The sequence below is a fragment of the Nocardia heshunensis genome (assembly GCF_054782115.1).
On the sequence record NZ_BAAGTC010000010.1, the window covers coordinates 1 to 57,671 of the forward strand.

Genomic DNA, 57,671 nt, shown 5'->3' on the forward strand with positions numbered 1-57,671 from the left:
TGGCGGTGCAGTACGCCGACTACTCCATCTGGCAGCGCGAACTGCTCGGTGACGAGAGCGATGCGGAATCGCTTGCCGCCAAGCAGGTCGCCTACTGGCGCAACGCGCTGGCCGGGCTGCCTGATCAGCTGGACCTTCCGGCCGACCGGCCGCGTCCGGCGGTGCAGTCCTTCGCCGGTGGCAAGATCGACGTCCGCATCGACGCCGAATTGCACACGGGCCTGGTCGAATTGGCGCGCGCCGAGGGCGCGACGCTGTTCATGGTCGTGCACACTGCGCTCGCGGTACTGCTCTCGCGCCTGTCGGGCTCCGACGACATCGCCATCGGCACTCCGATGGCCGGTCGTGGCGAGGCCGTGCTCGACGACCTGATCGGCATGTTCGTCAACACGCTGGTGTTCCGCACCCAGGTCGACGGCGGGGAACCGTTCGCCGCCCTGCTGGCGCGCCAGCGCGAGACCGACATTCAGGCGTACGCCAACGCCGATGTGCCGTTCGAGCGGCTCGTCGAGGTGCTCAACCCGGCCCGCTCCACCGCGCGGCACCCGCTGTTCCAGGTGGGTCTGTCCTTCCAGAACCTGACCCGCTCCACCCTGGAACTGCCGGGGCTGAGCGTGTCCGGCCTGGACGTGGACACCGAGCTGTCGCAGTTCGACCTGCACCTCATCGTCTCCGACATCTACGGCGAAGACGGTGCGGCACAGGGCATCACGGGCATCCTGACCTACGCCACCGATATCTTCGACCGCGACACCGTGGCCGAATTCGCCGACCGGTTCATCAATCTGCTCGGCGAGATCGTGGTCGCCCCGCGCACCGCGGTCGGTGAGATCGACCTGCTGGCCCCGGCCGAGCGGGCCGAAATCCTCGACGCCCGCAATGCGACCGCGCACGAGGTGGATGCGGCCGCGACATTGGTCTCGATGCTGGATGCGACGGTGGCGGCCAAGCCGACCGCCATCGCGCTGGTCGGACCGGGCGGCGAGACGGTCACCTACGCCGAACTCGGCGCACGGGTCAACCAGCTCGCGCGGGAACTCATCGCGCGTGGCATCGGCGTGGAAGACCGTGTGGCCCTGGCCATGCGTCGCTCGGTGGACCTCGTGGTCGCCATGTACGCGGTCTCGGTCGCCGGTGCCGCCTACGTGCCGGTGGACCCCGACCAGCCCGCCGAACGGGTGGGCTACATCCTCGAGACCGCCGCCCCGGCCGCTGTGCTCACCACGTCGCGAGACGCCTTCGAGCTGTCGGACTCCGGAATGACGGAGGTCTTGCGCATCGATGAGCTGGAGCTGACGCGCTATTCGGTCACGCCGGTCACCAACGCCGATCGGGTGCGAGAGCTGACTGCGGCGAACACCGCGTACGTCATCTTCACCTCCGGTTCCACCGGCCGCCCGAAGGGCGTGGCACTGCCGCACGCCGCTATTGCCAACCAGTTGCAGTGGAAGACGGCCGAATTCGGGCTCGGCGCGGATGACGCGGTGTTGTTGAAGACGGCCGCGACGTTCGACCTGTCGATGTGGGAGTTCTGGTCGGCCGCCGTGTCGGGTGGCCGCCTGGTGATCGCTGCGGCCGACGGCCACCGGGATCCGGCATACCTCAACGAGCTCATGGCTCGGGAGCGGGTCACCACGCTGCATGCGGTGCCGTCCATGCTGGATGCGCTGCTCACCGAATCCGAAGGCACACTCAGCGATTCGCTGCGGCAAGTGCTGGCCATCGGTGAGGCGCTGCCTGCCTCTATGGCACAGCGCTTCCGCGCGGGCAATCCGGACGCGTCGTTGTTCAACCTCTACGGCCCCACCGAGGCCGCGGTGTCCCTCACCAGCCACCTGGTCACCGATGCCGACTCCGGTTCGGTGTCCATCGGTGTGCCGCAATGGAATTCGCAGGTCTACGTCCTCGACGCCCGGTTGCGTCCGGTGCCTGATGGCGTCTTCGGTGAGCTGTATCTGGCCGGTACGCAGTTGGCGCGCGGTTACTTCGCGCGTCCGGATCTGACCGCGGATCGTTTCGTGGCCAACCCGTTCGCGGTGGGTGAGCGCATGTACCGCACCGGTGACCTGGTGGCTTGGAACGACGGTGAACTCGATTACCGGGGCCGTACGGACTTCCAGGTGAAGATCCGTGGCTTCCGAATCGAACTGGGCGAGATCGAGGCGGCGCTGCTCGCGCTGCCCGAGATCGCGCAGACCGCCGTGATCGCCAAGCAGGACGCCCGCACGGGTGACCGCCTGGTCGCCTACCTGGTGTCACCCGGCACGGATATCGATGTGCCGCTGGTGAAGTCGGCGCTGAGTGCGGCGTTGCCGTCGTACATGGTGCCGTCGGCGTTCGTGGTGCTGGATGCTCTGCCGCTCAATGTGAACGGCAAACTGGACCGCAACGCGTTGCCGGAGCCCGAGTTCGAGACCACGGCGTTCCGTGCGCCGTCCACCCCGATCGAGGCGTCCATCGCCGAGGTGTTCGCGGATGTGCTCGGTGTCGAGCAGGTGGGCGTGGACGACCCGTTCTTCGCCCTCGGCGGCGACTCGATCCTGTCGATCCAGCTGGTCTCGCGAGCCAAGGCGCGCGGCATCGTGTTCAGCCCACGCGAGGTGTTCGAACTGCGAACCGTCGCGGGCCTGGCCGAGGCTGCCCGACTGGTGGGCGAGGGCGAGCGGGTGACACTGGCGGAACTGCCGGGCGGCGGGGTCGGCGACATCCCGCTGACGCCGGCCATGCACGCGATGCTGTCGAGCGAGTCGTCCTACGAACGGTTCTCACAGACCATGTCGCTGCGACTGCCGGACGCAATCACGCGTGCGGTGCTCGTGGATGCCATCTCGGCGCTGTTCGACCACCACGATGTGCTGCGGTCCCATCTGCGCGGGAACATCGCGGAAGGCTTCCAGTTCGAGGCGCTGCCGCGTGGAGCCGTCGATATCGACGCGCTGGTGCACCGGGTCGAGCTGTCCGCGGATGTCAGCGACGAGGAGCTGACGCGGGTCGGCCGCATCGAATTCGATGCCGCGCTGGGCCGTCTGGATCCGGCGAATGCCGCCATGGTGCAGTTCGTCTGGTTCGCCTTCGCCCCCGAAGGCTCCGACGAGGCACGGGTGCGTCGTGACGTGCTGCTCATCGTCGCCCACCACCTGGTGGTCGACGGCGTGTCCTGGCGCATCCTGATTGCGGACTTGGGTCTGGCCTGGTCGCAGCTCGCGTTCGAGCAGCCGATCGCGCTGCCCGCGACCGGCACCTCCCTGCGACGCTGGGCGCATGCCCTCGTCGAGGGGTCTCGCTCCGAGGCGCGGGTCGCGGAACTGCCGTTCTGGCAGCGGGTCACCCAGACGCCGGATCCGCTGCTCGGGTCACGGGCCTTCGATCCGGCCGTCGACACCGTCTCGACCGTCGAACGCATCGAGATAAGCGTCCCGGCGAAGGTCACCGAAGCAGTGCTCACCGCAGTACCCAGCCTCTACCGAGGCGATGTCAACGACGGCCTGCTCTCGGCAGTGGCCATGGCCGTCGCACGCTGGCGCGGGCGAGCCACCGGCGGTTCGACCTTGATCAGACTCGGAAATGACGGCCGTGCGGAGGAAGTCGTTGCGGGCGCGAATCTTTCGCGCACCATCGGCTTGTTCACGGCGGTCTTCCCGATCGCGCTGGACCTCGAAGACGCGAACCTCGACGAGGCATTCGAGGGCGGAAACACCCTGGGCGACATCGTGAAATCGGTCAAGGAACAGTTGCTGACACTGCCCGACCAGGGTCTCGGCTGGGGTCTGCTGCGACACCTCAACCCCGAAACCGCCACGCAGCTACGCGATGTCGGACAGATCAGCTTCAACTACCTGGGCCGCATGTCGGCCGGCGAGATACCCGAGGGCACAGCCGAACTCGGCTGGGTGCCCGTCGACGATCTCGGTCGCCTCGACGGCGACATGGACGCCGACACGCCGGCCAACGCCACCCTCGACATCAACGCCACCGTCACCGACGGCGAGGACGGACCACAGCTCGGCGCGACCTTCTCCTACCCGAACGGACTGCTCGAGCGGGAACGGGTGCAGGAGTTCGCGGATCTGTTCGTGGCGGCGCTGACCGCGCTCGCCGCGCACGCGGCACGGCCCGAGGCGGGCGGCTTCACACCGTCCGACCTGGCGCTGGTGGATGTCGCGCAATCCGACATCGAAGTGTGGGAACGCAACTACCCGACACTGTCGGATGTGTGGCCGCTCTCGCCGCTGCAGTCCGGTCTGCTGTTCCACTCGCTGCTCACCCAGAACACGGTGGACGTCTACACCATTCAGGCCGCGCTCGACCTGAGCGGTGTGGTGGACGTGAGTCGGCTGCGGGTGGCCGCGCAGGCGATCCTCGACCGCTACCCGAGCCTGCGGACCGCGTTCGTCACCGACGCCGACGGCCAAGCCCACCAGCTGGTACTCGACCGTATCGAGGTGCCGTTCCGGGTCATCGATCTATCCGCGACGGACCTGCCGGGATCCGACCGCATTTCCCAGCTGCGCAAGCTCATCGACCAGGACCGAGCAGAGCAATTCGATCTGTCCGCTCCCCCGCTGATGCGCTTCAACCTTTTCAAGCTGGCCGAAGACCAATGGCATCTGGCGATCACCACCCACCACATTCTGGTGGACGGTTGGTCGATGCCGCTGCTCATGCGCGACCTGTTGGTGCTGTACGCGATGCGCGGCGACACCTCGGTGCTGCCTCACGTGCCGCCGTTCCGCGACTACCTGGCCTGGCTGGCCGGGCGCGACCGCGACGAGTCGATCGCGGCGTGGCAGCGTGCGCTGGCAGGGGTCAGCGAACCCACCCAGCTCGCGCCCGCCACCGGACACGACGAGAACTACGAAATCGGCCGCCACACCCTGGATATCGACGCCGAACGCACCCGCGCGCTCACCAAGCGCGCCCGAGAACTCAACGTCACGCTCAACACGCTGATCCAGACTTCCTGGGCAGTGCTGGTCGGGCGGCTCACGGGGCGCAGCGACGTGGTGTTCGGCGCGGCCGTGTCCGGCCGCCCCGGTGATCTGCCGGGCGTGGAATCCATGGTGGGCCTGTTCTTGAACATGGTGCCGGTTCGCATCCGGGTGGATGACCGTCTGACCATCGTCGGGCTGGTGCAACAGGTCCAGCACGATCAGGCCGACCTGCTCGAGCACCACCACATCGGCCTCACCGAGATCCAGCAATTGGCCGGTGCCGGAGCCGAATTCGACACCGTCCTGGCGTTCGAGTCCTTCCCGGTCGACAAGGACGCGATCGCGGCCGCGAGCTCCATCGACGGCATGTCGGTCAGTGGCGTCGGCATCAGTGACAACTCCCACTACCCGATGTCGCTGGTGATCGTCGCCGGCGACTCCATCGAGATCGGGATGCGCTATCTGACCAGCCGTTTCACAGCCGACCAGGTCGCGGTCCTGGCCGCCCGCTTCAACCGGATTCTGGACGCCCTGCTCGGCGATCCAGACGGCCTCGTCGGTGACATCGACATCCTCGGTGCCACCGAACGCACCCGCATCCTCACCGAAAGATCCGGCCCCCAGACGGATTCGGCCGTGGCGTCGGCCCGGATCGGCACCTCCACGATGGAGAAAGCCCTCGCCGCGGTCGTGGAAGAAGACCCGCAGGCACCGGCGCTGCTGTCCGCCGGCCAGGAAATCGCCTACCACGTCCTGGACCGCCGCAGCTCCCAGCTCGCCCGCCTCCTCATCGACCACGGCGCGGGCCCCGGCGACATCGTCGCCGTCGACCTCCCCCACGCGGTCGACGCCGTGGTCGCGGTCTGGGCCATCCACAAGGCAGGTGCCGCCACGCTGTTCGGCCACGACCTGTCGGCGGGTGAAATCCGTACCGCCGGAGCGAGTTTCGGCGTCACCCAGGAATCGTCGCCCGGCCCGGTGCGGTGGCTCGCGCTCACTGATCCCCTGGTCCAGTCCGGCATCACCGACCGGTCTGCCCACCGAGTCTCCTACACCGAGCGGGTCCGTCCACTGTCGGAATCCGACCCGGCCTTCGTGTATGACGACGGTGCGGGTGCCTGGGCCGTACTGACCCAGACCGAAGCGCTCGCCCGTGCATCCGACCTGCGCAGGGTGAACGAGATCGACTACACGTCGGCCACTTACACCACCGCCGCGACCGGCCTGTCCGCCATCGACGAATTCCTCGCCTCCGCCACTGCCGGCGCTCTGTCGGTCCTCCCGACCGGTGAGATCGCCACCGATCTCGAGGGCGGTGAAGTAACCCACTGGTTCGCGACCACCGCGGACCCGACCGAAACAGCAGACGAGGACATCCAGATCATCACGGGGGGAACCATCGCAACCACGTCATAACCAGCCGCTCCCGTCAGATGGCTCAGTTCGCGCGCAAGCCGGGAACAAGTCCGACCGCGAGATCTGGCCTACTTGCGCCGAGCCGATGGCCGCTGCGGCGGCTGGTACTTGGAATGGGCCTCTGTTCACCCGCACCCGCACGCGAGTGAGCAGGCCCCGGTCTCATCGACGGGTTCCCGGTGATGAACCTCGACGAGATCCAGCTCTGTCGCACCGAAACCGATACTGGACAGGAAGTTTCGCTGCAGCTGTGGCTCGACGCCGGGCTCTCGTGTGCCTACGCCGCGGCCGGACGTGCCTGCCTCTCTATGATCTCCCGAGGGTCGAAAAGACCTGTTGCAGTTGCAATTTCAACACGAAGTGATGGAGCGGACATGCGGTGCCAAGATCGGGACCTCCCGTGCCAATGAGGTCGTCTCGAGTTGGCAGACCCCCCGGTGTTGACATGACACTCATGGGGACCGGCGCGAGGCTCGCGGGCAGTGCGAACAACGAGCCGGTCTGCTGCGCGCATGGTGAGGCGGATCGTGAGGTCGCGCCGTCCACCAGAATGCTCCCCCTGCGCGGCCGCGCCCGTTTCGACTCCCCTCGGTGGCGCGCCGCGCGCCCATGGACCGGACGGCGTCAACGGGACGCCGGCAGACGCACCATGCGCGCGGTACGTAGACGGTCCGGAAGCCTGCCCGCTTCCGGACCGTCGTCCACTTCCGGGCAGTCCGTGATCATTTCCGACCTGCGGGTTCGTCCGGAGGTCATAGTGCCGCGCGTGGACCTGCCGGAACCGGTCCGAAAGCCCCTGGAGCTTCTCGTCGCTGGGAACGGTCCTGGGGAGGGGCCCTGTCCGCTTCGGGTACCGATAGGCACATGGATTACCGCATCACAAAGGCCGCTGCGATCTCGGCAGCGTTGTTGTGTCTCGCGATGTCGGTGGTCGCTTGTACCGCTGCCGAACCACTGGTTTTTCCGCCGGTGAAGGGGCCCGCTGTCGCGGGTGTGGCGTTGACCCCGCCGTTGGGATGGGACAGCTGGAACACGTACGGCTGCAACGTCACCGAGCGTGATATCGAGGCGCAGGCCGATGCGATGGTGGCCTCGGGCATGCGCGCGGCCGGCTATCAATACGTCATCCTCGACGACTGCTGGTTCGATCCCCAACGAGACAGCACTGGCAGGCTCCACGCGGATCCAACCCGCTTTCCCGACGGGATGGCCGCGCTCGCGGAGTACATGCACACGCGCGGGCTGAAATTCGGCCTCTACGAGTCCCCGAACACCATGACATGCACCCAATACGAACACGCCTACCCCGGTGCGACCGGCAGCGCCGGATACGAGCGGCTGGACGCGGTGACGTTCGCGTCGTGGGGCGTGGACTACCTGAAATACGACTGGTGTTCCTCCGACGCCGACGTCGCTCGACAGGTGCAGGCGTTCACGGCGATGCGCGATGCGATCCGGTCCACCGGGCGCGCCATGGTCTACAGCATCAACCCAAACAGTGAAGTGTTCGCTCCGCCTTCGGGAAGCCGCTACAACTGGAACGGTATCGCGAGCATGTCGCGTGATACCGCGGACGTGATGTGGGCATGGCAGCTGCCCTCGAGGCCGCACAAGACGTCCATCGGCGTGCAGCAAGCGCTCGCCCAGGCATACCCACCGGTCAGCCGCGACACCCCTGGCTACTGGACGGACCTGGACATGCTCGTGCTCGGTGTGCCCGGAACCGCGGGCACGCTCACGCCAGGCTTGACCGAGGCCGAGGAACGCACCCACCTGGGCATGTGGGCAATGTGGTCCTCGCCGCTCATCGCGGGCAACCCCCTCCCGTCCATGCCCGACCGGGTGCGCAGCCTGCTCACCGATGGTCAGGTGCTCGCCGTCGATCAGGATCCGTCGGCTCCTGCCACCAGCATCGCGCCGATGATCTGGCGCAGGCGGATGGCCGACGGGTCGGTGACCATCGCACTGTGTAACGATTCCGATGACGCTCGAACGCTGACCGTGTCACCCGCGCAGCTCGGACTACCCGAAGCCCCCCTGCCGATGACCGATCTGTGGACCGGCGCCAGCACCGTCGTCTCCGGTACCGTCGCCTCGACCGTGCTGCCGCATGACACGGCACTGCTGCGAATCGGCCCCGGAATCCCGAAGCTGGCAGGAAGTCCGAATTAGTGGAAGCGAAAGCTTCAGCGCCGCAGGGAAATGATGTTCGACCCGGCCGTCGACTCCGGCGCCGTGCACCCTCCACGCCGCTATCTCGGTATCAGAACGGATCCGAGCCGACTTGACGCTGTCAGAAGCCGTCCGGAATCCCCTTGCGCCGGTACGGCAGCAATCGAGAGGCAGCCTGAGGTCTTCCGCGGGCCACCGGAATGTCTCGGTTCCCGCAGACAAGGCGTACTGGCGACTATCACCGTGACTGGGAACAGCCTCCAGGCCGGCACGCGCGAATGTTGGCATGATGAGCGCGCCTTCAACCGTCACCGCTGAATATCGATACCTCTATCTTGCCGCTACATCTGGGTCGGAGGGAATCATGACCGCCCGCACCATCGCGATCATCGCTGCCGCAACGATGTTGGGAATCGAGGTCGGCTGGCTGGTGCTCGCCCACGGCAGAATCGCGTGGATCACCGCGATCGTCGTCGCGGTCGTCGCGGCGATGGTGCTCACGCGGGCACGCTATCGGCCCGTGGTGATCGAGGCGCGAATCCTGCTGGGCGCGTTGCTGCTCGGATCCGTGGCGGACCGGTTCGGACTGCTGGGCGGGCCGGGGAGCAGCGGGGTTTCCTGGGGAGATTACGCCGCCTTCACCGACTACACGCGAAAGCTCTTGCCACACTGGGCCGAACCCGTCGCGGTACCCGCCGCGGCCGGTGCCACGGTCGTGGAACTCACCCTCGGACTGGCGCTGGTCGTGGGCCTCGCGGTCCGCTACACGGCTGCCGCGGCGGCGCTCGTGCTGACGACCTTCGGGCTCGCCATGGCCACATCCGTCGGCGTCAGCGACATGATGTCCTACGCCGTACCGGTTTTCGCCACCGGAGCCGCCGTGATCGCCTGTCAGAGGGATTCGGCTCGAGTGATGAGGAAGTCGCGTTCGGCGGTGTTGTCGGCGTAGATGATGGCCAGGTGGTAGGCCGCCGCGGCGTCGGGTATGGAGTGAAACGTTGGGCGACCTCCGCTCCTGGGCAACTCGATCGACAGAACCGGTCTTGCGCCCTACCTGCGTGAATGCGGTTGATTGACGCGATCCTGTTGGCGCGTTACGCTTCTCGGCGCTGCGCAACAAGTGTGCCCAGCGGAAGCTCCGGTCGATGGCCGGAGCTTTTTTCGTATCCATACCAAGGCCCCCAGCCCACGCTGGGGGCCTTCGTTGTTTGAGGAGGTCGACGTGTCGGTCAATGCCGCGTCCGTTGTGGTGTCGGGTAGCACCTGGACGGTGTTCTGGGTTCAATTGCCGGCGCTGGTGCTGGCCACCGGCGGTATCGTCGCGTGGCTGCGGGCTCCCCGAGAAGACATGGCGCGCATGTTCGAAACGTTCGCAGGCGCACTCGGGCGAAAGCGGCATCGCCGTCGGCGAACCGGGAACAACCACAAACCGCAGTCGCGATCGACCGAAAGGGGAAACCGGTGATCCGGCCCGCTCGCCGCAGAAACGCACGCCACAACGACACCGTCGGAGAAACGGCCGCCCGGCATGTTCTCCCCGACGAACTGGCCACGCGGCTGGCCAGATACGGCCTCGACGACGACGAGCTGTTGGCATTGAGCGTGACATTCGACAGGGCGGCACGCGAAACCATGGAGCCGCTCACCGACGAGACCTTCGCCGTGTTGCTCGGCATCTTCCGCAGCCAATCGGCCTGTCAGGACCACGACACGTGGTCGCTGCCTGACAAGATCTATCTGCAGCGAGGAAGACTCGCCCGCCCGCAGGCACAAGAGGACGTCCGAGCATTCGCCTACGGCGAGGTGATTGCACCTACGTCCTACTGCCCTGGCTGCGGGAGGGATGTTTTCCGGATACCGGGCAAAACCGGCCGACCGCCCACATACTGTCGCGACGACCAATGCGCCAAACAGCGTCGGAAGCGCGATGCCTATGCCGCACGACAACGACGCTCCCGCCAACGACCCGTGTAGAAGTACCGACACGACAAAACCGGCACAACCTTCCCGCGTCGGGGTGTTCGAACGGCATCCTCGAACACCCCGACGCGTCGCGGTCAGAGGTCCACGGCACCGAGCAAAATCCCGGGCACTACGTTGCCTTGCGCCCAGGGACGTCACGCCCTGGAGAGTTCCTGTTGGTGATGTGAGCCGTCCGGGTGCCGTCGGATGGCTTCCCCGGACCAACCCTCACCATTCGATGACCTTCGGATCCGCGTAAGCGCCTGCAGCTGAACCGACCTCGCGGAGCAGCACGTCTCGGAGCATTCGGCCTTCATCGCGGAGACGGAGCTTCGCGGCGCGGCCGCCGAGCGACAATCGGTTGGTGGGCCAGCGGTCTCGATCTCGCCGGTGTCTCATCTGCCGGACCGCGCTGCCGCGGGACGCCCAGTCACGGCGCCGCTACTGCTCTGCGGCGTGTGTCGCCCGCGCTTACCGGGCCCGCAAACGATTCGGCGCGACATAGCAGCAGGTACTCGACGCTGGACAGTGTCCTGTCGCCGATGACGATCCCGACATCGGCATCATCTACCCCGGCGGCCGCAACCTGCGCGCGGACGCCCGCCACTGCTCGCCCTGATCGGCAACTCTGTCGCCCGCAACCGCCGTGTGGCCGCTGAGGGAACGAGAGTGACTACGCCAAACCGTATTTCGATCCCGGCAAGTTCGTCATCCAACCGCCTGACGGCGCCAGCGTGCGAACCTTCGTTACTGCCGCACCTGGTGACGCATCCCCCTCTTCCGAGGTTGAGCCGAGAATGTGGGATGTCTTCGGCGAACGCGAGGCGATTAGTCCGGAAAGTTCGTTTGTACCTGACTGATCGTGCCAATCGCGGGAGTCGTGGCATGTCGCCTGGGTCATGCGTCACAGGATGTCCGAACAGCTTCGACAGGTAAGCGACATGATCAGCTAGAAGTCATCACAGGAGATGCACAATGCCAGCTAGGTCAGTAGCCCTCATCGGCTCCGTAGTCGGGGGAGTCTTGGTCTGCTTCGCCTCCACGGGACTCGCGCGAGCGGACTTCATCGACCCGACGCCCTACGTCGATGCGAACGGTGTGGCGTGGTTCAACATGGCCGGGAACAACTGTTCCATAGCTCCGAACGGCGTCGTGGGCTGTGACCTCCCCGCCGCGGCACCCATGATGTCGATTGCAATGCAGGGTGTTACGGCGAAAACGGGTGCCACTCTGCCGGTACCGTTCGTGCCTGCGGTAGTCATCGACACCAGCGGCGCGCCGGCTCATCCGCAGTGGAACTCGAACGGATCGCACACCCTTGCCGGCGGTAACCCCGTGATCTCACCCAGCCCGGACCACTACTCGACCAGTGTGTCCGTCAACGGTGCGACATGTTCTGTCATGGTCCGCACCAGAGTGTTGTGCTCGAGCATGTCTCGTGTATTCGTGGTGGCCGAGGACGGGGTGAGCGGAGTCTGATCTTCACTCTGGGGTTGGATGCGTTCTACCGGCCATCCCGGCTTGGGAGGTGTGGTCAGATCGTTCGGTTCGGCAGATCCGGTGCCAGGCATGAGAAAGTCTCCTTCATTGAACACAATCAACTGACGGGTGAGTCTGAAGCTCTTGCCGAATAAGACGGCCTTCTTGTGCGCCTGTGCTACCGCGCCCTGAGGATCGAACATGTTGGCCAGCAACCTGATTCGTGTGTGATCAGGTAGTCTTCCGCCGTCCCGTTGGGATTGGACTCCGGTGGACGCTCGCACCCTCACTTCATGCGGGCTCGAACAACCCCTCATCGACGCCGTCGCCGCCCACGCTTCAAAGATCCACCTCACCCTCGACCAACAACCCGACATCCGCGCAGAAACGCGAGCCATTCGCCCAGCGGTCATGTATCGGGATTGGCCGCGCCCTGGAAGCCCCCAGCGGCGACCTCGTTCTCGAAACCTACTACCACGCAACCAGTCTCACCGCTCAGCAGTGGGGGCACGCCTCGAGCGCTCCCGAGGAGCACCTCAATGGTCGGGGCGGCCCCGGCATGCTGACGAAGGAGCAGTACGACGAGATGACCGCCGAGCTGAAACGGCCCGGCGCACTCGATGCGAAAGCCCTTGCCCGCCTGGATGAATGCCTGCGCAACCTCGACGCGCTGGCGGCCACAGTCCCCTACGCCGCCCACCGTCGAGAACTGCTACTGCGTGGCCGCGAGGCCCGCACGCTGCTGGAAAAGGCGAGATGGGAATTCGAGCACCCGACGATCACCAGCCCGCGCCCCACGTTGCCCACGACATCGGCGCTCGAAAGGAGCCCGCAGGATCCGATGGGATGGGCTCGACCGATAGAGCAAACCGGGCACCAACCAACCTTGCGGGCGCACCTCCCCGCCTCCTCCAGGCGCGTGTACGGACATTTCCTACGCGTCGATACAGGGGTATCGGCGGTCAGAACTCCATGTGGAGTTCCGGAGCAGGCTGCACCACCCACGTCGTGTGTCGTTCGACGATCGCGCGGTCCTTCTCCAGCCCATGAACGCAGGCTCGTGCCAGCATCAGATTTCGCGCCCCATGATCGACCCCGCCAAAAAATGGCCGCCTCTGATCGCGCCCGAACGACGGAGGCCCCTGGACGAGAACGACGTGGGGAGCGAGGGTGCGCGCGAGAGTGGTGAAGGCCTCCCACTCACACAGACCGCCGCGGATCACGGCCAGCTGATTGCCGTCTCGGGACTCGATCCTGAAATCGCCGCTACCGGGGTTCTGGCCGCTTCCCCTGGCCCAGGCATGGCGCCTAACCTGGCTGACCTCACCGATCTCACGCCAGTCGAAGGATCGGGTTTTGTAAAAGCGGCTGATGAGCAGGTCATCTGTCCGGATTGTCACCACAGGGACGCTGGCCTCGTAGATGTAGCAGCGCACTATCGCCATCGCGACGAAGAGGGCGGTGCCCCAGAAGATCCCGAGCACCCACAAGCTGCCCAGGGCTGCTGCGGCTGCTGCACCGGCTTCAGCCTTCATCCACAGCCGCGGGCGCGCACCCCGGAGCTTGAGCAGTGCTCGCGCCGGAGATATCTGGTCGCGGTCTTCGAAGTCAGAGTCCGTAACGAGGGCTTGCCAGACCTGGACGGCGTGCTCGCGTCGTTCGCGCTCCACCGGGTCCTCCACATGGTGCGCGAGTTCTGCAATACGTGCCTGTTGCTGATCGCTCTCTGCGACCGTTCGCAGCAACCGCCGCTCGGACCGCTCCAGATCGCGACGCAGCTGCCGCTCGTTGCCGCGGGAGCGCTTCAGCGCATCGAGGACAACGGCCAACTGCTGGCGGAGGTCTTCGATCTCCTCGGTCAAGACCTTGATTCGTCGAAGGTGCTGCTTGTCCCCGGACCGGAAGGCACCGACCTGGCCGCGCAGACGGGTCAGCTCGGCCTCGCGGCTTTCGACTATTTCGCGCAGCTCGGTGATCGTGTCGTCGCGTTCCTGCAGCATGTCGTTGCGCTCGGTGACTGCTTCGTCCAGCTGGCGGCGCAGCTGGACGAGCTCGTCCGCCAGCGCGGCGATCCGCAAGATCTGCTCATTGCGGGCGTCTTGGAGGGTGCCGACCTCTTCGCGTAGCCGGGTCAACTCCGCGTCGCAGGTCTCGACCTTCTTGCGCAGCTCGATGATCGTATGTTCCTTGGCCTGCAGCTGGGCATAGGTGGGAGCCCGGAGCCCGGCCCGGATCGCGGCTTCGACGCGATCTGCTTTCACCTCTTCGCAGTGGACCCGAGCGATTCTGTGCAGCGCGTTCAACTCGTGGGCAAGCACATTCGGGTCGGCACCGGTCCTCTCCGCGTACAGCTCGACGAACGCCTCGACGAGCTGGATACATGGTGGTGTCAGCTTGTCCCGCGGCGAGAGCTGCGCAGACACCAACCGGTTGGACACCACGATTTCGCCAGTCGCTGGGTCCGTATCGTGCAACTTCGGACCCGCGCCCGGACTGACCCGCATCGCCGCTTCACAATGAGTGAATCTGCCCTCTAGCGAGAGCTGCTTGAGACGCATCAGGAGCTCCAGAAGTGGTGGCGCACAGCCTTTCTTCGAGTTCCGGTACTTCTCCAATGCGGCACAATTGCTGGTGGCCGCCCGTTTCTCCGCCACTATCCCTCACAAGTCCGCTCAGTCCGTTGCCGGACTGATGCTGATCGCACGACAGTTGACACGACCGCCACAGCCAGTGGCGGTCGTGTTATGTCACCGCGAGCACCCAGGCCGTCGACGGCCAGCAATCCTTCACCGTCCTGGGTCCTCGCCAATTCTCAAGGAAGATCGAAGCATTGAGCATGCCGCATAACCGCACGCCACGAAAGGGGCTATGTGCGGCAGCTATAAAACGGATCGGTCGGATTGTCTTGGACTCGGGATGGCCCTCCACGCCATGGGATTTACGGACCACGCCTGCCCTTGGCGAGAGCGAGCCGTTAGCACGGGACCAAGCGGTTCGAAGGTAAGTGAATCGGTGTGTCGGTTCGTAACAGCGGAGGAGATCTGATCCAATAGCTCTGCCCTGTTGGCGCCCGTGTCGGTGCTGCCGACAAGGGATTTCGATTCGGCAGGGGTTGGTCGCCCACGCAGATCGGAGACGGGGCGGCCTCAGGAACTCGGCCGGACGGATCAGCAGTTGTCCGTCAGGGAGTCGGGTCTAGACTGTCGCCTTGGATTCGACTCGCGCGTGCGTTCGATTGTTGCCGAGTCCCCGACCTGCACAGCCTCTTTCGCGAGAGGCCCCTGGCCTGGCCGCTGCCCCCCAGCGGCGGCGGCCAGGCCACCGCCAGCCAGGCGGTGGCCACCGTAGGAAAGGGGGCTCGAGTGGATCCTGATCCGCCCGAGCAGTCGAATCCCGACATCCAGGACAAGCCTTCGGGTTTGGAGCGGATGAGGGCGGCAGCCACGCGCTGGTGTCCGGCAATCGCTTCGGGATTCGATCTCGCGGCAGGGGTTTTCGACCTGCTGAACAGCGACAGCCTGGCACAGAGTGCCAGGCTGTCGGCTGTGGCTCTTCGCGCGATCAATGGTTTCGCACGCCGTTCGCGCAAGTAGCCGGGTGGCGCTCGGATCGATCGGAAACCGACGATCCGGGCGCTTTTCCTTTATGGGACGCACATACGGTAACGCCGAACACTCGGCGCAACTTCCACCGGGACACCACCAGTGTGGCCCGGACCACACGATTAATCGTGTAGTCGTGTGCGCATCGCCACGCGACCTTACCCCCATCATGAGAGCAAAGTTGACAGGTAACGGTCACAAGCTGATGACATCGAGGTGCGATCTCGATGTCATCCCCATGGCATCCAGATGCGATCCCGATGGCCCAGAGAGCACGTATCTGCAGGTAGAAACAGTGGACAGGCAACACCGACCTGTCCCCGACAGGTCCCCCGAACGAGCAGTTAAGGGGACCGTGCAAGGCACGGTTTCTCCCCTCAATGGGGACATCGGATCCGACACCGAGTGCCACTGAGACGGCTCACGGGGACACCCACAATCCACATGTGGTCCTTGGTGTTCGGATCGAGATGCCGAACCTGCGGTAGTGATCCTGACGCTGGCCCAAGTTCGGGCTACACCGCGCAGAAGCACTCGAGCGATGTCGCTGAACAGATTTCGGCAGACAACTCCATCGGGTAGTCCGAGAACCTGCGGTGTGGCCGCGCGAGTTCGGTCGGCCACCATAAGAATCAGCGTCGCGCCGATCGGTTGAATACTGAAGCGCGCCACCAGGATTCCGTTCCACCAGCCCAGGGCGGCCGCGACCGCGAGGGCGATGGCGACGGCCGCGAGGACGCCCCCCTGTCGCGCCGGGATCGGTCAGCTTCCGGATGCGCAGACACGCCAGCGCTCCGATGGCCACCACCGCGCCCACTGACAGATCGATTCCCGGGTGGCGATGAACCTGGGTCATGCCCACCGAGATCAGCACCAGCGGGGCGCCGTAGCTCAGGATGTCGATCGGGCCGCCGTAGAGGAGGCCGTCCTGCCTGCGTACGGCCAGAAATCCCGGCGTGTGCACGACGTCCACGGCCAGCAACGCGACCACCTGCCAGACGAGGCGGCGGCGGATCAATGCGGCCGCCCGGGATCTCATGAGACCGGCCCCGCTGGCAACGGTTCCATGAGCCGGTCCAGGGTCAGTGCCGCGTCATTCGGCAGTTCGGCGACGAGCCGACAGCCGCGCAGCACCTCGACCTTGTGCGATAGGCGCATCGCATCCCGCGGGAAAGCCGTCATGCGATCGCGACCCCGCGCCCGGATCCGCCGAGGGACATTGCAGGCAGCAAACGAACCACGGTCCAGGGCGACCGATCTGGAGGTCAGAGCACAAGTTCAGAATGTACGGCAGCTCGTGGTTCCACAGGGGCACGCTGAACAGGAGGTGCTCGTAGCTGTTGAAGCGACTGACCATGTCCTGCACCGGGGTTGGGTGTGCCTGTTGCTCGGTGACTTCGACGTCGGTGGGCGCGTTCATCTTCCCCGATGTGGCAGCGCCTCTGATATCTGACACGCTGATCTGCCACAGATCCCATTGATCGATCACCGCATCCGGATGTGATTCGCGGTATCCGGTCAGAAACGAACGGGCCAGCTTGATTGACTCGGACAGCTCCTCGAAGGGCGAGGAGGAGATATGCAGTAGACCGGTCACAGCTGTCCTCGAATTGTTTGCGGGTGTCGTCGGTCAGCAGACGTTGATCGACCGCAGCATGCCAACCACACCGTGACAAAGCCCCGGCGAGGCAAAGCTATCGCCCGCTGATCGCGAATCTCGCTACAGAACTTCCCATTTGCAGGAAGTCTTCCGCCGTCCCATTGCGATTGGACTCCGGTGGACGCTTGATCGAGTGACGACTCGGCCGACTTCCCAGCCAAGGTGGTGGCTAGTTTGTCGACATAGTTATAGATCCGCTAAGTGTCAAACGAATGGATGACAAAGTAGCCATTCGGGTGACCCAGTCATCCGGCGCAGTAGTATGACCGGATGGCAACCGAGCCGGAGATCACCGCGACACCGGCACCCCTCGACGCAGGTCGCCGCCCGCGCCGCGCACCCAGCGCCGCCGACCGCCGCCGCGACGCCGAACGTTCCCGCCAAGCCCTGCTCGACGCCGCTCTGGACGAGTTCGCCGCCAAGGGCTTCGACGGCGCGCGGGTCCAGGAGATCGCCGACCGGGCCGGCGTCAACAAGCAGCTGATCGCCTACTACTTCGGCGGCAAAGAGGGCCTCTACCAAGAGATTCAACGTGACTGGCCCGCGGCCGAGGCCGAACGCGCGGATCCCGAACTGCCGCTCGACGAGGTCGCTGTCCGCTATCTCTCGGCGGTTCTCGAAGATCCCCGGCCCGCTCGCCTACTGGTGTGGCGTGGCCTCACCGGAAGCGGTACGACCACCGACTTTCTCGAAGGCGCCGGCACGGTCGAATCCGACCTGGCAAATCTGACCCGGGCCCAGCAGCGTGGGGAGATCGATCCGGCACTGGACCCGGCCTTCATCCGCATAGCGGTCATGGGCATGATCCTGGCCCCCGTCATGCTGCCCGAGACCGCGCTCCAGGCCACCGGAAAACAGCCCGGCACAACGGAATTCGAGGACTACTACCGCGCGCAGCTACGCACGCTGGTGCGCTTACTCGGTCGGTGAGTCCAGCGCTATCGGAAACCGACGTCGGGCCGGCCTGCTCGCTGGCGTATCACGGTGATCGACGACCAGCAAGGCGTTTCACCAGGTCTGTTCCCGGGATTGATACCGGTCGTTATCGGCCCAACGAGCCAGTTTCGCCACCACTGAATCCGATATCCGAGTACAGCAACGCGCGTCGAAACGGGCGCTCGCTGGTCACGCACTCCTGGTAGGTGTCGAGGTGCTCGGACCGCTGCCTGCAATCCCAGTTCGCCCCGGCCACGGAGACGGTGATCATGGCACCGGAGACCCAGCGCGGGTACTCGGCGCCGTAGGCGTCGGTCACCTGGTGCGCCATATCGCACGAGACGAAATCCGCGTACACCTCGTATCCGCGAAATCCGTTGCCGCAGTAGAAGCCGTCGCGTGCTGGAAAGACCGATGGTGTGGTAGTCGGGAACGGTGAAACGACGACCGGCGGAGCGATGGTCGTCGTAGGTTGTGGCATCACAGTTGTGGTCGGCGGCGCGACAGTGGTGGTCGGTGGCGCCGGTGTGGCTGTGGTGGTCTCCGGTCCGGCGGCGTTGGCGTACGCGACTGCGGTGAGTGTCACGGCAGCAGCGCCGAGGGCGAGTGGGCCCACGAGTCGCATGGGGGTACTCCGATCTGACGAAAACGATTGGGGTACCGCAGAGTTCGACGGCAGACCCCCGATGCCGGGCTCCGTCGGTGAGATCCAGGCTACCTACGGGCGATATGCCCACCTTGCCCCGACTTCCTGGGGCTGCCGCCCGGCGCACCCATTCTGTACCGACCGAGCGGCATCCTTCAGCTACGAGCCTTCTTTGCCCACAGATTTAGCCGGCGCGTCGACAGCGAACCGCCAGCATCACTTCCGTGTGCGCTGGCGCTCGGTATGGATCAGCCCCGGCCACGGGAATCTCCGTTGAGTGCCGATCCCTGCGTAAATCTGGCAGAAATCGGACGAAGAATATGTGATTCAGATCACATATTCTGGCTGCGGGTGGTGGTAGGTGGGGAAATTCCGATCGCGTTGCCTTCCGGGGTCTGGCCGTCGAAAGTCAGTGCTCAAAACCCTTTCGGCCGCAGGGGGTACGGGGTGAGCGTGTAAAGCCGGGTATTCGCAGCTCACGCTGCGGTGTGTAGCCACTTGCGGAGCTCGCTAAACCTCATCGCCGGTTTGACGGAAAGACGCAGGTCAAACGGCGTTTTTTGCGGTTGCCTCCGCCTGGCGAGCACCCCACACTGGGCCTCAGAGACCACTCGAATCGCAAGGAATACCAATGCATTTCACGATCAAGATTTCGCGTACGACCGCTGCTTTCGCAGCCGGCCTCATCCTGGGCCTGACCGGCTTCCTTCCGCCTGCACTTACCCATAGCTCTCCAGCAGCGGTCTCCCCCTCCGCACCGAGCTCGGTCACGGCAGTGAGGTGAGATCGCGCGTCCCGATACTCACGCATCGTTTTCCGAACATCGTGAGGCAACGCGGGATCCGCTGGAGGGCATGGCGCCGTGCGGTGGCATCGGGCATGCCCCAGGAACTCGGGGCGTCTTCGGCGACGGGAATCAGCCCGCTCGGTCTTCGATGCCGTCACTGTTCGCTGCGCCTGCCCGATCTGCCGACTCGTCGGGGATCAACGCGGGCGAGAACGAAACGAACGAACGGGGAAGACGAGTGACATCACGGCGAGTCGGCACTCGAATCGGCTGGAGCCTGAAGGGGTTGGCGGTTGCGGGCGCTGCTCTGATCACGATGGTGCCCACTTTGACGGGTTCGGCCGGGTACTACGTGTACCTCTACGACAACGGCCAATGTGTCATCTCGGACATCATCGGCATGAACGGCACCGGTCTGAAATCGATGCCCTGGACACCGTTGACTGCTGGCACGCACACCCTGCAGTTCAGAGACGGCTGGAGTGTGAAGACCCTGACGGTCACCGTCGAACCGGCCCCGCCGGGTGCGCCAGCCCCATCTCCCCGGCACGGCTGCGGCTCCACGGGCAGCATCGGCTGAGCAAGCATAAACACGGGCGATGACCCCGACTCCGATGAAGACCGCGCGGCAACGATACGAGACCACCACGATTCGTGATCTGGGTGGCCCAAACCAGCACACCGAGGATTCGACAGCGACCATTTTCCGTACAGGACTCCCCCAGCCGGGCGCTGAAGCACTACGTGCCGGGAGAGTTGGATGCGCGGCTGGCGGCCGCCGCGATCATCGCGGTACGGCGTGACCTCAGCGAAGCCAACTGGCAGGCAATCGTCGCCGGAACCAGTGTGGCGCAACGGCACCCGGTGGCGGTCACGGAAGCCGAACGCGCTTTCGACTTGCTCGCAACAGGTTTCGAGCGCGCGGCGCACTGAGAGCGCAGCCACATGGAATGCACCAGTGAGGCGGTGCGCTAGCCCATCGGGTCACGCGGCGGCGGACCTGACCGATGCAGACCTCACCCACCTCGCACCCGCCCGCAGCGTGGGCCACGGGTCACCGGCGCGCTGGATCCTGTCGAGTCGAGGAGCCCTGCAACAGGGCTGCTGGCACCACGATGCCGATGGGCAGCAAATCGAATGCACGCCGGTACCTCGCGCGAGGTATTCCGTAAGGGATATGGGCTACTACTGGACACAGAAGGCGCGGACCATGGCCGCCGCGCTGGGACTTACCCCGGCAGACGTGACCGACGTTCTCTACAGCGCGACGAAACTCGTCATGCCCGGCACCGACGACGCGAAACCGGTCCTGCTGTTCTGGGGACGGACCGGCGCCGGACGGCCGGTGATCATCGCCCTACGACCCGATGACGACGACGAAGAAGAGGACAGCGGCATCGTCGACTACCTGATTCGCAGCGTTTACGACATGCGCGCCTACGAACTGGGAATCCTCACCGAATGGGAGAACAACCGATGAGCACCGACAACGAGACCAGGATCGACGCACTGACTTTCGACCCGACCAACACCCTACCGGCCGAGAACTTCCCCGGACCCGGTGAGGCTCCAGCCGAACCCATGGTCAAGCGATCGGTGAAATGGTCGCTTGCAACCGATGACGCGATCAAGCAGACCGCCGAGCGCAAAGGCATCACTGCCTCGGAATTGATCCGCCAGTACATCGAAATGGGACTGGCCGCCGAGAACCCGGGCCTGGTCCTTGATCTCGCCGATGTCCTGCGCGTCCTGCACACCGTCGCACACCCACCCGCCGCCTAGCTGGGCATCACGCGACGCTCTGACCCGGGATCCGTTACGCGCGTGCGGGCCTCGATGATGGCGCGGTGATGCGACCCGACGCATTCGGGCGCGACATGCTCCGACATCCCGAGTGCCGGACCGTGTAATCGCAAAAGCCCAGGCGCTCGCGGGTATTGGCGAAACCTCCTCCGGTGCTGCACGACGCGTCGCGGGCCCGCGTTGTCCTCGACGACGAGACCCTTTGTCTCGCCGGATTCAGCCGACGTCGGCCGGACATGGCCGGATGCCATCCGAATCCGTCCGCCCCGGGTGACCAGGCGTGTATTCGTCGCTGGAATGGACTTCACCTGCACGAATGCGAGGAGAAGTCATGTGGAAGGAGCTGGGCACCACGATCCGCGCCGCCATGCGCGACTGGGGAACTACCCTGGGCCTGTGATCTGACACCGACGGCGTTGCCACATTGCGGCAGCCGCTTGGCTGCGGTCACCGCGCGCCGCGGTGGCGCTCGGCCTGGCGTTCTTCCCGGAGGATCGCCAGGGGCCACTGTGCGGCCCCGAGTTCCCGGGAGATTGTGCGGGCGGTGGTGCGCACCATGTCGACCACCGCGTCCGAGGCGGGCCAGTCCAGGGTGGGGATGACCACGGCCACCGCACCGGCGATACCGGCGCGGTCGAAAATCGCGCCCGCGACCCCTGATTCGCCGAGCACCGCCTCATCGCACTCGTAGGCGATACCCGATTCTCTTGTCACATCGAGCTGCTCGTCGAGCACGGCCCGCGAGGTTACCGTCGCCCCGGTCATGCTGCGCAACTCCAGGGCATCCGGCAGGCCACTGAAGGCGAGCATCGCCTTGCCCAGAGCGCTGGCGTGCGAGGGGATTTCGGCGCCGACCTCCGGCATCTGGCGACTGCCGTCCGGGCGCGGCTCGTGATGGATGACCACGACCTCCTCCCCCAGCAGTACCCCGACGCGCACCGCGAGACCGGACTGCCGGGCGAGTTCGTGTGCCCAGGCCAGCGACCGGGCACGCAGGTCCAACGAGTCGAGGTAGACGTTTCCGAAGCGCAGGACGGCCGGTCCGAGTCGGTATCGCCCGCCGTCACCCTCCTGCACCACCACGCCGTGCGCGGCCAGGGTGCGCACGATGCCGTGCACGGTGGTCGGCGCCAGTTCGAGTTCGGCAGCCAGCTCGGACAGCGTCATCCGACGAGCTCCCTGCAGCGCGAACAGGATACGGACCGCCCGATCGACGGACTGGATCACGCCGACACCTCCCTCGATACCCGAAGCCGGGTCTTGTGACCCACGCAACTTCGTCGTACTCTACGCATCACATTCGACATTATCGAATGTGCTTCGAAATTCTCTCGGGAGATCCCCATGAACGGACTGCGCACGCCGCAGAAGCTGGCGGCTGAAGTGCTCGGCACTGCGTTCCTCGTCTTCATCGGTGTCGGGTCGGTGCCCGCCACGCTCATCGTCAACGGCAGCGCGCCGTTCACCATGGCCGATCTGGGCATGATCTCGCTGGCGTTCGCCACGGTCGTCGTCGCGACCGTGTACGCCTTCGGGCATGTGTCAGGCAACCACATCAATCCCGCTGTCACGCTGGCACTCGCGGTCACCCGGCAGTTCCCGTGGCGCGCGGTTCCCGCCTACCTGGCCGCCCAGCTGCTGGGCGCGGTGATCGGCGCGTTCGCCATCGTCGGGGTGCTGGGCCGCCGCGCCTCGGATGTCGGGCTGGGCGTCGCTGCATACGGCCAGGGCGTGGGCTCGGGGCAGGCGTTCATCGCCGAATTCGTCGGCACCTTCATCCTGGTGCTGACCGTGCTGCTGGCCGTACATCGTGCGGCGCCTGCGGGATTCGCGGGCGTGGCCATCGGCCTGGTGGTGTTCGCCGCCATCATCCCGGTCGCCCCCGCCACCGGTGCGGCCATCAACCCGGCACGCACCCTGGGCCCGATGATCGTGCAGCAGCTCTACGGCGGGCAGGTGTCCTGGGGGCAGGCCCCCGTCTACCTCGCGGCCGAATTCCTGGCGGGCGTCGCCGCCGCGCTGGTGGCGCGGCTGCTGGTCCCCGCCGAAACCGAAGCGGCCGACCGTGATCCGGTCGAAGCGACCGCGTGAGCAAGGAAATCCCATGAAGAAACTGATCAACGATCCCGCCGACATCGTCACCGATGCCCTCGCCGGAATGGCGAGCGCCCATCCGGAACTGCGGATCGACCTGCCCAACCGGCTCATCCTGCGCCAGGACGCGCCCACCCCCGGCAAGGTCGGACTGGTCTCCGGCGGCGGCTCCGGCCACGAACCCCTGCACGGCGGGTTCGTCGGGCTCGGCATGCTCGACGCCGCCTGTGCCGGTGAGGTTTTCACCTCGCCGGTGCCGGACCAGATCCTGGCCGCGACCACCGCCGTCGACTCCGGCTCGGGCGTCATTCACATCGTGAAGAACTACACCGGCGACGTCATGAACTTCGAGATGGCCGCCGAACTGGCGTCCGCCGAGACCGGGACCGAGGTGGTCGCGGTCATCGTCGACGACGATGTCGCGGTCCAGGACAGTCTGTTCACCGCGGGCCGGCGGGGAGTCGGCGGCACCCTGATCCTGGAGAAGCTCGCGGGAGCCGCGGCCGAGCAGGGCCGCCCGCTCACAACGGTCGCCGATATCGCTCGCACGGCCAATGCGCACTCGCGCAGTATGGGTATGGCGTTGACCTCGTGCACGGTCCCGGCGGTGGGCAAGCCGACCTTCGCGCTGGGCGAGGGCGAGGTGGAGATCGGTATCGGCATCCACGGTGAACCGGGTCGATCTCGGGTCCCGCTCGCGCCCGCACGCGAGCTCGCCGCGATGCTGGTCGAGCCGATCCTCTCCGATCTCCCGTTTACCAAGGCAGACAAGGTGATCTGCTTCGTCAACGGGATGGGCGGAACACCGCTGCTGGAGCTGTACGTGATGTACAACGAGGTCGCGCGGATCCTGCACGGGCACGGGGTGGAGATCGCACGCAGTCTCGTCGGCCCGTACGTCACCTCGCTGGACATGGCGGGCTGCTCGGTGACCCTGACCAAGGTGGACGACGAAATGCTGCGGCTGTGGGATGCGCCGGTGCGCACGCCCGCGCTGCGGTGGGGAGTGTGATCATGTTCGATACCCAGTTGTGGCTGAGCGGATTCGCCACGCTCATCGAGGCCAATGCCGACGAACTCACCGAACTCGACGCCGCCATCGGCGACGCCGACCACGGCAGCAATATGCGGCGCGGTACCGCCGCGGTGCTGGCTGCGCTCGCCGAAACCCCGCAGCACACCGTCGCGGAAACCACGAAACAGGCTGCGATGGTGTTGATCCGCAGCGTCGGCGGCGCGAGCGGGCCGCTGTACGGCACATTCTTCCTGCGCTTTTCGGCCGCGGTCGACGGGAACGATCTCGACACGGCCGGTTTCGCCAAGGCCTTCCGGGCGGGCTTGGACGGAGTCGTCGCGCGCGGCAAGGCCGAAGCCGGAGACAAGACGATGTACGACTCACTGGCCCCGGCAGCCGAGGCCCTCGACGACTGTGCCGCCGCCGGAACCGAATTGGCGCACGCGCTCGACCGTGCCGTTGCTGCCGCGCAGGCCGGGAGTGACGCCACGGTCGATATGCTCGCTCGCAAGGGCCGTGCCTCCTATCTGGGGCCGCGCAGCATCGGCCATCGCGATCCCGGCGCCACCAGCGCCGTGCTGCTGGTGCGGGCGGCCCGGGAGGCGGTGCGATGATCGGCATCGTCGTAATCTCCCACAGCCGCCCGCTCGCCCGCGCGGCCGTGGCCCTGGCCTCGGAAATGCTGCACGACACGGCTGTTCCCATCGAGATCGCGGCCGGGCTGGACGAGCAGACCTTCGGGACCGACGCGAGCGCCGTCGCGGAGGCGATCACCGCGGCCGATCACGGCGATGGCGTACTGATGCTGATGGACCTCGGCAGCGCCGTGCTATCGGCGGAACTGGCACTGGATCTGCTCGACGGCGATCACCGCACCCGGCTGTGCTCGGCACCGCTGCTCGAAGGGCTGATCGCCGCGACGGTCGCCGCGGCGGGGGGCGCGGATCTGGACACCGCCGCGGCCGAGGCGGAGAACTCACTGGCCGGAAAGCGATCCCAACTGGGCGAACCCGCAGGTGTGTCGTCGCAAGGTCGGTCCGAACCCGATGATCCGCAGACGCATCGACCGGATGCCTCGGCCACCTTCGTGATTCGCAACGAGCACGGCCTGCATGCCCGCCCGGCGGCCCGGCTCGTCGCCGAACTGCGCGGCCACAACGCCCGGGTATGGCTGCGCAACCTGAGCACCGGCGGCGGTCCCGCCTCCGGGAGCAGCCTCAGCCGCCTCGCGACACTGGGCGCGCTGCGCGGCCACGAAATAGAGGTCACCGCCAGTGGTTCCGACGCCGAGGAGGTGGTGGAACGAGTGCGCGCCCTTGCCGACCGACGCTTCGACGAGGCCCCCGCCCACATCACCGACCCCGTGGAACCCAGCGGGGAACGCAGCAGCGGTCCATTGGCGGCATCACCCGGCATCGCTGTCGGCCCGCTGCGCCGGGCCGTGCGGGCCGAGTTCACGCTGCCGGACGCACCCGGCGGCACGACGGCCGAGGAGCTGCATCGACTCACCACCGCGATCGATGCGGCCAGCGTCGAGATCGAACAAGTGCGGGCCGCTGCCGGAACCGACGCTACCGAGATCTTCGAGGCGCACCTGATGCTGCTCGAGGACGACGAACTACTGACCGATGTGCGCCAACGCATTACCGACGGATACGCGGCAGCGACCGCATGGGCAACCGTCATGGATTCCGCCGCGGCCGAACTCGACGCACTCGCCGACGACTATCAGCGTGCCCGCGCGGCCGACCTGCGCGCCGTACGCGACCAGGTGCTCGCCGCTCTGCTCGGCGTCACCGTCGACCTCGGACAGGTCTCCGGCATTCTGGTCGCATCCGACCTGACACCGGCCCAGGCCGCCACCCTGGATCCACTGACGGTTCGCGGAGTCGTTCTCGCACAGGGCAGTTCGACCTCCCACAGCATGATCCTGACCCGTTCCCAGGGCATCCCCGCCATCGTCAGCGCCGGCCCTGAAATCCTCGCGGTACCCGAGGGCACCGTGGTCGCCTTCGACGGCGCGACCGGGCGGCTGGCGGTGGACCCGGACCCCGACACCCGAGCCGAATTCGACCATGCCGCGCTTCAGCAGTCGCGACAGCGGGCGGCCGCCGCGGCCGCCTCCGCACAACCGGCCCGCACCACCGACGGCAAGCTCATCCACATCGCCGCCAATATCGGTGACGTTGCCGATGCCGTCGCGGCCGTGCGCGGCGGCGCGGACATGGCCGGACTGGTCCGGACCGAATTCCTGTTCCTGGGACGCGATCACGCGCCGTCCATCGACGAACAGGAGCAGACCTATCGCGCGATCGCCGAAGCCTTCGGAGGCCGCCGCATCGTGTTGCGCACCCTCGACGTGGGTGGCGACAAACCACTCCCCTACATCGCGCAAGCGCCGGAAGCCAACCCGTTCTTGGGAGTTCGGGGCATCCGGCTGACCCTCGCTCGCCCGCCGCTGCTGCGTGACCAGCTGACGGCCATCTGCCGGGTCGCCGCCGACCATCCGGTGAGCGTGATGTTCCCGATGGTCACCCAGCTCGGCGAGCTGCTGGCGGCACGGCAGCTGCTGGACGAGGTCGCCTTGCCCGGCGCCACACCGGAAGTCGGCATCATGGTGGAAGTTCCGGCCACCGCCGCCAAAACCGCCGCCTTCGCACCGCACGTCGACTTTTTCAGCATCGGCACCAACGATCTGGTGCAGTACGCGCTGGCCGCCGAACGCGGCAACAACGCCGTGGCGGCCCTCGCCGACGCCCTGGATCCGGGCGTACTACGCCTGGTGGACATGGTGTGCCGTGATGCGGGTAGTGCGCGGGTCGCGGTCTGCGGTGAGGCCGCCGCCGACCCATCCGTGATCCCGCTACTGCTCGGCCTCGGCATCGACGAGCTCAGCGTGGCACCCCCGGCGATCCCGCTGGTGAAAGCCGCAGTGCGCGAATACGACTCCTCAGCGTGTGCGAGAACCGCCGCAGACGCGCTCGGCTGTGCGTCGGCCGAGGAGGTCCGAGTACTCGCGCATCACCACTACGAGGCGGCGGGCATGCGTTGATTGTTTTTCCGCGCGATTACTCGTGATCTCACCCAGTCCGGGCCACTACTGGACCAGCGTGTCCGTCAATAGTGCGACGTGCTCTGTCATGGTCCACAGCAGAGTGTTGTGCTCGAGCATGTCTCACGTCTTTGTGGTGGCCGAGGACGGGGTGAGTGGAAGCTGATCCTCACTCGGGGGTGATGTGTTCCACCGGCCATGCTGGTTTGGGGTGTCGCTGCTGTGCCCGGAGGAGCAGGTGTTCGAGGCGATGCCGGCGGGGTTCGTCAGCCAGCAGCTGGCCCGGAATCCGGCCCGGGTGACGGTGGAGGCCAGCTCGGAATCATGCTGGTCGGGCGGCTGCTCGAGGTACCGGATCGGTCGAATTGCCGTTGTACTGGGCTCTGATCAGCAATGCACTGGAGTTGGCTGGTCGAGCCAAGCCGCCGCGCCGGCCGAACGTCGACAGCACGAGCGACGCTGGCACACCCGGTCAGCGTTCGTGTCGCCCGCTGTCACAAGATCTTCTGAATTTGACCCAACACAACCCTCGAGCGCCGCGCCGGAATCGTCGGGTTGAGGAATCCTCGACGGCCGCAACACTATTGGTGCGCAACAGGAGGCATCGGGCCGGAGATTCGCCGCTCGACGAGTTGCGCGTCCGCACCTCCCTCGGTCGAGACTCCGACAGTGTCGGCCCCACAGCCTCGACAAGAACGCTGATCATGATCCAGAGGGAGCCGAATTGCGTTGCAGCGCAGGATGAATGGTTGCAGCGGCTTCCAGTGCCCACCGCCGTACAGAACGTGATGCACCTTGTACCGCGGGACTTGCTGTTCCGCCGCTCGTCCGGGTCGCTCCGCTGGTCGTGGTCCGAGAAGATTCGAGTGGTTCTCGATGAACCGTGCTAGGTCCTGTCTCCCAATGATTTGAGCCATTCGACGATGAGGGCCAGGACGATCCCGGCGCGGTAGGTCGAGGCGAGTTTGATGCCCCTATGGGTACCGCGGCAAAGTGGACCTATTAGCGGGTTCGACCCTCGTCCGTCGACGTGCCGCATGTGCTGCAAAATTTCGCGGGACGGATGAATCTCTTTCCGCAATTGCTGCAATGTGCCGGTTGCGGCGAGCGTAGTTGCATTCCGCAATTGGGGCAGAAATGATCCCCCATCGGGGAGACGGGGGTTCCGCAGTCGGTACATACGGCACACGAGGTGGCAGACGGTTCGAGCGTCGATTTGGCGGCCTGCACCGCGTACAGTCCGAGCGCGCCGCCAAGAATTCCGCCGCTTCCGGTGGCCGCGTGGCCATCGGCGAAGCCTGCGGCCGCGCCGAGAGACAGCTCTGCGGCGGCGTATCGTTGGAAGTCGCCGGCCAAGCGAATATAGGTCGAGTCTTTGGCGAGTCGCTTGAGGCGCTCGGCATCCTCGGGTGCGAGGCTAACGTAGAAGTTTCCCATCCGAGTGACGCGCAGACCGAACTGACTGAATGTCAGATTGACCTCAGACAGCACCTGGGCCTCGATCGGCTTCAATTTCGCCGACAGCCCTAGCACCTGCCATTTTCCTTCCAGGATTCCCTCCGTGACACAACTTCGGACCGATTTGAGAAGCAGATCCGCGCACCATTTGTAGAGCGGGGCCGGACTGGTGAGGTCTGTGGTACCGGTGCACGTCGTGATCAACAGCGCCGGATCTCGGGCCGCCAGCGCGAACTCGCCGAACACTCTCAGGCTGACCACCTGTGCGCTGACCGGGTCGGAGATATCGGCGAGCTGCCCGCCGAACTTGATTCCCGTTTTGCCTCTCGTGGACACAAAGTACAGTTCAGCCCGGTAGTAGTTGCCGCCGGTCAGAGCGTCGACCAGGACGCCCAGGACCGGTAGCGCGTCTGCGTCGATTCGGTGGCGACCCGGTCCCAGCGCCGCGACCACGTGCCCTGTTCTTACGAACACCGCGATCTGATCCGCGTTGACGATGACACGGCTGTAACGCCGAATCTTGGCGTCCGGCCATTTGTAGACCAGCTGATTCTTGCTGCTGTCGGGAACGGCTATGAACTCCCGTGCGAGCCACCCCATACTTGTTCTGCCCCGTTCTCGACAAGTACCGTGAATATGCCATGATAAACAGTGGCATCGATTTCATCGATGGCCGGTGATATTCCGTTCATATATGCCATCGTCACCAGAAAACCTTGCCGCGCGAAATCCGCAGCGCGCTCACGATTGCCCGTGGCTGTGGCAACCTCACCGGGCTGAAGTCGCTGACTATATGTACGCATCGTGATCCCCGTGCATGGATTGCCGACGCGCCGGTTTACACCTATCTGAAGTGTCGTTATATATCGTACCGTAGTTTAACGGCATGGTATGGGAACTGCAAGGTGAACTTTCCTCAGCCTCGGAACAAGCCGGACCGATTGGTATGCCAAAGCTGCGCTGGCCAAGTCGGACGATCGAAGTCGGTCGCGATCTGAGGTACTGGTGGCCGTGCCCTTGCTGCACGACGCTCCCCATCTCAGGTTTGTCTAACCCCGCGACACCCGTCACCTCTCCCTCACCGCCAGTCGATTAGACGGCTCGCTGCCACTCGCACCGTGGACGGTGGTCGGCAGGAATCCCGCTCGTGTCCGGGTTCCGGCGCTCGTCGAGAGGGCAGATGCCGACATCGGACTCCGCGTTCTACCGGTCGATTCCCGCCCGCGGGAAGAGTCGATCTCTCCTGCTACGGTCCGGGCAGCCAATCGAGAGGTTCGTTGTGCACGCATCTGAGTTCACTCATGCCACCTGCGCCCCTTCCGCCGGTGGTTGCACCACCCTGGCTGGAGATCGAACATGCAATGGGGTCGATGCTGCCCTCCGACTATCGCGACTTCATCGACCTCTACGGTGACGGCCGGATCAACGGGGCGCTCTCGGTATTCTTCCCGGCCAGACGCGGCGGGCACCGTCCTTCGCTGAGTGCTGGCCGACAACACCGCTGGACTGCGAGCCAACGGCTTCTTCGCTGAATTCGCTTGCCCCAGAGACAATTTCACCACCCATTCCGCTGGATCCGACGATCTGCTGCTGTGGGGACAGACCTTCGTTGGCGACCTTGTCTTCTGGTCGACGACCGACGAGAACTCCGACAGGTGGGCAACCCGGGTGTTCCTGCAGCGCCCCGGTTCCGAGGATTGCTGGCGCCGATTCGACGGCGGAATGGTCGAATTCCTGGTCGCCGGTGTCGACGGCAGCCTGGCGGTGACCGCGGAACTGATCGGCTTCCGCTCGGGTGGATCGCGCGGGAGCCGACTGCGGGACTGGGAGAACGATTATGGTCACCCACCCTCGTCGGTATTCGGTGACTTCGTCCCGGTCCGGGGACACCGGCCCGGCGATGCCCGCCGCACCCTATCGGTGCGCTGGTTGGCCGCAGCATTGCCCGACCGGCGGGAGCCGCGCAGGCGATGCTGCTCGTTTCGGGGAGCCATGGTCCTGACCCCTGTACCTGTTTCGCACACCGCCCGGTCGGATTCGAGCCATGCCACGCCCAGCCACCCATTCGCGGACACCCGCACTACTCGACGGAGGACCGACATGATGACCAGGAGACTCGGCGAACTCGAGGTTGGCGCGCAGGGGCTCGGCTGTATGCGGATGAGCGGGATAGGCCCCAACTCGGTGCCGGCACGAACTCCTAACGGCACCGACGCCGAATTGATTTCCCTCCTGCGCCACGCTGTTGACGCGGGCATAACGCTGTTCGACACCGCCGATGCCTATGGCCCCCACAGTAACGAACGACTGCTCGGTCGGGCTGTGGCGAGTTGCCGAGACCGCGTGGTGATCGCAACGAAGTTTGGAATCTACTACGACCAGGACGGATTTCTGCGCGCTCGCGGTGACAGTGGTTACGTCCGGCGATCCTGTGACGATTCACTGAGCAGACTCGGTGTCGACCACATCGATCTCTACTACCTGCATCGGGTCGACCCGGATATTCCGATCGAGGACACATGGGGAGCCATGTCGGAACTCGTGACTGCAGGCAAGGTCCGCTACCTCGGCCTTTCAGAAGTATCTGCTCGGACCATACAGCGTGCGCATTCGATCCACCCGGTCACCGCGCTCCAGAGCGAATGGTCCTTGTGGCATCGGGAAATCGAATCAGAGATAGTACCTATTTGTCGACGGTTGGGGATCGGTGTCGTCCCGTTCGCCCCGCTCGGACGAGGTCTGTTGGCCGGCGAAATTACCTCGACCGATCAGTTTTCTGTTGATGATCTCCGTCGATCGCTACCTCGGTTTTCCGAATCCAACTTGAACCACAATAATTCGATTGTAGATTCCCTCCGAAAGATATCGGTAGAAAAGGGTGTAACGGTCGCGCAGCTGAGTCTGGCCTGGGTTCATTATCGCGGCAATGACGTTGTCCCAATCCCTGGGACCAGGTTCCTCAGCCACTTGAAGGATAACATTGCCGCAGTAGAAATAGATTTGTCTCTGGAAGACCTTTCGCGGATAGAGGCCACCAGCCCGCCGGGCGCGGTGGCTGGCGCCAGATATTCGGACCAGCTGATCCGGTATGTCGGCCGGTGAGGCCCTGTCTGGACAACTTCGCTCCACCGAAGGACTGACCTGTGGCTTGTGTGGTGATAGCGGACGCTTATCGGCAGTGACTGATGGATGAATTCATAAATCTGACGCGAAAGTCGCACGTGCCGAGATCCTTCCCGCTCCCCCGGGTGCCCTTTCCATTGAACTCTGTTGACATGACAGCTGTTTCGGTATGAGCACCGCTGCCATCAGGGACCGGCCATCGACGCAACCTGCGCGGCCCGCGAACGCTGATCGTTACCGGTCGGCACACAGTGCACGACCGTAGGGCCAGATCGGAACCCTCACCAATCCCGACCACCGACACGCACCGAGCAGCTCGGTACTGGCAGTCACCGCGACGGCCCGGCGGCGCTGGTCGGCGTGGCAACCGATGTGGAACTCACGACCGGCTCGGTGCCCCGGCCTGAATGATGCGGGGTCAGCACGACACCGACCAGCAACGCCAGACCGATCCACAGCCCGGCCACGACGACGGCCAGCATCCCGCGACGTCGGGCCGGCCGCGTAGCCGGCGCCCATCCAGGCGAGCTTGTCGGTGCGAGCATGCTGTGCGCGTGTTCGGGGGTGGCTCAGGGCGATACCAGGTCTTGCTCGGTTGAATGGCACCGATCGTGGTGGTGGATCGCCACGACCACGGTGGCGAATCCTGTTCCACCGGTTCGTATTCGGCGGATTCGTGGTCGGTGGATTCATCGTCGGCGGTAGCGAAGCCACGCCCAAAGTGTGGGGTGGGCGGCGCGAAGGGATCATCGAACGAGTCACGGTCGTCGTCGGGGACAGCCGATGATGGCAACGCGGCGCCCGGCGCGCCGGCACGGACGTCTCCAGGGAATCCTGCGGCCATCAGTTCGGCGTACGTGACGCGCTGGTCGGGATCTCGGGCGGACTCGGTGAAGCCGAACTCGCTCAGCACGGCCAAGACACGGTCGGCGCTCCAGACGACGTCGCGGAGCGCGCGGCGTGCGATCCACGCGCGCAGCGGTGCGAGGGTGTGGTCGAAGACCAGCACGTCTTGGCCCGGCGGCATGGCGATGCGGCCCTTGTCGACGGTTGAGCGGCAGGCCCGGCCAGCCGACCACCAGCACCAACCCGTCGACGAACAGTCGAATCCCGGTGACGTCATCGGCGAGGTTCTTGAACCCGTACATCACCCGCTCGACCTGCTCGCGTGGGTTACCGCTCTGCTGCGAATGCACCGGGTCGCCGACGACGCCGGGCAGCGACCAATCGCCCTGCACCGGGCAGTACAGCGTGCCGCCCGCGCGCTCCCGAATACCTTTGACCTCCAACACCAGCGCCAGATTCGGCAGAATCACCAGCAGGTCGACTTCGGCGCTGGGGTTACCGCTCACCGTGACCCGCGCACCGGATACCGCGATGCCCGCGCCATCGACACGCCGCAGCGCGGAGATCACCTGCAGTTCGGTGGGTTCGATGCCCGATCGGGCGGCGTTGACCACTCGCACGATCACCGCCCCCGACCGTACTCGGAAATATTCGAGACGTCGACGAGCATCGTTGACCCCCTTGATATCCGACAGGTCCTCGCGACCCTTTCGGTCGAATGTTCAAGCGTCTCATGGGAATCGGGCAGGCTGACAGGTCTCGGACAGTCTCTGGTCCGACCGGGCCGGAAGCGAAGCACCAGCACTGCGCCTGATCGGCAGCGGTGTTATGTCCTGGGGGGTAGTTGACCTGCAGATCTTCTTGGTGGGCTGGAATGCGGGCCGCCTGCTCGCGGTACATGGTTCATTCCCTGCGTGTAAGCGGTCCTCGAGACAGGGGACGCCGAGGAGACGGCGTCCTGCACACGATGCTCGACTACATCACGATAATGCTCGCCGTCAGGTTCGACCTCTGAGGCAGAGGCCTCCGCACGAGTCGATGCGCCGAGATGTTCGGCCACACAGCAGGCGATTCCATCGACGATCCAGGTCGGTCCCTTTAGGTAGTGCCTCTCGACAACGGGACAGTCCGGGATTAGCGGGGCCCGCGACGGCGGCCCGAAACCGTAGCGCTTGAAGCAGTTTCGCCGATTCGCTCGAACCTGCGCGGAGGCCTGACCACGCGATGGGTCCCGGCGACCCGTGCGATGTTCCCGGCGTTCTGCGATCGATGTGCCCCACTCCGCATCCGAGCTTCCCGGCCAGGCGGCACCCTCCTCTCCCGCCGCATTCTCTTGTACGCCCTCGAGTTGTGGCTCTCCATTTTCGCGAGGACGTTGCCGAAAATAACTATCTCCATGACGTCACCGCGGCGGAAGTTCTGCAGACACTCGCGTATCCGTGGCGATGGCTGCAACGGATCAAGTCGACGGTCGACGCGCAAGTGCTCCAAATCCTTGGCCGCACAGTCGATGGACGCAGCCTGACATCTTGTCTGTGTCGATCCGTGTCATCCCTGCACGACGCGAGCTTGAACCGCTGCCGAAGCAGGCGTGTCGGTGCAGATTGAGATGAGTAGCCCAACGATCACGGTCGATCGGATTGGCGCGGGCTGTCCGCGTTCTTACGCGACGCGACGCGCGCACGCTTCTCGTACCGATTCACTCGCGGCACTTGGCCGCCCGGCCAGCGCGGCGGCCAGTACACATCGTTGTGACCGACCTTGCGCGTCCCGTCGGACCGGCGCCGAGACAGGAAGGGCGTCGAACGCAGCGCGAGGATGACAGCGGCTAAGGCGATGACGACTGCCGCGGCCACCGCTCGTCCCAGTGAAGGCATCAGCGGGGCGATCAACAAAGCCACGTACGCGGCCGAACACCAGTACAGGCGCGCGGTGTAGCGCCGGGAATCAGCGGCCAGGACCGCGTAACCGAGCACACCGCCCATCACAATGGCCCCAGCCACGAGGATTACGGTCATTGCCGCTGGTTCCGCGTGATCCGGTACGGCGAACTCTTGGGTATGAGCTGCGTGGCGAGGATGACGAGCGTGCCGGCGATGATGCCTGCTCGAATGTCGGTGGGAGCCAGGACACACAATGCGGTCGCGCCCACCGCCAGGGCGAGGGTCAGCGTGGCGGTGGCTCGGCGTGGGTGCCCGCGTTCGGCGTCGAGCGCGGAGAAGGCGCCGACACACAGAGCGATCACTGCGGTGAGGGCCGCGACGATTTCCATACTGATCACTCGCCTTTCGAGTCGAAGAGACTGCCGAACCATTTGCCGACCTTGGCTCCGGCCGTCGTGCCAGCGAAAGCGCCGATACCGCCGCCGATCACGGCACCGACCGGTCCGCCCACCGCGCCACCGATGGCTGCACCCGCCGTGGCTCCGGCCCAACCGCCACCGATCGCGCCACCGCTCTTTCCTATTGTTTCACCAGGCGGTTTGCCGTTCGCCAGATCGTTGGCCGCCGCGCCGACTTCCATCCCGATCGACACGATCGTCAGCCCCTTGGCGAGTTTCGCGGCGTTGGCGGCTTCCTCGGGGGTGAAGGTGGGACCACTTCCCGGTGCCCAATGGCTGCCTTGCGGGGTCTTCTCGGCGGCGCCCTGCGCGGCACCGCCGAGGTTTCCGAGGGCGGTACTGCCGTTGCTGAGGGTATTCGCGAGTTCGCTGTCTTTGTGCGCCGTTCCCGGGGGCGGCGCGACCGGCACCGGTGTAGTCGTCGGGCACGTCGGCGTGCGCGTGGGCGAGCTGGTCCGCGGCCCGCTGCTCGGCCGGGCTCGGCTGGTAGGTGGAGGTCTGCGGCGCAGTCGAATTCGCGGGTGCGCTGGATGAGGGATCGGTCTTCTGTGGCGGTAACGGCACGTGTCCGGTGAAATCGTCGGGCACGTCGCCGTGCGCGCGGGCGAGCTGGTCCGCGGCTTGCTGTTGCGGGCCGACCCCGGCACTGGCGCTCGAGGTGTTGTCGGCCGGGTAGTTGGTTTGTGTTCCGTCGCTGTGGGTGATGACGGCGCCGCCCTGCCCGTCGATCGAGCACGAGGGGACGGTGTCGGGGTCGGCCAGGATCGGGAACACGTTCTCGGGGTCGGGATCGATGTGCTGGACGATCGTGTCGCCGTCGAGGTCGTACCAGGTGTCGACCGGTCGGCCGAGGGCGTCGTAGGCCCAGGGCGGGTTCGTATGCGACACCACGTGCCCGTTCGCGTCGAGCACATCGACCGAGCCGTCCGGGTTCTTGCGCAGCACCCCGCCGGGCGGGGCATCTTGCGGGAATCGGTAGTCGCGTGGCGCGCTCGGATCGTCCATGAGGATGAAGGTCTGCTCGCCCCCGTCCCACGGTTTGGTGATCGTCAACTGCCGCGACGAACCGCCACCACCGCGCAGCCGCGACACGGGTGCGAGGAATGCGGCCACACCGGCCAGCAGCAGCCACGGAACCCGCTCATCGCCACCGCGGTGTGCAGGGGCGGACGACACGTGCGAATCCCGTTCCGCCGCAAGCGGTGCCGTCGTCACGGGTGCGGCCGGGGTCGGTGCCTGCGCAGGCACCGCGGTGGGCGCAGGTGCGTGCTCGGATGACGGTGCGGCCGCGTTGGAAGTCTCCGGTGCGGGAGCAAGCGGTGCCCGCGGGGGTGGCGCCGGGGCCTGATCGCCGGGCGGGGCCGGGGATTCGGCGCCGGGGACCGGCACGATCGGCGTCCCGTTGCCCGGCGGGATGGGGGGTGGGGTGAGCGCGCCCGCCCCGATCCCACCGCCACCGCCGGGCTGTGAGGGCAGACCCGGAGCTTGTGAGGGCAGCGGCGGCGGCGTGGACACCGTCGGTGGTCCGCCCGGTGGTACCGGCGGCACCGTCGGGGTATCGATGCAGGGCCAGCCCGGATGCATGGCCTGCCACTGCTCACACGGCACATACCCCTGCGCGCTCGCCGTCGGGGAACCGGCCATCACCACGGCACCGCCGCCGAAGCCGAGCGCCGAGGTGGCCAGGATCAGGGCGGCGTGGCTGGTGAGGCGGGTTCTCATCGGCGCCCCCGGCGACCCTCGAGCTGTTCACGCAGTGCGTCGATGCCCCACCAGGTCAGCCGTCCCGCGATGGACATGTAGAGGAAGAACGCCAGATACACCAGGACCGCGCCGTAATCGTCGGCCCAGTCCGGCATCCGGTTCAGATTCGCGAACGCCACGATCAGCAGCAGCACGCCGAGCATGAGTCCACCGACCGCGACGGCGGTCGGGTTCACCGGTTGCGGTGTGGCGTTGATACGTGGGGCTGCGGCGGTGTCGCTGGCAGGAGCGGGATCGGTCATCGGTAGCTACCTTCCTGAGCTTGCTCCGCGCTATGGACAGCGGCGAAGGTGTTGCGGTGCAGGGTGTTTCACAGCCAGATGGGGTCGCCGTAGACGGACAGGTTGTTGTCGGCGGCCGGCGTCGAGATCGCCGCAGTGGCGAAACTCCTGATCGTGACGGGCCCGGCACAGGCATCGACCTTGATCTCGACCTGCTCGGCGGTGATCGAAGCCCGCGCTCCCGCAAGGGGTTTCGATCCGAAGGCGATGGTGGCGATCGCGCCGGGCTTGAGAGTGGTGGAGATGTTCGGGGTCACCGCCGCCTGCCCGCCGATCGTCACACCGGGGAACTGCGAGATCGTGACGGAGGCGTTCGGACCGATCGACAACCCCAAACCCAGGGTCACACCGTTGGATACGTCCACGGCACAGCCGATTTGGTAGCCCAGGGTGAGGGCGCCGGAGGTGATCGGCTGGCGGCCACTCCCCGCGACCTCGGCGATCGCCTTGAGGCTGACGAAGCCTTCGCGGCTGACCGGGGAGTTGGCAAGGTTGGGCCAGCGGTCGAGGTTCTCGGCGGTTTTGGTGACCGACAGTGTCCAGCCGTCATCGGTCACGGTCTGTCGAAACTTTTCAGCTATCGGATCGGCGGTCGCCGAACCTGCCACCCATACCGCGGCAAGAAGTGCTGTGGCCAGCATACCGACACTTGAAGCCATTGTCGGTCGAATCATCACTACGGGATCCCCTCCACATTCAGACAACTTCCAGCAAACTCACTGGATGGCCAGGCTGGCATGCAAGCCGCGCTCCACACCAGGCGAATGGGATCCCCATCACTTAGGGGCGAGAACATCGCGGACGTCACAGACCGTCATGGATTCTCGAAAGATGTTCTTTCGCTGCATGATTCACGCCACAGGGTCGAATCACGTGCCCCGAGCAGAGCTGGTTACGTGTCCGAATTGTTATGTCTGCGCAGGGCCATGCAGCTGAGTACGACCACGCTCGGGTTCAGTCGGAAGGCAGCGATCAATACCGACCTCCCAACACCATGAAACCCGTGAGCAAACTGCTCATCTCCGTGGCGGGTACGGCGAGGCCGTGTGGCTGCCTGCTCAGCAGGCAGCGGCGTGGGAATGGCGACGAAGCTGATCAGTGGTTCGCGACGACGGACGATCTGCAGGGTGAGGTCAGCGCCGTCGCGAAGACGGCTAATTTGGCCCCTGGTCACGGTCATGGTCCCCGAGCCAGCCGTCGACAGAGTCGGGTCCTCCAGCGAGGCGTGCCACTATCAGGTAGAGCATGAATCCAGTCAGCAGGCCGATTGAATACCAACCGAACGCGTCCGCGTCCGAGGTGCCCTTGGCGTAGAGCGTGGTGACGGCTCCGCCACCGACAGCGCCGATCACAGCGGCGATATCGGAGATTGCCGCGCTAGCGGTTTTGCGCCGCAACGTGCGGTAAGTGATCCACCCGATGACGATTCCGAAACAGACCGCACCGATGCTGACAACTGTTGGGCTGGAGGTCATTTCGTATCCTTAGTCTGCGCCACAGAGGATCGCAAGTCTATGTCCCCAGAGCCTGAGATCTCGGGTCACGAACAAAATCCGTTCTCGCCGTGCACCTTCCGCGTCGAACTCGGGCCGATGCGTGAAGGTCACACGCGGCTGCGCGGCGTTGCCCCGGTGCGCGGTGGGTGCGGGGTGAACCCGGTATGGCCGGTTCGGGCCGCGCCCACGCATCAAGCTGATCGATGACGCACCCGTATCAGTGATGGATCGCCGGTGGGAGCATGCTCGTCGCTTCCGGCACGGGTGCCAGCGTCGAGGACCGCCTGGAGTGGCTTGGCCTGGGCAGGGTTCGTGTTCTCCGGGCTGATCAGGGATCCTCGGCACGAACCAGCACGTCGGCGTGACTGGATACTCGTTTCGATTACCGAATCCGGAGTTCTGTCGCGCAGTACGCGGTATACGCCAAGCCGAGAAGGTTTCCCTTCGCCAGGAGTGAATGTCGGAGCTTGCGCAGGCTCTCACCTGCCGAGGACTGGTCGAGTACGATTGCGCGCCAGAAGATTTCCCCGGCCTCGGCCGCGAGATTCTGGTGCACCGTGGTTTCGGTGCCGATCACGCCCGAGGCGCCGATCCTCGAGAATCCGGCGACGAGATCGGTAACCGAGTCGGGTGTGACGTCGAGAGTATGGCACCCATTGACAAATACCAGTGGGCCACCGCCAGGCCAATGTTGTTGCCCCCACACCTGTTTCCAGGCGAGTAGATCACCTGCCGCGACGATCTGGCCCTCGTCGAGTTCGAGTCGCGACTCGATGCTGCCGGTCGGGCCCGGACGCCACCTGCCGTGACAGAAGAAGTACACGACGGCGACGTCGTCGTGGGCGAGCGCTGATCGCAGGTCTTCGGTGCGCCCGCATTGGGTCAATGGCCGGCCGATCGCGCGTTCGACCGTGCGCATATGTGCCTGTACCGACTCGGCGACCAGTCCTGCGGTGCCGATCCCGGCCACTGCGGCTGCGTTGGTGGAACCTGTTGAGACGACGGTCGTCACCCGAGTGCCCTCGGCGGGTACGGGCTGGTCGATGAGGTGGCGGTACCCCCAGAATCCTGACGGGCAGATCGTGTCGATGTCATGGTGGTCCGCGTAGGGGCACCTGCCGTCGGGTAATAGCGGCGTGTGACGCGCGGTGAGGTCCCAGGTGCTGAGAACAGGGCAGTCGTGGAACGATTCCGGCACGGACTGCAGAGGAATGTCGTAGACAACCGCCCAGGGAAACACGAATCGCGAGGTTGCGGGCGCGGCTATCTGCATGCGTAACCCGGCGGTGCGCGCGATCTCGTGCATGATCTCGCCGCCGCTGACGATCGTTCCGAACAACCCGGTCCACAAGGCGCGCCCCAGCACTGCCAATCGACGTAGATCAGCACGAAATTGTTCGAGCGTGAAGGCCGAGTTGTCCTGCTGGTAGCGATTTCGTAGCCGTCGGCGCTTGTAGATCATGCCAACCTCGATGTCCTCGACATGCATGGTCAGCAAGGCCGCTCGGACTGCCCGCACGAGATCTGTACGCGCACCGTCGCCGAGGCTCGCGACGACCGTGGTCGTCGTCGCATCGCTATTGGAGCGAGTGATCAGCAGGTGGTGAGTGCCGCCGTCGGAATCGGCTAGCGCGGAGACATCGCGCCGCGGTAGCCCCGCGATATCGTCCAGGTCCGGCGTCAAGCTGTAGTCGCACAACACCGACGCTGGTTCCGACGGGATCTCGGCGCGTTCGACGCTGATTGTGAGTACGAACGTCTGCACGATCGTGGCGCCGAAATAGAGACCAACCCTCAAACGCGCCCGGGTCTTCACCGGTGGCGCGGTGAAAGGGACATATGCGAACAGCGAGCGGGTTGCCGGACCGCACGTGTGGGCAAGGTTGCCCGGCGTGCACGCACAAACCCAGGCGGGACCTGTCCTCGGAAGGAACAGCTGAATCGGCTCCGCACCGATCAGGAGTTGGCTGCTGGACAGGCTGGCCGATAGCCAATGCCCTTCGTTGCTGACCGGGAGCTGATCTGCCGGAAACGCGGTTGGGCGGTCGACAAGGCTGACAACGTCGATGTCACCAATACTGATGCGCAACAGATACTGCCCAGCAACTGCCAACGCTACCTGTCGAGGCATCGGGGGCCCACCACCTCGGCGAGTGACTGCGATGTTGACGTACCGTGGTAGGTTCTCGCCGGTCTCGGGCAGTGTATTACCGATCACGGGCAGTGCCTCATCGGTCACGGGCAGTGCCTTGCCGATCGCAGGCAGTGCGCTCGTGCTGTCTCCCAACCCTTCCCATATACCCAATTCGCGGCGCCAACCCGCCACCGCCCGCTGTAGCGGGGCTAGGCGGTCGTGTAGGCGGAGCAATTCGGTGCGGGCTGTTGTGCTCTCGGTTTGGACTTGCGCGATTGCCCCGCGGACCTGAGTGAGCTTGTCGCGGAATGTGTCTCGCTCGTCGGGTAGCAGTCCGCGGTCCTGCGAATCTAGACCTGAGTCGTGCAACAGTTCGAGGTGTCTGCGGGTGATGGTCTCATCGATGTCGGTGCTTATTTCCAGCAGTCGTTGCTTGATCGTGTCGGCTGGCATCCGCGTGGTGTCCCGGATAAACGGGATCTGCCAGATCTCGCCCAGAGTCTCCTCCAGACTCCGGTTTACCCGCCGCCAGCGGATCAGGTCACGGCTTGCGCGTGCGGCCAGGCCTTCCGACTCGAGGTTGGCCATGCGGTGCAGAAATGCATCGGCGGCGGTGAGATCGTGCCTGCCCAACTCCTCGATGCGACCCCGCAGCGAGTGCAGGGTGCCGTGGAATTGACTGGGTGGTGGTTCCAGGTATCTCTCGAGGTTCTCGGATTCGAGGAGGCGGCCCAAAAGGGTGTCGATCTCCAAGAGCAGGTGATGTGCTTTGGCTGGATCCCTTTGCTGGTGCAGCAGCGGCAGAATCGTGGTCAGTCGCCGGGTGACCTCCGGTTCGGCCTCGGCCACCTCGGCACTGTGCCCTTCACGCCGCGCCTGCTTCCAGTCGTCCTCGAGTTTGGCGGCGCGCTGCCGCAGTTCGGTCCACCCGGGTACCTGTCGTTTGGGTACATCGATGATTCCGGTGGCGGATCTGTTCAGACCAGGCAGCTCTACATCGACGCGAATCGTCCAGTCCGCGGCGAATTCGAACGCCACCTCCACCACGCTCCCCGGCGGGAGGTCGGCCGGGAGGTCACGGATCTGCACGAAACCGATGGGTACCAAGCCCTCGTACAGCCTGACCGTCAGTGTCGAACCGGTCGTCGCCGTCTGAAATCGATGCAGCTCACGATGTGGAATCGTGGTGCCCGCCTTGGCGATCGGCAGCAGTTTATGGTCGAGCCGCTCGATCGAGAAGTCGTGTGCGAGGGCTTCCTTGACTAGAAAGGGATCGGCGCGTTCCCGCGAGACCGTAATGGCCTCGGTGGCAACCTCCACCTCGTCGCGGAGCACCTGGATGGTGAAGGTCGCGGTGTCATCCAGAGGAACGTCGAGGAACTGGAAACTTCCGTCACCGTCGACCGGCTCGCGCTGACCACTGGGCCGCAACACGACCACGGTGTCGGCCGTCGCTGGCACGTCGGGAAGCACCCGTCCGCTGATGTCGACCGTTGTCTCCAACGGGATCGGGCGATCGAGTTCCAACACCTTGCGGCGGTAGGCGAAGCTTCCGGCTTTCAGCGCGGCACCGATGGCCACCACCAATTCGGGATGGAGAATTCGCGGTGGCTTGCCGAAATGCCGCTCGAGCAAGGTGGATACCAGCGGAATGCGTGAAGAACCTCCGACCAGTATCACCTCGTCGAGTTGGTCCGGTCGCACGCGAGCCTTGCGCAGCGCCGAGTCACACAGCTCGATCGTGTCCCGAAGGTAGGCACCGATCCTCGCCTCGAAATCGGTCCGACCGATGGTCAGATTGATGCTCATCGGCTGCCCGGAGCGGTCTTCGAGGCTGTCGTCAACGATCTCGGATTCGGTCTCCCAGGACAGGTCGTGTTTGGCGCGCTCCGCGAGCGACAGCAGCCAGGCTTGCCGCTCGCTGTCCTGCGGGTCGCCCGGCTCCGCGGCGAGATCGTAGGCGGGCAGTCTCTCGATCATCCAATCGACGATGGCCTGATCGAAGTCGTAACCGCCGAGGTACCGGTCGCCGTCGAAGGACTTGCCGGTGAAACCCTCCTCGGGATCCCACAGCACCACCGAGGTGTCGAACGTTCCGCCACCGAGGTCATAGACCAGCAATCGGTGTGGTTCTTGCTCGGGTTCCTCTTGCAGATATCGGTGTGCCAGTGCGGCGGCGAACGGTTCTATGAGCGTCTCCGCCACCTCGAGTCCAGCCTGTCTACCCGCCTCAGCCGTACTGGTTTTGGCGCTGGCCTCGAAATAGGCCGGCACAGTGATGACGGCGCGATCGATCGTGACGCCGAGGGCGTCCTCAGCGGTCTGCTTCAGGTGCCGCAGCAGCATCGTCGAGGCTTGTACCGCGGTGAGTTCGGCGTGTCCGGCGCGCACGGTCTGGTCGGTGCCCATGAGGCGTTTGAAGAACATGGCGGGCGGAGCGCCCGGTACGCGGGCCTTTCGTTTGGCGGGCGCGCCGACGAGTGCGGTGCCGTCGTGGGCGACCCACACCGCGGAAGGAGTGGTCAGGGAGAGATCAGGATTGGTGACGATCAGGACCCCGCCGAGCGGCCGCAGCCGACCACGCTCGATCAATCCCGCCTTGTCCGGAATATCGGCGTCCGCGGGCACGGCGACGCAACAATTGGTGGTGCCGAGGTCGATTCCCACGGTCACGGTCATGTCGGCTCCTCATGGTATCTCTATTCGAGGATGGGGAAGGCATCTACCGGAAGGCAATAGCTTCGGCAGGCCCGGAACTCGACCGGTGCGCTGCGTATTCCCTTGAGACCACAACGATCTCGACCCACCCGCGTGGAGGCTGGCCTGGTGACCAGACGAGGAGTGTGTAGCCGCTGGTGCTTCCCCGACACGTCAGGAGTGACGATGAGATCTTTTCTCGCCACCCTCAACCGCAAGGGCACCGTCGGATGCGTTGCTCTGCATCGGCGTTGGATCGTCGAACGCGCCTGCGGCAGCCGCCGCTGCGATCAACGACGTCGGATCCATCTGTCGGTGCAGGACTACGTCGCAAGCGTTGGGCAGCAATACGTTCCGTACATCACCTCGGGAAAGCGTCGGTGAGCTCTCGCATCTGGTCGAGGTCGAAGTCGGCGTCATCGACCAGATGCGGATCCGCACTCCGGTCATGAGCCGACGCAACTCGGTCCTCGACGGCGCGTAACCGGGTGCCTCGTAGCAGGCTTCGAAGATTTCCTGAGTCAGATCGCCGACCTCGCGGCTGGCGGCGCTGACGAACACCGCCCCGTCCGGACCCTGCTCGAAACACCCTGCGGCGTAGCGCAGCACAGTGCTCTTGCCGAACCCCGCAGGGCCCCAGAGCTGTACGGAGTTGCCCGCCTGGACTGCTGTGGTCAACGCCGCGAGCACAGGAGCTCGCCCGACCGGTTCCCGCTGTCGTCTCGGTAGCAATGCGACACACTCACGACGCACCACGCGGGGCCGTTCGCGTTCCATCACCAAGGTGACGCTCGACCCGTGCTGAGCGTCGATCACCACGTTGTAATCGCCCGCGACCACCACGCCCGTCGAATCGCCGCCGATATCGATCCTGCGCTGATTCCCGGCCGAATCTGCTTCGTCCATCACGACTTTGCTTTCCCAAAAGGCGAATTCTCAGCAGGGTGGCCTCTGCTCGCGGTTGATGAAAGCCCGGTGTCACCCCTCGTCTGCTCCGGCCGATGAACACCTCATCCCTACGATCCGACGGTCGGTACACGCACCTGCCCTCACGAAGACGATCGCGGGTAGACGTCGCCTCCGGCCTGGATGACGGTGTTGCCGTTGCCTCAGACCGTGGAGGTCTGGGTGAGGGTGTTGCTCGGGTCGGCGCTGGCCAGCAGCGGAGTCAACTGCTCGTTCAACAACCCTCGAAGCTCCCCCACCAGTACGGGATCTGCGCCGACCAGCCGCCATAGTCGGGCCTGCCATTCCCCGGCCAGAGCCTGCTGCACGTTGCTGTCGATTCGGGTCGCTAGGACCTCGGTGTGAAGCCGTTCGAGATCGAGACCGATCTGCCCGGCCTGCTCAGGATGATGCTCGCGCCCGCCAGAGGACCACCAGATCCTTCGCACCGAGTCCATCCGTCGGTAGCCATCAACTTCACCAACGCGGTGCGCGCCTGCACTACAACAGGATCCACGGCCACTCTCCCGCACCTTCGCGCGATCTGGACCCCGCCATCGTAGAACTCGCCGAGCCCTCTTCATCATCGAACGACGTACACCCGCCAATACGGAGTCGAGTCCACAACCGACACTCGGAGCGAGTGTTCACAACCCCAGAGACCACGCTCAACGGGCTCTGCCCTTTTCACTGAGGGGCACTATCGGAGGCGACAGCGTCATGACGCCGAGCTCGATGTGGGACAAGCGATGCCGTAAGAGCATCGGATGGGCAGGCGACGCGCCGGATCCCAGCACATGGTCCACTCGAGCGAGCTCGGTATCGATCGGCCGTTGGCGGCCGGGTATGGATGCCGAGTGGTCGTCCATACCCCGTCCACCTACGGTGCTCGGCCAGGGTCCGCCCGGAGAAGATCAGTGGTCGTCGATCTCGTTGTCCGAGTAGCCTTCTTGTTTCGTGGCGGGTACGCGTCGAGTCTCGGCGAGAAGCATCTGCAGATGTCGGATGAGGTGCTCGGTCTCGGCGGGGGTGAGAGCGAGCCAGTGGTCGTCCTCGACGTGCAGTTCGATGCTGTAGGACTCGGTCTCGCCGGCGGGTGAGTCGGTGCGGGTCAGCGAGGTGGTGAGCGGCCAGAGGCCGCTGATGCGCAGCGGCTGAGTCGATTTCAGCCCGGTGTGGACCACGTATCGATCGCCGGGGAAGGGTGAGGGGTCGAGGTGGTCGAAGTGATCGACGCACCAGGAAGGACAGGGTGGTGGCTCGTCGATTCCCCCATCGCTCATGACATCGAGCATAGGCACCACGACATTCCATGTCCCCGATTGCTGCGACTGCCGGCCGGAATTCGGACAGCGCTCATTCACGGGAGAGTGATGCGCACCCGTCCGCACCCACCCATACACGGGGATGGACGGGGTGACGGCGTTCATCCTCAGGGCTGGTGTGGAGGCCATCGGAAGTGGCGCCACGGGTAGCCGTCTGCCACCGCTGTGCCGATCAGCTGGATTCCGGCGATCTTATTGATTGCGTTCAGGCTGCGCTGGTTGTCAGCCCGGATGCAGGCGTGGAAGTTGTTCGCGTGTGCGGCGACTGGATGCTCGCACAACCGCCATTCCCATCGTGCGCGCCATGAAGTGCCTTGTCCGCGAACAGGTCGACCAAGACGTGCTCGCGGGTCTCCAAGATGTCCGGCCGCACCGAATGACTCTCGCGACCGACACCGGGACCCGGTGCTGCTGGACCCATGCGACAACCTCAGCGTCACTCCCGCAGGTTGCTATATACAGCCAGCCTGAAAGTTCGTGCAGCGAATCAGTCGAGCGCCACCGCTGCGCCGGTGACCCGCACTCGTGAATCGCCCGAACGCAGTTCGACTCCGAGCACCCCGGGCCGACCAAGGTCGTCGCCTTGGTGCAACGTGAGTTCGGCCGTAGCTCCAATCAGACCCAGTTCGCGCAGATAGCCGCCGAGGGCCGCCGCAGCAGCTCCCGTGGCAGGGTCCTCGACCACCCCACCTACCGGAAATGGGTTTCGCACATGGTAGACCTGCGCCGATTCACGCCACACCAACTGCACGGTAATCCAATCCCGCGCCCGCATCAGTGCAGCCAGCCGGTCGAAATCATAGTCGAGGTCCGCCAGGCGCGTCCGAGTCCTCGCGGCAATCACCAAGTGATGCGCCCCCGCGTAGGCCACTCGCGGCGGCGTCGCCGGATCCAAATCGGCGGCTGCCCAATCCAGGGCCGCCAGAGCCTCGGTGAGATCCTCGGTGCTGACCGGTGCGACGTTGGGCTCGACGCTCGTCAGGGTCGCGTGGAGGGTGCCCCGGTTGTCCTTGGTGACCTCGACCGGCACGGTACCCGAGCGAGTAGCGAAGACCAGGTCGCCAATACCGATCCGCTCGACCAGGGCCACCGCGGCCGCGATGGTGGCGTGTCCGCAGAACGGGACCTCGACCTTCGGGCTGAAGTAGCGCACAGTGAATGCCCTGCCGGGGGTGCCGAGACCAGGCGGCGGCGGGGTGAGGAACGCAGTTTCGGAGAAACCTACCTCACCAGCGATGGCAAGCATCGCTGCAACATCGAGTCCCACGGCGTCGAGTACAACCCCCGCAGGGTTGCCCCCAAGCGGATCGGTGGTGAACGCCGCGTAGCGCAACACTTCGGCACTGGACCGAGCAGTCATGCTCCTCCGCAACACGGCGAGACTCCGATCCCATCCCACGATTGGAGTTCTTCTTCTCCCGGCGGAGGCGTCGGGGCTCCGCGTTGGGGCCGGAGCTGTTACCTGTCTGGGGCTGGAGCGGCATAGCCGGGGTCGGCAGCGGCACAGGCGCATTCCTGATCGGCCCAGGCGGAGGTGGTGTGCGGCGGCAGGGTATCAACACACGGCGATCCTGGGGACAACGGTCGCCAGGTGGCGCACGGTTCTGTACGGCTGAGCGCTCGCGTGCGACATACTGAACCCACCCGAGCCGATCAGGAATCCGCCCAGCAGAGCACCGGATCAATGCGTCCACCGTTGCATGGCGAGGCGAACCCGCACCGCACGGCGCGGCGGATGTGTTCAGCACCGAGACCATGCTCCGAATTCACTGGTGGCGGGTTCTTGCAAAGCTGGATACGGGCCTTTTACGCCGTCGGCGAGGCAGCTATTCCATGCCGATCTGGCTCAGTGCGCCATCGATCGGCTCCCGGCCGTAGGAGACAGTACGGCCGGGACGCAACGCTTGAATGCTGGCATTCGTCGCGCCGGGCAGGCGGGGATCGGCTGGATTCGGCCACAGCTCAACGATTTTCGCCCGTTCGACCGTGGCAGGTTGGACGCGACGGTCGCTGTTGCGGTTCCCGCGCGATGTTGCTGCGGCGGATCTGTTCCCGAACCGGCGGGGTAGGTTTTTCGGGGGTTCCCGCCGGCCGTCGGGCGTTCTCGCACTCGGCCGCTTCCATGGCTGGGAGAAGCGCCGATCAGGGGCCGCAAGGGCGGGCGACCCGCAGGGGTTCGCGAAGCGTGAGTGCCGCCTGATAGCTCACCGGCGACACCAGCGGTTGCGGTTGCTGAGACAAGCCTGCAAACCCATTCGCGACATTACGATCGGAAACCTGTGCGCGATAGCCGCTTCCAGGCGGTAGGAACGCTAGGTCGGTCCTGCTGCACGCCAAGTCACAGTTTGTTGTCTGCGCGTTAACTCACCATCCGGCACGGTCCGTGGGTGCCGTGGTGCCGGGAGAAGCGGTGGAAAACATTGACCTCACGGTGGGCACTCGCATGCACCATCGCGCCACCACCCGCACCACGGGCACGGGATCGGCAGCGGGAGAAAGTCCCCCGATTCGAGCCATTGATTGGGCACCCGGCCCGGAGTGTGCACGACAGGCGGCTCTGCGGCATCGACGAGGATGATGCGCCCGGTATCGCCGCGCGTGGCCGCGGCGGCGGCCAGCTGCGGGATTGCGGTGATCGGGGTCGGGATCGAGGCGGGCAGCGTGCGGGCACCGGCCGGGGCCGTCGTGGTGACGGTGTCCTCCGGCTCGCCGCCATCGCCGAGCCCTGCGACCACACCTCAGGATGACACAACAGCGTCTGTGCTGGTCAGGGCAGTTCGTCGACGGCAACGCGGGGATCGAGGGTCTGCAGCACCGGGCCACGGTCGGTGACGACCGGATAATCGCGGCCGACACCGGCGACGACGACGTGAGCGGCCGAGAGCCCATCCGGGATCTGCGGGGCGGCGGCGAGGACGGCACCGACCTGGGTCCAGGCAGCGGTCCGGTCGAGGTCGATCACCACGGTGGTCGGCAGGTCCAGCAGCACCTCGAGCACCGGCAGCCGGTCGACGGGAACGTGTGCGCGGGCCTCGGCCAGGGCGGTGGCTGGCACGATCAGGGTGTCGCTGAGATCGACGACGGCGAAGGCGATGGCCAGCGCGTACGGGCCTTGATGGGCGAACTCGATCAGAGCGGCGCGGTCGAAAACCACGCCGCTGGGGAGTTTTTCGCTCATGCCGCGCCGGCGTGCGCCCCTTCGGGGGCCTCCGGATCGTGTCCCAACACCTTGTAGGCGCGCTTGAGCAGCGCCGGATCCACCTTGCCGCCCGCGAGTTCGGTGATGCGGGCCAGGGCCTGCTCCCGATCAGCCGTGCTCTGCTGCGGGGCGGCCGCGGTCAGCGCCGTCTTCAGCTGCGCGGCCACTTCTTCCGACAGCCGCACCTGGATCTCCCGGTCGGTCATGGTCACCAGCGTATCGGCAGCCACCCCCCGGCGAAACCCGTCCGCGAGTCCCGGCACCCCATGTTCGTCGTCGAGGGAGGCCGTCTGGCTCGGTCACGGCCGTTGGGTCGCGCGTCGAGTCGAGTGGCGCGCCTTACGTCACCTCTTCGCGGATGACGAGCAGTTTCGGGCGCTCGCCGTCGCCTTCGGCGCTGAACCGTTCGCCGGTGTCGGCGCAGACCACCGCCGCCCAGTTGACGAGCTCGCGGATTCCGCTGTCGGGGAGGTGTGTGCGGCTGGGCACGATCAGGGTGTCGGCGCGTTCGTTGTAGACGAGGTTCATCAGCCGGATCAGGACGGCGTCGTCGGCGGCGTTGCCGTACTTCAGCACCGCCAGCGTGCCGTCGAGTTCTTCGACGGCCGCGTGGATTCGCACGTAGTCCTCGAGGTCGTGCGCGCCTGAGATCTGCGGGTTGATGAATCCGACGATGACCCTGCTCACGACGAGGTCCCGGCCTTGTCGCGGTAGCCGGTGTGGCTGAATGCTCGGCGGCCGCGGTCGGTGCTGCGCCAGTTGGGCGGACTCTGGTGAGTTCCGATCGCCAGTCCCAGATACGCCAACTGGCGCAGCGCCTTTCGGGTAGTGGTCTCCGAGAGTCCGGTGTCGCCGCACATCTGCCGGACTGTGCGGACCTGCGCGGCGCCCAGGTCGACCAGAACACCGAGAACCTTTGCCTGCGTGTGTGTTAGAGCCATCGTTGCCCCTCACGTCGTCGGCCCGATGTCGTTGCCCTGTGTCGACTCGGGGGCACCAGGGCCCGGCAATGCGGGCCACATACATCCCGATGTAGGCGGGATCGGGATGCCGACAACGAGACAGCGTTCCCGTGCCGGACCGGTCTCCCTGGCACCGGCGACGAGGCTAGATCCGATTCGCGCGCTCCATGTGGTCTGTCAGACCGCGTTGTCTAGCGGACCGCATCCGCCGGAAGGTCGAGGCGGTGGGCGAGTTTGGCGGCCTGGGCGCGGATGGTGGCTCGGCTGCCGCGGGTCATCAGCCGCGCGACCATGTCGTGACCGGCTGGGTTGTAGCGCATATCTTCTGGGGAGACGTGTTCGGCGTCGAGCAGGTGCAGCAGCGTCCCGGTTTCTTGGCGGCGCAGCTCGTAGGCGCGGGCGAGATCGAGTGCGAAGGTGAAGCGGCGTTCCACGCTCGGGCAGCCGGAGGTGTCGAGGTGTTCGGCAATCCGCAACGCCTCCAACGCATCCCCGGCCTGCAACTCGATCGCGATGGCATGCAATCCCACGTTCAACGTTCCGAACATCGTGTGCCCGACGTTGCTGGCGGTGCGGGCCTGCACGGCCAGCGGGCCCACCTCGTGCAGCCGATCGCGGGCCTCCCACAGCCGCCCCGAGCGTGCCTCGGCCACCGCCGCGACCAGTTCGAGGGCACCGGTCATCGCCAGCGCGGCCGGTGTGCATCCCGCCGCGGTCATGACGGCTGCCGATGCCTGGGCGACGAGTTCGATGGCGGCTTCGTGCTCACCCGAGAGCAGCAGCGTGTGGCCCAGATTCCATTGGGCGGCCGCGATCCGGATCGGATCGTCGGCGTCTTCGGCCGCGGTGACTCCGCGATCGGCCACCAGGAACGACAGATCACCACGCCCGACCCGGCGGGTGACGGTGCGCAGCAGCCCGTACAGGTCGCTGGCGGTGGCGGCGATCTGCCGCTGATACGGGCTGTGACGTCCGGCCCGGCGGGTGGCTTCGGTGTCGCGGATCAGGTCCGGCAGCCCCGGCAGCAGCTCGGTGAAACGGTGTCCGCTGGATTGCCAGGTGGACCAGGCGGCTGCTGTCCGGTCGGCCAGCTCCTGAGGATCCACGACCGCGCCACCGCCCGAGAGCAGCGCCAGCGCGAGCCGATCCCCGCTGACCGGGGCCGCGACGCTTGTCGAGTGGGCGGTGCCGCCGAGCAGTTCGCCAGCGGTGACACGCAGGGCGTCGGCGAGGGCCTGCACCACGGCGGTGCTGGGGTTCTTGCGGCCGCGTTCGACCTGGCCGAGGTAGTCGCGGCTGATGCCCGCGAGTCCGGCGATGGCGTCCTGGGTGCGGCCCGACCGCTCCCGGTACATGCGGATCCGCACACCGATATGGTCATGGGGCCGTGGCGCTTTGGCCATAAACGTCACGGTAGGGCCGACGGAACGGGTTCGCATGGAATTCGCGCGCAGCGACATCGATGTCCTCATCCTGTGGGATATCGACCACACGCTCATCGAGACCCGCGGGGTCGGGCGGGCAGCCTTCGCGGCAGCGTTCGAGCAGGTCACCGGCCGGGAACTCGAGCAGATGCCGCACGTCACCGGCCGCACCGAACCCGACATCTACGCCGCCACCGCCGCCTTGCACCAGATCGCGACGCCGCCACCGTTCTCGGTGTTCGCCGACGCGCTGGCGCACGCCTACCTGCAGCGACAAGACCAGTTGCGCGACCAGGGCCGTGTCATGCCCGGCGCAGCCCAAGCTCTGGCGAGCCTCACAGCGCTGCCCGGGATGCATCAGTCGGTTCTGACCGGCAACACGCGAACGGTGGCGCGCATGAAGCTCGAAACCTTTGGACTGCACCAACATTTGAACCTCACAATCGGTGCCTACGGCGACGACAACGGCCACCGGCCCGCCCTGGTCGCGCTGGCCCAGCAACGCGCACACTCCGCCGGCGCAGGGACCTTCGACTCTCGCACCACCGTGCTGATCGGCGACAGCCCCGCCGATATCGAGACCGCGCACCGTGGCGGCGCGCGAGTAATCGCTGTCGCGGCAGGCGGAACCCCCACCGCGGACCTCGCGGCCGCCGACACGGTATTGCCTGACCTGCGCGATCCCGAAGCCCTCGCTACGGCGATCCGCCGCGTCAGGTGAAGTCTTCGGTCCGCCGATAGACGGCGGTCCCGGCTTGTCGGGCCTCGAGTGCGGTCGAAACCCGCTGCCAGAAGTACGGTTTGAGCCGCGTGCGGGCCTCGGCCGGGGTGCAGAACTCGAATCGCTCGAGCTCCCCGTCACCGATCCGAAGCGCGGCGATCTGGTCGTCGGTCAGGACTCCGACGTCGTAGACGAGCATCATCGAATCGCCCCACGGGCCGTGCGCTGCCACCCAATCGACCACGAGCAGCCGCAGGTCCCCGACCTGCAGCCCGAGTTCTTCGCCGAGCTCGCGGCGCAGCGCTTCGTCGGGGGCCTCGGATTCTTCGGCCATGCCGCCGGGCAGGTCCCAGGCCGGTTTGTAGGCGGGATCCACGAGCAGGATCCGGCCGTGCCGGTCGGAGACGAGCGCGTCCGCGCCGACGCGTTTGCGGGCCTGGCGGGCATTGCCTTCGGCCAGGCAGGCGCGGTAGGCCTCAGGGTCGCGCTGGTAGAGCGGCTGTTCATCGGTCACGGCGTCCTTCTGGTGTGCCCGAGCGACTGCGGCTGACAAGCTGCCACCGCAACTGCCAGTCTGGACGGGACCGGTCTAGCAGGCCGGGCCAATCTCGTCGAGAACCTTCTTCAATGGCGCAGCCGGACGGGCGCTGTCGTCATAGCCTGGATTGTCGTCCGCCCATGCGATCTTTGAGCAGTACCCGGCGTTGGCTGGCTGCCCGACCCGCCAGTTATCAAGAGTCGGCACGCAATTCACGATGTCGACGTCCCCAACCTGAAGTGTCGTATCGGGAGATCCCAGCCACCTCTGCCAGATCAAAAGATCTCGCGCGGTTTGCAAGTTGCATTCCTTCGAGGCTGGCGCTGAGGCGGGGACGCTGGCGGCCAGTGTGGTCGGTGCCGAGGTGCTGTCCACTTGTGTTGTGCTGCTCGACCCACACCCATTAGTCCGAATGAGGGACCGTCACCGCCCGCACTCGCCGGACCACAACACCCCGCGCCGACGTCTCGCGGATGAGTTGCACCCATGGACGCGACGAGTAATCGGTCGCGGCCGGTTCTCCGTTCAGGAATCGGCGCAAACCCTCCGATTCCGACGGAACGGCATACGAGTCACGAACTTCGAGGTGGAACGCATCGAACTGGCACTCGCGGAACAGCTCACCAGACTGTCCGTGGGCTCGCAGCACCGTAGAACGTCCTCTAGCTTCGGAGCTTCGATCGCTGCCTCGTCACCGGCCATCGTGAGCTGACCGAGGGTCGCGGGGTCCGAGACCGGCCGACCGGACACGGTGAAGGTTCCGCGGCCGGTGTCAGTCAGTGTCGCACCGATGAAGGGCAGCCGACTCGTCTTAGTCCTCGACGTCTTGGCCGAGGTGGATACCGAGGGTCCCGACGACCGGTACTGAATCCGGCCGTCAGCACCACACGCGCCGAGCATCCCCGCGTAGTGTCTGAATCGTGAAGCGCCCCACGCAGTGGAACATTCTTGGTGAGCGCCTGGTCGACGAGAACAGGCACATTCGTCTCTCAACGGTCGACGTTGAACTACCGGACGGCGTCAAGTTCACGCAGTACGTCGCACGCATGCCGCGGTGCGCAATGACGTTGGTAATCAACGAGAACCGGGAAGTTCTACTGATGTACCGGCACCGGTTCATCATTGATCAGTGGGTGTGGGAGCTGCCCGGCGGATACGTCGACCACGCCGAGGACGTTGCTGCCGCGGCTGCGCGCGAGGTTGAGGAAGAAACCGGGTGGCGTCCACGGTCGATGGAACGGCTTGTTGCCTATCAGCCCTCAATCGGCAGTCTCGACCAGCCTCAAGAGATCTACCTCGCGCGCGGAGCGGACCTCACCGATACAGCACCGGATATCAACGAGGCCGAGGACGTTCGTTGGATTCCGCTCGACGAGGCGGCGGCCATGATCGATCGCGGTGAAATCGTGGGAGCGGCAACGGTGGTCGCGGTCTATCGGGCTCTCAGCCTCGACGTGTGAGCTCGAGGACCTGGTCGCGGAATTCCGCGACCTCGGTCAAGTCGTTGAAGGGGCGCAGCCGGTAGCGAAGGTCTCGCAGGTAGGACAGGCTGCGCCGCGAGGCAAGGTCTGTCGCGATGCTCAGCGCGCCTTGTCCGACCCGGACGGCTTCACGGGGGTCTGCGGGTACCAGTGCCGAGGCCAGCAGGCTCAGGTTGAACGCTCGTCCGCGCTGATATCCGACGGACATCGTGAGCGACTGCTCGGCGAAATGTGCTGTGCGGGCATTGTCTCCGAGCTCGCGGAAGCAATGCGCGGTTTTCGCCGACAGGTAAGACTGATCAAAGTAGGCCAGCCACACCGGTTGCTCTCCTGGCCGGGCGCGGTCAAACGCGCGTTCTGCGGCGGTGAGGGCCGACGAGCAAGAGGTCTGGTCCTGGCGGGCGGCGTGCCCATGCGCCTCGACCATATGGCACTCGGACTCGAGGGCCGCCAATCCCGCACCGCGGGCCGCGATCTGCGCTGCACGCGCGAGGTCGACGGCGTCACCCGGTCGACCGACGTAGGTTGCCTGGTGGCTCATGGCGGCCATGATCTCTGCACTGAGCGGGGTATCGCTCGCAGCGCGGGCGAGCCGCAGCGCCTGAATAAGGTAGCGCTGCGCCAGCCCGTGGTCTTCTTGGTCGTAGGCGGCCCACCCTGCCAGTCGAACGAGTTCGGCCGTGGAGCCGAACAATTGACGGCCGATGTGCTCGTTGAAGCTGCCGCGCAATAGCGGCGCGACCGAGCTGTGCAGGTACTGCACGATGGTTGATCGGACCTTGCCGCCGCCGACCTTGTTATCGAGGTCACGGAAAGCACCCGCCATATCCCGTACGGCGTCAACGTCCATCTGTCCAATGCGGCGCGACGACCCGCTCGATACAGGATGCTCGGGGCCGGGCAACGTCAGCCAGCGCATCGACGCAGCAGGGTAGACAGCTACCGCGTAGGTGGTGCCCCGCAAGAACCGACGGTGTTCAATATCGCTGCGCCACAACGCAGTAGCAGCCTCGACAGCGTCGGACAGGCTCAGCGAGAACTCAAGACCGAGGTCCGAGGCGGCGTCACTGCTGCTGATCATGCCGCACATCGCTGCTGTGATCCGTCGGCCGAGCAATTCCGTGAGGACTTCCGCGATCAGCTCGGGGCCGGGCGACTGCGGCTGCTCGCCAGCGAGCCAACGACTTACCGAACTGTGGTCGTAGCGGAGTGTCAAACCGCGACCACGCGCACGCTCGACGACCCGGCGAGCCAGAGGCTTTCGCATTCCGCCGGCCTCCTCGAGCAGCTCCTCAAGCTGGCGATTCGGTTGCTTCGGACGACGTCCCATGAGTGGAGTTTCGCAGCTGCGGAACGGGCACGCTATGAATCGCCGATCGTGCACGCCCCCTCTGCACACACCCGCCCGCGCTGCGAGCCTTTCGAGGGAGATCGCAGTGCAGTGGACTGAAAACCAGCCCCGGTGCCGGGTGGGAACTACGGCCAGCGTGTATCCGATCGCAATGCAGCCGCAGACCGTTGGAACGCAATTCCCGGCACCAGGGGCTACCCAGCAACGGAATCCGAATACCGGGAGCTGCCGGACATGGACCTCATTCTTGCCTTCACGCTCGTGTCGCTCGCGGTGTTCGTGGCAGGCACGGTCTCTCGCATCCTCGGTGCGATCGATCGCACTGCGCCGCGGCTGACCGTCGACGCCATCAGGGACCGCCTGAATGCCGAGGGGCCCCAGACCTATACGCCGATCAGCCGGGGGTGGTAACCGATGGCATTTACCGAACCAGAGGCGAAAGTACTCGGTGCGCTGTCGATGCTCAGCGCGGCGCGGTCACTGACCGCCCAGCAGCTCTGCCGCGCAACGCAATTGCCTGATACGTCGGTTCACCGCGCGTTGGTGCGATTGTCGAGGACAGGCCTTGCGATGAGCACGGCACGGGGCGCTGCGCGTTGGAAGGCGACCGAGCGCGGGCGGCTCGCAATCATGCGGCCGGTGTACCGCGAATACGCAGGCCAGGGGCGGCCCCGATGACGTGGCGCAACTTCCAGGACCGATGCGACCTGTCGCTGACCCGGGCCCTGCGAGTCGCACGAGAGATCGCAGACCGCGCAGGGGCGCCATGGATCGGTGTCGAGCACCTGTTACGAGCAATGGCCGCGGATCCGGACACGCTGCCCGCCAGAAACATCGAGGGCGTCGACCTGTTCCTCGAAGTCTTGTTGACCAAGCTCGCGGCCGACGCCTGCCGCCGAGCGGCGATATCGAGAGGGGGTGATGTAGTGGAGATTCTCGAGCCCGGCCCGAACGGGTCGTCGCACGACAACTGGAACGTACCGGTCAATGCCGATGATGACGGCCAGGACCAGACCAGCCACTTCGGCCGCCGCTAGTAGCTCCAAAATCTTTTGCGATATCGCCACCTCAGCGCCCCGGAGCAGTCGACCTCCGGGGCGCTGTCATTCCTCCCGCTTACCGATGCATTGGAGCTGGGACCCATGAATCCGCTAGCGCCCCCGGTAGCACGTCCGCCGGTCGATGATGTGCCGGAACTTCCGGCGTTCGATCCCATGCGTCCCCAGTACGCGAGGGTTCACAACTACTTGCTCGGCGGCAAGGACAATTTCTGTGCAGATCGCGAATTCGCGGACGAGCTGAAAGTTGGGATTCCGACGATGCCGTCGAATGCGTGGGCATCGCGGCGGTTTCTGCTGGGTACCGTCAAGGACTGCGCCGAGGCAGGAGCAACCCAGTTTGTGGAGTTGGGGGCCGGACTGCCGCTGTGCGGGATCGATCAGGCTGTGCGGGAGGTGAATCCGAACGCGCGCGTGCTGTACGTCGATTTCGATCCGATGGTCGAGACGCATCATCGGGCGCTCACCGAGCGTGAGAACGTCCGGTTCCTGCGCGCTGATGTCCGCGACACCGAGCGAATGCTCGCCGTTGCCCGCACAGGTACCGCCGACGAATGGCCGATGCTGAACTTCGCTGAGCCCGCGGTCGTGAGTTTCTGCGGTCTTGCCGAGCATCTGGCGGACCCTGCCGCGATGATCCGAACCCTGTCCACCACGCTCGCTCCTGGATCACTGCTGGTGACCACGCACCTGGGGGGCGATGCTGCACCCGAGCGCCTCGAGTTCATCACCCGCACCTACACCGGTGGTCGCCTTGATTTTCACGCTCGATCAGCGACGAGGTGCGGGCATTGTTCGACGGGTGCGGGCGCATCATCCACGACGAGCTGCTCGCCGCGCCGGGCGAGAACGAGCGCACGGCAATTCGCTCGCTCGCCCTGGTCGTCGAGTGCGGCTGATCTCCGTACGAACCGCTCGAGGTCATCGACGTCGAGTACGGCAATCAGGCAGGAGGCCGGACACAGCTCGCGC

The 57,671-nt window shown here is 65.6% G+C and carries 51 protein-coding genes (1 of these 51 running past the window's edge); 22 read left to right on the forward strand and 29 right to left on the reverse strand.

Going from position 1 to position 57,671, the window contains the following annotated elements; genetic code table 11:
* From ACYVN4_RS35345 to ACYVN4_RS35365, 5 genes are all read left to right on the forward strand, one after another.
* Window positions 1-6,347 (forward strand): amino acid adenylation domain-containing protein (locus ACYVN4_RS35345; RefSeq protein WP_460726874.1); only part of this gene is annotated, 6,347 nt, incomplete at its 5' end.
* An 864-nt stretch (window positions 6,348-7,211) separates the two neighbouring features.
* Complete coding sequence (locus ACYVN4_RS35350; RefSeq protein ID WP_460726876.1) at window positions 7,212-8,519, forward strand: glycoside hydrolase family 27 protein; 1,308 nt, start codon at window positions 7,212-7,214, stop codon at window positions 8,517-8,519.
* 364 nt (window positions 8,520-8,883) lie between these two features.
* Window positions 8,884-9,468 carry a hypothetical protein gene (locus ACYVN4_RS35355; protein ID WP_460726878.1) on the forward strand — a complete coding sequence of 195 codons (585 nt, stop codon included), beginning with the start codon at window positions 8,884-8,886 and terminating at the stop codon, window positions 9,466-9,468.
* Between the two features lie 273 nt (window positions 9,469-9,741).
* Window positions 9,742-9,984: a hypothetical protein gene (locus ACYVN4_RS35360; RefSeq protein WP_460726880.1), complete on the forward strand. Its 243-nt coding sequence runs from the start codon at window positions 9,742-9,744 to the stop codon at window positions 9,982-9,984.
* Window positions 9,981-10,493, forward strand: coding sequence for a hypothetical protein (locus ACYVN4_RS35365; RefSeq protein WP_460726882.1), 513 nt, complete (start codon window positions 9,981-9,983; stop codon window positions 10,491-10,493). The genes ACYVN4_RS35360 and ACYVN4_RS35365 overlap by 4 nt, the downstream gene beginning before the upstream one ends.
* A gap of 1,346 nt (window positions 10,494-11,839) precedes the next feature.
* On the opposite strand, the gene ACYVN4_RS35370 is transcribed toward ACYVN4_RS35365, so the two are convergent.
* Complete coding sequence (locus tag ACYVN4_RS35370) at window positions 11,840-12,163, reverse strand: hypothetical protein (RefSeq protein ID WP_460726884.1); 324 nt, start codon at window positions 12,161-12,163, stop codon at window positions 11,840-11,842.
* Between the two features lie 759 nt (window positions 12,164-12,922).
* On the reverse strand, window positions 12,923-14,518 hold the full coding sequence (locus ACYVN4_RS35375; protein WP_460726886.1) for a hypothetical protein: 1,596 nt from the start codon (window positions 14,516-14,518) through the stop codon (window positions 12,923-12,925).
* Between the two features lie 804 nt (window positions 14,519-15,322).
* On the opposite strand from ACYVN4_RS35375, the gene ACYVN4_RS35380 reads away from it, so the two are divergent.
* Window positions 15,323-15,553, forward strand: coding sequence for a hypothetical protein (locus tag ACYVN4_RS35380; protein WP_460726887.1), 231 nt, complete (start codon window positions 15,323-15,325; stop codon window positions 15,551-15,553).
* Window positions 15,554-16,655: 1,102 nt separating this feature from the next.
* On the opposite strand, the gene ACYVN4_RS35385 is transcribed toward ACYVN4_RS35380, so the two are convergent.
* The gene (locus ACYVN4_RS35385) at window positions 16,656-17,159 is read right to left on the reverse strand and encodes an NAD(P)H-dependent oxidoreductase (protein WP_460726889.1); all 504 of its coding nucleotides are present in this window, start codon (window positions 17,157-17,159) and stop codon (window positions 16,656-16,658) included.
* Window positions 17,160-17,492: 333 nt separating this feature from the next.
* On the opposite strand from ACYVN4_RS35385, the gene ACYVN4_RS35390 reads away from it, so the two are divergent.
* Window positions 17,493-18,152 (forward strand): TetR/AcrR family transcriptional regulator, encoded by a 660-nt coding sequence (locus tag ACYVN4_RS35390; RefSeq protein ID WP_460726891.1) that lies wholly within the window; start codon window positions 17,493-17,495, stop codon window positions 18,150-18,152.
* 112 nt (window positions 18,153-18,264) lie between these two features.
* Here ACYVN4_RS35390 and ACYVN4_RS35395 read toward each other — a convergent pair whose 3' ends face one another.
* On the reverse strand, window positions 18,265-18,783 hold the full coding sequence (locus ACYVN4_RS35395; protein ID WP_460726893.1) for a hypothetical protein: 519 nt from the start codon (window positions 18,781-18,783) through the stop codon (window positions 18,265-18,267).
* A 1,046-nt stretch (window positions 18,784-19,829) separates the two neighbouring features.
* Between ACYVN4_RS35395 and ACYVN4_RS35400 the strand changes: the two genes are divergently transcribed.
* The 4 genes from ACYVN4_RS35400 (at window position 19,830) to ACYVN4_RS35415 (ending at window position 21,373) form a co-directional block, all read left to right on the forward strand.
* Window positions 19,830-20,171: a hypothetical protein gene (locus ACYVN4_RS35400; RefSeq protein WP_460726894.1), complete on the forward strand. Its 342-nt coding sequence runs from the start codon at window positions 19,830-19,832 to the stop codon at window positions 20,169-20,171.
* A gap of 164 nt (window positions 20,172-20,335) precedes the next feature.
* A complete protein-coding gene (locus tag ACYVN4_RS35405) occupies window positions 20,336-20,524 on the forward strand; it encodes a hypothetical protein (RefSeq protein WP_460726896.1) in 189 nt (62 codons plus the stop codon).
* Window positions 20,525-20,768: 244 nt separating this feature from the next.
* Window positions 20,769-21,071, forward strand: a complete 303-nt coding sequence (locus ACYVN4_RS35410; RefSeq protein ID WP_460726898.1) for a hypothetical protein — start codon at window positions 20,769-20,771, stop codon at window positions 21,069-21,071.
* On the forward strand, window positions 21,068-21,373 hold the full coding sequence (locus tag ACYVN4_RS35415; protein ID WP_460726900.1) for a hypothetical protein: 306 nt from the start codon (window positions 21,068-21,070) through the stop codon (window positions 21,371-21,373). The genes ACYVN4_RS35410 and ACYVN4_RS35415 overlap by 4 nt, the downstream gene beginning before the upstream one ends.
* A gap of 468 nt (window positions 21,374-21,841) precedes the next feature.
* On the opposite strand, the gene ACYVN4_RS35420 is transcribed toward ACYVN4_RS35415, so the two are convergent.
* On the reverse strand, window positions 21,842-22,621 hold the full coding sequence (locus ACYVN4_RS35420) for an IclR family transcriptional regulator (protein ID WP_460726902.1): 780 nt from the start codon (window positions 22,619-22,621) through the stop codon (window positions 21,842-21,844).
* Window positions 22,622-22,738: 117 nt separating this feature from the next.
* On the opposite strand from ACYVN4_RS35420, the gene ACYVN4_RS35425 reads away from it, so the two are divergent.
* The 4 genes from ACYVN4_RS35425 to ptsP are packed head-to-tail and all read left to right on the forward strand — an operon-like array spanning window position 22,739 to window position 27,555.
* Entirely contained in the window at window positions 22,739-23,485 is a 747-nt protein-coding gene (locus ACYVN4_RS35425) for an MIP/aquaporin family protein (protein WP_460726904.1), read from the forward strand.
* Between the two features lie 13 nt (window positions 23,486-23,498).
* Window positions 23,499-24,500 (forward strand): dihydroxyacetone kinase subunit DhaK, encoded by a 1,002-nt coding sequence (gene dhaK / locus ACYVN4_RS35430; protein WP_460726907.1) that lies wholly within the window; start codon window positions 23,499-23,501, stop codon window positions 24,498-24,500.
* Between the two features lie 2 nt (window positions 24,501-24,502).
* On the forward strand, window positions 24,503-25,117 hold the full coding sequence (gene dhaL / locus ACYVN4_RS35435) for a dihydroxyacetone kinase subunit DhaL (protein WP_460726908.1): 615 nt from the start codon (window positions 24,503-24,505) through the stop codon (window positions 25,115-25,117).
* On the forward strand, window positions 25,114-27,555 hold the full coding sequence (gene ptsP, locus ACYVN4_RS35440; protein WP_460726910.1) for a phosphoenolpyruvate--protein phosphotransferase: 2,442 nt from the start codon (window positions 25,114-25,116) through the stop codon (window positions 27,553-27,555). The genes dhaL and ptsP overlap by 4 nt, the downstream gene beginning before the upstream one ends.
* A 1,002-nt stretch (window positions 27,556-28,557) precedes the next feature.
* On the opposite strand, the gene ACYVN4_RS35445 is transcribed toward ptsP, so the two are convergent.
* A complete protein-coding gene (locus tag ACYVN4_RS35445) occupies window positions 28,558-29,613 on the reverse strand; it encodes an SPFH domain-containing protein (protein ID WP_460726912.1) in 1,056 nt (351 codons plus the stop codon).
* A 1,500-nt stretch (window positions 29,614-31,113) separates the two neighbouring features.
* Here ACYVN4_RS35445 and ACYVN4_RS35450 point away from each other — a divergent pair.
* Window positions 31,114-32,115 (forward strand): aldo/keto reductase, encoded by a 1,002-nt coding sequence (locus tag ACYVN4_RS35450; protein ID WP_460726975.1) that lies wholly within the window; start codon window positions 31,114-31,116, stop codon window positions 32,113-32,115.
* Between the two features lie 350 nt (window positions 32,116-32,465).
* Here the strand turns inward: ACYVN4_RS35450 and ACYVN4_RS35455 are convergent, their stop codons facing one another.
* From ACYVN4_RS35455 to ACYVN4_RS35550, 20 genes are all read right to left on the reverse strand, one after another.
* Window positions 32,466-32,618, reverse strand: coding sequence for a hypothetical protein (locus ACYVN4_RS35455; RefSeq protein WP_460726914.1), 153 nt, complete (start codon window positions 32,616-32,618; stop codon window positions 32,466-32,468).
* A 276-nt stretch (window positions 32,619-32,894) separates the two neighbouring features.
* A complete protein-coding gene (locus tag ACYVN4_RS35460; RefSeq protein ID WP_460726916.1) occupies window positions 32,895-33,608 on the reverse strand; it encodes a nuclease-related domain-containing protein in 714 nt (237 codons plus the stop codon).
* A 999-nt stretch (window positions 33,609-34,607) separates the two neighbouring features.
* Window positions 34,608-34,985, reverse strand: coding sequence for a hypothetical protein (locus tag ACYVN4_RS35465; protein ID WP_460726918.1), 378 nt, complete (start codon window positions 34,983-34,985; stop codon window positions 34,608-34,610).
* An 11-nt stretch (window positions 34,986-34,996) separates the two neighbouring features.
* Window positions 34,997-35,263 carry a hypothetical protein gene (locus tag ACYVN4_RS35470; RefSeq protein WP_460726920.1) on the reverse strand — a complete coding sequence of 89 codons (267 nt, stop codon included), beginning with the start codon at window positions 35,261-35,263 and terminating at the stop codon, window positions 34,997-34,999.
* The gene (locus tag ACYVN4_RS35475) at window positions 35,260-35,505 is read right to left on the reverse strand and encodes a hypothetical protein (protein WP_460726922.1); all 246 of its coding nucleotides are present in this window, start codon (window positions 35,503-35,505) and stop codon (window positions 35,260-35,262) included. Before ACYVN4_RS35475 ends, ACYVN4_RS35470 begins: the two co-directional genes overlap by 4 nt.
* Window positions 35,453-37,045 (reverse strand): hypothetical protein, encoded by a 1,593-nt coding sequence (locus tag ACYVN4_RS35480; RefSeq protein WP_460726924.1) that lies wholly within the window; start codon window positions 37,043-37,045, stop codon window positions 35,453-35,455. Before ACYVN4_RS35480 ends, ACYVN4_RS35475 begins: the two co-directional genes overlap by 53 nt.
* On the reverse strand, window positions 37,042-37,329 hold the full coding sequence (locus ACYVN4_RS35485; RefSeq protein WP_460726926.1) for a hypothetical protein: 288 nt from the start codon (window positions 37,327-37,329) through the stop codon (window positions 37,042-37,044). Before ACYVN4_RS35485 ends, ACYVN4_RS35480 begins: the two co-directional genes overlap by 4 nt.
* Before the next feature lie 68 nt (window positions 37,330-37,397).
* Window positions 37,398-38,009: an MspA family porin gene (locus tag ACYVN4_RS35490; protein WP_460726927.1), complete on the reverse strand. Its 612-nt coding sequence runs from the start codon at window positions 38,007-38,009 to the stop codon at window positions 37,398-37,400.
* A 513-nt stretch (window positions 38,010-38,522) separates the two neighbouring features.
* A complete protein-coding gene (locus ACYVN4_RS35495) occupies window positions 38,523-38,843 on the reverse strand; it encodes a hypothetical protein (RefSeq protein WP_460726929.1) in 321 nt (106 codons plus the stop codon).
* A gap of 403 nt (window positions 38,844-39,246) precedes the next feature.
* Window positions 39,247-43,677, reverse strand: a complete 4,431-nt coding sequence (locus ACYVN4_RS35500) for an Hsp70 family protein (protein ID WP_460726931.1) — start codon at window positions 43,675-43,677, stop codon at window positions 39,247-39,249.
* A gap of 192 nt (window positions 43,678-43,869) precedes the next feature.
* The gene (locus ACYVN4_RS35505) at window positions 43,870-44,601 is read right to left on the reverse strand and encodes a P-loop NTPase family protein (RefSeq protein ID WP_460726933.1); all 732 of its coding nucleotides are present in this window, start codon (window positions 44,599-44,601) and stop codon (window positions 43,870-43,872) included.
* A 203-nt stretch (window positions 44,602-44,804) separates the two neighbouring features.
* Window positions 44,805-45,089 (reverse strand): hypothetical protein, encoded by a 285-nt coding sequence (locus ACYVN4_RS35510; RefSeq protein ID WP_460726934.1) that lies wholly within the window; start codon window positions 45,087-45,089, stop codon window positions 44,805-44,807.
* A gap of 465 nt (window positions 45,090-45,554) precedes the next feature.
* The gene (locus ACYVN4_RS35515; protein WP_460726936.1) at window positions 45,555-45,923 is read right to left on the reverse strand and encodes a DUF6907 domain-containing protein; all 369 of its coding nucleotides are present in this window, start codon (window positions 45,921-45,923) and stop codon (window positions 45,555-45,557) included.
* A 529-nt stretch (window positions 45,924-46,452) separates the two neighbouring features.
* Window positions 46,453-47,325, reverse strand: coding sequence for a PhzF family phenazine biosynthesis protein (locus tag ACYVN4_RS35520; protein ID WP_460726938.1), 873 nt, complete (start codon window positions 47,323-47,325; stop codon window positions 46,453-46,455).
* A gap of 1,066 nt (window positions 47,326-48,391) precedes the next feature.
* Window positions 48,392-48,700, reverse strand: coding sequence for a hypothetical protein (locus tag ACYVN4_RS35525; protein WP_460726940.1), 309 nt, complete (start codon window positions 48,698-48,700; stop codon window positions 48,392-48,394).
* Between the two features lie 32 nt (window positions 48,701-48,732).
* The gene (locus ACYVN4_RS35530) at window positions 48,733-49,143 is read right to left on the reverse strand and encodes a hypothetical protein (RefSeq protein ID WP_460726942.1); all 411 of its coding nucleotides are present in this window, start codon (window positions 49,141-49,143) and stop codon (window positions 48,733-48,735) included.
* On the reverse strand, window positions 49,140-49,370 hold the full coding sequence (locus tag ACYVN4_RS35535; protein ID WP_460726944.1) for a hypothetical protein: 231 nt from the start codon (window positions 49,368-49,370) through the stop codon (window positions 49,140-49,142). The genes ACYVN4_RS35530 and ACYVN4_RS35535 overlap by 4 nt, the downstream gene beginning before the upstream one ends.
* A 133-nt stretch (window positions 49,371-49,503) precedes the next feature.
* On the reverse strand, window positions 49,504-49,851 hold the full coding sequence (locus ACYVN4_RS35540) for a hypothetical protein (protein WP_460726946.1): 348 nt from the start codon (window positions 49,849-49,851) through the stop codon (window positions 49,504-49,506).
* Window positions 49,848-50,105: a hypothetical protein gene (locus tag ACYVN4_RS35545; protein ID WP_460726948.1), complete on the reverse strand. Its 258-nt coding sequence runs from the start codon at window positions 50,103-50,105 to the stop codon at window positions 49,848-49,850. The genes ACYVN4_RS35540 and ACYVN4_RS35545 overlap by 4 nt, the downstream gene beginning before the upstream one ends.
* Window positions 50,106-50,317: 212 nt before the next feature.
* The gene (locus ACYVN4_RS35550; RefSeq protein ID WP_460726949.1) at window positions 50,318-51,529 is read right to left on the reverse strand and encodes a helix-turn-helix domain-containing protein; all 1,212 of its coding nucleotides are present in this window, start codon (window positions 51,527-51,529) and stop codon (window positions 50,318-50,320) included.
* 34 nt (window positions 51,530-51,563) lie between these two features.
* On the opposite strand from ACYVN4_RS35550, the gene ACYVN4_RS35555 reads away from it, so the two are divergent.
* Entirely contained in the window at window positions 51,564-52,271 is a 708-nt protein-coding gene (locus ACYVN4_RS35555) for an HAD family hydrolase (protein WP_460726951.1), read from the forward strand.
* Here ACYVN4_RS35555 and ACYVN4_RS35560 read toward each other — a convergent pair.
* Entirely contained in the window at window positions 52,264-52,785 is a 522-nt protein-coding gene (locus tag ACYVN4_RS35560; RefSeq protein ID WP_460726953.1) for an NUDIX domain-containing protein, read from the reverse strand. The genes ACYVN4_RS35555 and ACYVN4_RS35560 overlap by 8 nt on opposite strands.
* A gap of 427 nt (window positions 52,786-53,212) precedes the next feature.
* Window positions 53,213-53,458: a DUF6879 family protein gene (locus tag ACYVN4_RS35565; protein ID WP_460726955.1), complete on the reverse strand. Its 246-nt coding sequence runs from the start codon at window positions 53,456-53,458 to the stop codon at window positions 53,213-53,215.
* Window positions 53,459-53,729: 271 nt separating this feature from the next.
* On the opposite strand from ACYVN4_RS35565, the gene ACYVN4_RS35570 reads away from it, so the two are divergent.
* Complete coding sequence (locus ACYVN4_RS35570; protein WP_460726957.1) at window positions 53,730-54,269, forward strand: NUDIX domain-containing protein; 540 nt, start codon at window positions 53,730-53,732, stop codon at window positions 54,267-54,269.
* Here ACYVN4_RS35570 and ACYVN4_RS35575 read toward each other — a convergent pair.
* Window positions 54,253-55,620, reverse strand: coding sequence for a hypothetical protein (locus ACYVN4_RS35575; RefSeq protein ID WP_460726958.1), 1,368 nt, complete (start codon window positions 55,618-55,620; stop codon window positions 54,253-54,255). The two genes, ACYVN4_RS35570 and ACYVN4_RS35575, sit on opposite strands and share 17 nt — an antisense overlap.
* Window positions 55,621-55,875: 255 nt before the next feature.
* Here ACYVN4_RS35575 and ACYVN4_RS35580 point away from each other — a divergent pair, with 255 nt between their 5' ends.
* The 4 genes from ACYVN4_RS35580 to ACYVN4_RS35595 all read left to right on the forward strand — a co-directional run.
* The gene (locus ACYVN4_RS35580) at window positions 55,876-56,052 is read left to right on the forward strand and encodes a hypothetical protein (RefSeq protein WP_460726960.1); all 177 of its coding nucleotides are present in this window, start codon (window positions 55,876-55,878) and stop codon (window positions 56,050-56,052) included.
* A 3-nt stretch (window positions 56,053-56,055) separates the two neighbouring features.
* Window positions 56,056-56,319, forward strand: coding sequence for a helix-turn-helix domain-containing protein (locus tag ACYVN4_RS35585; RefSeq protein ID WP_460726961.1), 264 nt, complete (start codon window positions 56,056-56,058; stop codon window positions 56,317-56,319).
* Window positions 56,316-56,678, forward strand: a complete 363-nt coding sequence (locus tag ACYVN4_RS35590; RefSeq protein ID WP_460726963.1) for a hypothetical protein — start codon at window positions 56,316-56,318, stop codon at window positions 56,676-56,678. The genes ACYVN4_RS35585 and ACYVN4_RS35590 overlap by 4 nt, the downstream gene beginning before the upstream one ends.
* 105 nt (window positions 56,679-56,783) lie before the next feature.
* Window positions 56,784-57,671, forward strand: the 5' portion of a protein-coding gene (locus tag ACYVN4_RS35595) for an SAM-dependent methyltransferase (protein ID WP_460726965.1). It continues 57 nt past the right edge of the window; the window shows 888 of its 945 coding nt (coding positions 1-888); it begins with the start codon at window positions 56,784-56,786; its stop codon lies off the right edge, out of view.

Bases quoted from the DNA above. Each gene is read 5' to 3' on its own strand.
- ACYVN4_RS35520 (WP_460726938.1), bottom strand. From the start codon at position 47,325: ATGACTGCTCGGTCCAGTGCCGAAGTGTTGCGCTACGCGGCGTTCACC.
- ACYVN4_RS35415 (WP_460726900.1), top strand. From the start codon at position 21,068: ATGAGCACCGACAACGAGACCAGGATCGACGCACTGACTTTCGACCCG.
- ACYVN4_RS35580 (WP_460726960.1), top strand. From the start codon at position 55,876: ATGGACCTCATTCTTGCCTTCACGCTCGTGTCGCTCGCGGTGTTCGTG.
- ACYVN4_RS35445 (WP_460726912.1), bottom strand. From the start codon at position 29,613: ATGGGGTGGCTCGCACGGGAGTTCATAGCCGTTCCCGACAGCAGCAAG.
- ACYVN4_RS35475 (WP_460726922.1), bottom strand. From the start codon at position 35,505: ATGGAAGTCGGCGCGGCGGCCAACGATCTGGCGAACGGCAAACCGCCT.
- ACYVN4_RS35390 (WP_460726891.1), top strand. From the start codon at position 17,493: ATGGCAACCGAGCCGGAGATCACCGCGACACCGGCACCCCTCGACGCA.
- ACYVN4_RS35590 (WP_460726963.1), top strand. From the start codon at position 56,316: ATGACGTGGCGCAACTTCCAGGACCGATGCGACCTGTCGCTGACCCGG.
- ACYVN4_RS35490 (WP_460726927.1), bottom strand. From the start codon at position 38,009: ATGCTGGCCACAGCACTTCTTGCCGCGGTATGGGTGGCAGGTTCGGCG.
- ACYVN4_RS35355 (WP_460726878.1), top strand. From the start codon at position 8,884: ATGACCGCCCGCACCATCGCGATCATCGCTGCCGCAACGATGTTGGGA.
- ACYVN4_RS35480 (WP_460726924.1), bottom strand. From the start codon at position 37,045: ATGAGAACCCGCCTCACCAGCCACGCCGCCCTGATCCTGGCCACCTCG.
- dhaL (WP_460726908.1), top strand. From the start codon at position 24,503: ATGTTCGATACCCAGTTGTGGCTGAGCGGATTCGCCACGCTCATCGAG.
- ACYVN4_RS35515 (WP_460726936.1), bottom strand. From the start codon at position 45,923: ATGAGCGATGGGGGAATCGACGAGCCACCACCCTGTCCTTCCTGGTGC.
- ACYVN4_RS35395 (WP_460726893.1), bottom strand. From the start codon at position 18,783: ATGCGACTCGTGGGCCCACTCGCCCTCGGCGCTGCTGCCGTGACACTC.
- ACYVN4_RS35555 (WP_460726951.1), top strand. From the start codon at position 51,564: ATGGAATTCGCGCGCAGCGACATCGATGTCCTCATCCTGTGGGATATC.
- ACYVN4_RS35370 (WP_460726884.1), bottom strand. From the start codon at position 12,163: ATGTTCGATCCTCAGGGCGCGGTAGCACAGGCGCACAAGAAGGCCGTC.
- ACYVN4_RS35530 (WP_460726942.1), bottom strand. From the start codon at position 49,143: ATGAGCGAAAAACTCCCCAGCGGCGTGGTTTTCGACCGCGCCGCTCTG.
- ACYVN4_RS35485 (WP_460726926.1), bottom strand. From the start codon at position 37,329: ATGACCGATCCCGCTCCTGCCAGCGACACCGCCGCAGCCCCACGTATC.
- ACYVN4_RS35350 (WP_460726876.1), top strand. From the start codon at position 7,212: ATGGATTACCGCATCACAAAGGCCGCTGCGATCTCGGCAGCGTTGTTG.
- ACYVN4_RS35425 (WP_460726904.1), top strand. From the start codon at position 22,739: ATGAACGGACTGCGCACGCCGCAGAAGCTGGCGGCTGAAGTGCTCGGC.
- ACYVN4_RS35550 (WP_460726949.1), bottom strand. From the start codon at position 51,529: ATGGCCAAAGCGCCACGGCCCCATGACCATATCGGTGTGCGGATCCGC.
- ACYVN4_RS35575 (WP_460726958.1), bottom strand. From the start codon at position 55,620: ATGGGACGTCGTCCGAAGCAACCGAATCGCCAGCTTGAGGAGCTGCTC.
- ACYVN4_RS35455 (WP_460726914.1), bottom strand. From the start codon at position 32,618: ATGCTGGCCGTCGTCGTGGCCGGGCTGTGGATCGGTCTGGCGTTGCTG.
- ACYVN4_RS35450 (WP_460726975.1), top strand. From the start codon at position 31,114: ATGATGACCAGGAGACTCGGCGAACTCGAGGTTGGCGCGCAGGGGCTC.
- ACYVN4_RS35410 (WP_460726898.1), top strand. From the start codon at position 20,769: ATGGGCTACTACTGGACACAGAAGGCGCGGACCATGGCCGCCGCGCTG.
- ACYVN4_RS35535 (WP_460726944.1), bottom strand. From the start codon at position 49,370: ATGACCGACCGGGAGATCCAGGTGCGGCTGTCGGAAGAAGTGGCCGCG.
- dhaK (WP_460726907.1), top strand. From the start codon at position 23,499: ATGAAGAAACTGATCAACGATCCCGCCGACATCGTCACCGATGCCCTC.
- ACYVN4_RS35585 (WP_460726961.1), top strand. From the start codon at position 56,056: ATGGCATTTACCGAACCAGAGGCGAAAGTACTCGGTGCGCTGTCGATG.
- ACYVN4_RS35505 (WP_460726933.1), bottom strand. From the start codon at position 44,601: ATGGACGAAGCAGATTCGGCCGGGAATCAGCGCAGGATCGATATCGGC.
- ACYVN4_RS35545 (WP_460726948.1), bottom strand. From the start codon at position 50,105: ATGGCTCTAACACACACGCAGGCAAAGGTTCTCGGTGTTCTGGTCGAC.
- ACYVN4_RS35500 (WP_460726931.1), bottom strand. From the start codon at position 43,677: ATGACCGTGACCGTGGGAATCGACCTCGGCACCACCAATTGTTGCGTC.
- ACYVN4_RS35495 (WP_460726929.1), bottom strand. From the start codon at position 38,843: ATGACCTCCAGCCCAACAGTTGTCAGCATCGGTGCGGTCTGTTTCGGA.
- ACYVN4_RS35375 (WP_460726886.1), bottom strand. From the start codon at position 14,518: ATGCGTCTCAAGCAGCTCTCGCTAGAGGGCAGATTCACTCATTGTGAA.
- ptsP (WP_460726910.1), top strand. From the start codon at position 25,114: ATGATCGGCATCGTCGTAATCTCCCACAGCCGCCCGCTCGCCCGCGCG.